53 protein-coding genes and 1 tRNA gene (2 of these 54 cut by a window edge) are annotated in these 57,522 nt (G+C 70.9%); 36 read left to right on the top strand and 18 right to left on the bottom strand.

All coding sequences use genetic code 11. The annotated features are described in order from the left end of the window. Positions 1-245, top strand: the 3' portion of a protein-coding gene (locus AB0C12_RS14645) for an aldo/keto reductase (protein ID WP_360547923.1). The gene continues 751 nt to the left of window position 1, outside the view; the window shows 245 of its 996 coding nt (coding positions 752-996); its start codon lies off the left edge, out of view; its stop codon occupies positions 243-245. A 4-nt stretch (positions 246-249) separates the two neighbouring features. On the opposite strand, the gene AB0C12_RS14640 is transcribed toward AB0C12_RS14645, so the two are convergent. Further along, complete coding sequence (locus tag AB0C12_RS14640) at positions 250-879, bottom strand: TIGR03085 family metal-binding protein (RefSeq protein ID WP_360547921.1); 630 nt, start codon at positions 877-879, stop codon at positions 250-252. Between the two features lie 193 nt (positions 880-1,072). Between AB0C12_RS14640 and AB0C12_RS14635 the strand changes: the two genes are divergently transcribed. Further along, a complete protein-coding gene (locus tag AB0C12_RS14635) occupies positions 1,073-2,848 on the top strand; it encodes an ABC transporter ATP-binding protein (protein ID WP_360549010.1) in 1,776 nt (591 codons plus the stop codon). After that, a complete protein-coding gene (locus AB0C12_RS14630) occupies positions 2,845-4,632 on the top strand; it encodes an ABC transporter ATP-binding protein (RefSeq protein WP_360547919.1) in 1,788 nt (595 codons plus the stop codon). Before AB0C12_RS14635 ends, AB0C12_RS14630 begins: the two co-directional genes overlap by 4 nt. A 1-nt stretch (position 4,633) precedes the next feature. Here AB0C12_RS14630 and rpsD read toward each other — a convergent pair whose 3' ends face one another. Then, positions 4,634-5,242, bottom strand: coding sequence for a 30S ribosomal protein S4 (gene rpsD, locus AB0C12_RS14625; protein WP_212993645.1), 609 nt, complete (start codon positions 5,240-5,242; stop codon positions 4,634-4,636). Positions 5,243-5,328: 86 nt separating this feature from the next. Here rpsD and AB0C12_RS14620 point away from each other — a divergent pair, with 86 nt between their 5' ends. Further along, on the top strand, positions 5,329-6,078 hold the full coding sequence (locus AB0C12_RS14620; RefSeq protein WP_360547917.1) for a DUF2470 domain-containing protein: 750 nt from the start codon (positions 5,329-5,331) through the stop codon (positions 6,076-6,078). Positions 6,079-6,166: 88 nt separating this feature from the next. Beyond that, on the top strand, positions 6,167-6,991 hold the full coding sequence (locus tag AB0C12_RS14615; protein WP_360547915.1) for an alpha/beta hydrolase: 825 nt from the start codon (positions 6,167-6,169) through the stop codon (positions 6,989-6,991). Between the two features lie 27 nt (positions 6,992-7,018). Here the strand turns inward: AB0C12_RS14615 and AB0C12_RS14610 are convergent, their stop codons facing one another. The 4 genes from AB0C12_RS14610 to AB0C12_RS14595 form a co-directional block, all read right to left on the bottom strand. Next, entirely contained in the window at positions 7,019-7,627 is a 609-nt protein-coding gene (locus tag AB0C12_RS14610) for a TetR family transcriptional regulator (RefSeq protein ID WP_360547913.1), read from the bottom strand. Positions 7,628-7,639: 12 nt separating this feature from the next. Then, positions 7,640-8,377, bottom strand: coding sequence for an ABC transporter permease (locus AB0C12_RS14605; RefSeq protein WP_360547911.1), 738 nt, complete (start codon positions 8,375-8,377; stop codon positions 7,640-7,642). Then, a complete protein-coding gene (locus tag AB0C12_RS14600; RefSeq protein WP_360547909.1) occupies positions 8,374-9,099 on the bottom strand; it encodes an ABC transporter ATP-binding protein in 726 nt (241 codons plus the stop codon). The genes AB0C12_RS14605 and AB0C12_RS14600 overlap by 4 nt, the downstream gene beginning before the upstream one ends. Positions 9,100-9,224: 125 nt before the next feature. Next, positions 9,225-11,036, bottom strand: coding sequence for a hypothetical protein (locus tag AB0C12_RS14595; RefSeq protein ID WP_360547907.1), 1,812 nt, complete (start codon positions 11,034-11,036; stop codon positions 9,225-9,227). A gap of 224 nt (positions 11,037-11,260) precedes the next feature. Here AB0C12_RS14595 and hisI point away from each other — a divergent pair, with 224 nt between their 5' ends. From hisI to AB0C12_RS14580, 3 genes are read left to right on the top strand one after another with little or no spacing between them, the layout of a single operon-like run. After that, positions 11,261-11,629: a phosphoribosyl-AMP cyclohydrolase gene (gene hisI / locus AB0C12_RS14590; RefSeq protein WP_360547905.1), complete on the top strand. Its 369-nt coding sequence runs from the start codon at positions 11,261-11,263 to the stop codon at positions 11,627-11,629. Beyond that, positions 11,626-13,167 (top strand): anthranilate synthase component I, encoded by a 1,542-nt coding sequence (locus AB0C12_RS14585; protein WP_360547903.1) that lies wholly within the window; start codon positions 11,626-11,628, stop codon positions 13,165-13,167. The genes hisI and AB0C12_RS14585 overlap by 4 nt, the downstream gene beginning before the upstream one ends. Further along, entirely contained in the window at positions 13,167-13,718 is a 552-nt protein-coding gene (locus AB0C12_RS14580) for a Trp biosynthesis-associated membrane protein (RefSeq protein ID WP_360547901.1), read from the top strand. The genes AB0C12_RS14585 and AB0C12_RS14580 overlap by 1 nt, the downstream gene beginning before the upstream one ends. Here AB0C12_RS14580 and AB0C12_RS14575 read toward each other — a convergent pair. After that, a complete protein-coding gene (locus AB0C12_RS14575) occupies positions 13,652-13,954 on the bottom strand; it encodes a hypothetical protein (RefSeq protein ID WP_360547899.1) in 303 nt (100 codons plus the stop codon). The genes AB0C12_RS14580 and AB0C12_RS14575 overlap by 67 nt on opposite strands. 381 nt (positions 13,955-14,335) lie before the next feature. Between AB0C12_RS14575 and trpC the strand changes: the two genes are divergently transcribed. The 5 genes from trpC to AB0C12_RS14550 all read left to right on the top strand — a co-directional run bounded on the left by trpC (position 14,336) and on the right by AB0C12_RS14550 (position 19,608). Continuing rightward, the gene (trpC, locus tag AB0C12_RS14570) at positions 14,336-15,139 is read left to right on the top strand and encodes an indole-3-glycerol phosphate synthase TrpC (RefSeq protein WP_360549008.1); all 804 of its coding nucleotides are present in this window, start codon (positions 14,336-14,338) and stop codon (positions 15,137-15,139) included. Between the two features lie 70 nt (positions 15,140-15,209). Next, a complete protein-coding gene (gene trpB / locus AB0C12_RS14565) occupies positions 15,210-16,451 on the top strand; it encodes a tryptophan synthase subunit beta (protein ID WP_360547897.1) in 1,242 nt (413 codons plus the stop codon). After that, positions 16,448-17,254: a tryptophan synthase subunit alpha gene (trpA, locus tag AB0C12_RS14560; RefSeq protein ID WP_360547895.1), complete on the top strand. Its 807-nt coding sequence runs from the start codon at positions 16,448-16,450 to the stop codon at positions 17,252-17,254. Before trpB ends, trpA begins: the two co-directional genes overlap by 4 nt. A 34-nt stretch (positions 17,255-17,288) precedes the next feature. Further along, a complete protein-coding gene (lgt, locus tag AB0C12_RS14555) occupies positions 17,289-18,389 on the top strand; it encodes a prolipoprotein diacylglyceryl transferase (RefSeq protein WP_360547893.1) in 1,101 nt (366 codons plus the stop codon). Positions 18,390-18,417: 28 nt separating this feature from the next. After that, positions 18,418-19,608, top strand: a complete 1,191-nt coding sequence (locus tag AB0C12_RS14550) for an NAD(P)/FAD-dependent oxidoreductase (RefSeq protein ID WP_360547891.1) — start codon at positions 18,418-18,420, stop codon at positions 19,606-19,608. A 43-nt stretch (positions 19,609-19,651) separates the two neighbouring features. On the opposite strand, the gene AB0C12_RS14545 is transcribed toward AB0C12_RS14550, so the two are convergent. Then, positions 19,652-20,524 (bottom strand): GNAT family N-acetyltransferase, encoded by an 873-nt coding sequence (locus AB0C12_RS14545; protein ID WP_360547889.1) that lies wholly within the window; start codon positions 20,522-20,524, stop codon positions 19,652-19,654. 276 nt (positions 20,525-20,800) lie between these two features. Between AB0C12_RS14545 and gltB the strand changes: the two genes are divergently transcribed. The 3 genes from gltB to AB0C12_RS14530 are packed head-to-tail and all read left to right on the top strand — an operon-like array spanning position 20,801 to position 27,476. Beyond that, positions 20,801-25,375 (top strand): glutamate synthase large subunit, encoded by a 4,575-nt coding sequence (gene gltB, locus AB0C12_RS14540; RefSeq protein ID WP_360547887.1) that lies wholly within the window; start codon positions 20,801-20,803, stop codon positions 25,373-25,375. After that, the gene (locus tag AB0C12_RS14535) at positions 25,368-26,843 is read left to right on the top strand and encodes a glutamate synthase subunit beta (protein ID WP_360547885.1); all 1,476 of its coding nucleotides are present in this window, start codon (positions 25,368-25,370) and stop codon (positions 26,841-26,843) included. Before gltB ends, AB0C12_RS14535 begins: the two co-directional genes overlap by 8 nt. A 57-nt stretch (positions 26,844-26,900) precedes the next feature. Continuing rightward, entirely contained in the window at positions 26,901-27,476 is a 576-nt protein-coding gene (locus AB0C12_RS14530; protein ID WP_360547883.1) for a hypothetical protein, read from the top strand. Positions 27,477-27,552: 76 nt separating this feature from the next. Here the strand turns inward: AB0C12_RS14530 and AB0C12_RS14525 are convergent, their stop codons facing one another. Next, complete coding sequence (locus tag AB0C12_RS14525) at positions 27,553-27,717, bottom strand: hypothetical protein (protein ID WP_360547881.1); 165 nt, start codon at positions 27,715-27,717, stop codon at positions 27,553-27,555. Between the two features lie 268 nt (positions 27,718-27,985). Here AB0C12_RS14525 and pyk point away from each other — a divergent pair, with 268 nt between their 5' ends. Next, the gene (gene pyk, locus AB0C12_RS14520; RefSeq protein WP_360547879.1) at positions 27,986-29,434 is read left to right on the top strand and encodes a pyruvate kinase; all 1,449 of its coding nucleotides are present in this window, start codon (positions 27,986-27,988) and stop codon (positions 29,432-29,434) included. After that, positions 29,431-30,309 carry an acyl-CoA thioesterase II gene (locus AB0C12_RS14515; RefSeq protein ID WP_360547877.1) on the top strand — a complete coding sequence of 293 codons (879 nt, stop codon included), beginning with the start codon at positions 29,431-29,433 and terminating at the stop codon, positions 30,307-30,309. Before pyk ends, AB0C12_RS14515 begins: the two co-directional genes overlap by 4 nt. Positions 30,310-30,722: 413 nt before the next feature. Here the strand turns inward: AB0C12_RS14515 and AB0C12_RS14510 are convergent, their stop codons facing one another. The 3 genes from AB0C12_RS14510 to AB0C12_RS14500 form a co-directional block, all read right to left on the bottom strand. Further along, on the bottom strand, positions 30,723-31,766 hold the full coding sequence (locus tag AB0C12_RS14510; RefSeq protein ID WP_360547875.1) for a hypothetical protein: 1,044 nt from the start codon (positions 31,764-31,766) through the stop codon (positions 30,723-30,725). A gap of 131 nt (positions 31,767-31,897) precedes the next feature. Then, entirely contained in the window at positions 31,898-32,656 is a 759-nt protein-coding gene (locus tag AB0C12_RS14505; protein WP_360547873.1) for a transcriptional regulator, read from the bottom strand. Between the two features lie 36 nt (positions 32,657-32,692). Beyond that, a tRNA-Leu gene (locus AB0C12_RS14500) sits at positions 32,693-32,779 on the bottom strand. A 126-nt stretch (positions 32,780-32,905) separates the two neighbouring features. Here AB0C12_RS14500 and AB0C12_RS14495 point away from each other — a divergent pair. From AB0C12_RS14495 to polA, 10 genes are all read left to right on the top strand, one after another. Beyond that, positions 32,906-33,523 carry a response regulator gene (locus AB0C12_RS14495; protein WP_360547871.1) on the top strand — a complete coding sequence of 206 codons (618 nt, stop codon included), beginning with the start codon at positions 32,906-32,908 and terminating at the stop codon, positions 33,521-33,523. A gap of 217 nt (positions 33,524-33,740) precedes the next feature. Then, positions 33,741-34,904 carry a branched-chain amino acid ABC transporter substrate-binding protein gene (locus tag AB0C12_RS14490; RefSeq protein ID WP_360547869.1) on the top strand — a complete coding sequence of 388 codons (1,164 nt, stop codon included), beginning with the start codon at positions 33,741-33,743 and terminating at the stop codon, positions 34,902-34,904. Positions 34,905-34,984: 80 nt separating this feature from the next. Further along, positions 34,985-35,935: a branched-chain amino acid ABC transporter permease gene (locus AB0C12_RS14485; protein ID WP_360547867.1), complete on the top strand. Its 951-nt coding sequence runs from the start codon at positions 34,985-34,987 to the stop codon at positions 35,933-35,935. Further along, positions 35,932-37,107, top strand: coding sequence for a branched-chain amino acid ABC transporter permease (locus AB0C12_RS14480; protein ID WP_360547865.1), 1,176 nt, complete (start codon positions 35,932-35,934; stop codon positions 37,105-37,107). The genes AB0C12_RS14485 and AB0C12_RS14480 overlap by 4 nt, the downstream gene beginning before the upstream one ends. 91 nt (positions 37,108-37,198) lie before the next feature. After that, entirely contained in the window at positions 37,199-37,975 is a 777-nt protein-coding gene (locus tag AB0C12_RS14475; RefSeq protein WP_360549006.1) for an ABC transporter ATP-binding protein, read from the top strand. After that, positions 37,965-38,675, top strand: coding sequence for an ABC transporter ATP-binding protein (locus AB0C12_RS14470; RefSeq protein WP_360547863.1), 711 nt, complete (start codon positions 37,965-37,967; stop codon positions 38,673-38,675). The genes AB0C12_RS14475 and AB0C12_RS14470 overlap by 11 nt, the downstream gene beginning before the upstream one ends. A gap of 33 nt (positions 38,676-38,708) precedes the next feature. Then, entirely contained in the window at positions 38,709-39,620 is a 912-nt protein-coding gene (locus tag AB0C12_RS14465; protein ID WP_360549004.1) for an ABC transporter substrate-binding protein, read from the top strand. A gap of 8 nt (positions 39,621-39,628) precedes the next feature. Then, a complete protein-coding gene (locus AB0C12_RS14460) occupies positions 39,629-40,624 on the top strand; it encodes an amino acid ABC transporter permease (protein ID WP_360547861.1) in 996 nt (331 codons plus the stop codon). Beyond that, on the top strand, positions 40,621-41,385 hold the full coding sequence (locus tag AB0C12_RS14455) for an amino acid ABC transporter ATP-binding protein (protein ID WP_360547859.1): 765 nt from the start codon (positions 40,621-40,623) through the stop codon (positions 41,383-41,385). The genes AB0C12_RS14460 and AB0C12_RS14455 overlap by 4 nt, the downstream gene beginning before the upstream one ends. A 54-nt stretch (positions 41,386-41,439) precedes the next feature. Then, positions 41,440-44,133, top strand: a complete 2,694-nt coding sequence (gene polA / locus AB0C12_RS14450) for a DNA polymerase I (protein ID WP_360547857.1) — start codon at positions 41,440-41,442, stop codon at positions 44,131-44,133. Positions 44,134-44,155: 22 nt separating this feature from the next. Here the strand turns inward: polA and AB0C12_RS14445 are convergent, their stop codons facing one another. Next, a complete protein-coding gene (locus AB0C12_RS14445; protein WP_360547855.1) occupies positions 44,156-44,431 on the bottom strand; it encodes a transcriptional regulator in 276 nt (91 codons plus the stop codon). Positions 44,432-44,756: 325 nt separating this feature from the next. Here AB0C12_RS14445 and AB0C12_RS14440 point away from each other — a divergent pair, with 325 nt between their 5' ends. Together AB0C12_RS14440 and AB0C12_RS14435 are read left to right on the top strand one after the other, a co-directional pair. Beyond that, positions 44,757-44,969, top strand: coding sequence for a hypothetical protein (locus AB0C12_RS14440; RefSeq protein WP_360547853.1), 213 nt, complete (start codon positions 44,757-44,759; stop codon positions 44,967-44,969). Positions 44,970-45,351: 382 nt separating this feature from the next. Then, entirely contained in the window at positions 45,352-45,696 is a 345-nt protein-coding gene (locus AB0C12_RS14435) for a metalloregulator ArsR/SmtB family transcription factor (protein WP_360549002.1), read from the top strand. A 454-nt stretch (positions 45,697-46,150) separates the two neighbouring features. Here AB0C12_RS14435 and AB0C12_RS14430 read toward each other — a convergent pair whose 3' ends face one another. Genes AB0C12_RS14430 through AB0C12_RS14420 form a run of 3 tightly spaced genes read right to left on the bottom strand, consistent with a single transcriptional unit; the run spans position 46,151 to position 47,518 of the window. Continuing rightward, positions 46,151-46,474, bottom strand: coding sequence for a DUF3140 domain-containing protein (locus AB0C12_RS14430; protein ID WP_360547851.1), 324 nt, complete (start codon positions 46,472-46,474; stop codon positions 46,151-46,153). Beyond that, positions 46,467-46,682 carry a DUF2945 domain-containing protein gene (locus tag AB0C12_RS14425; protein WP_360547849.1) on the bottom strand — a complete coding sequence of 72 codons (216 nt, stop codon included), beginning with the start codon at positions 46,680-46,682 and terminating at the stop codon, positions 46,467-46,469. Before AB0C12_RS14425 ends, AB0C12_RS14430 begins: the two co-directional genes overlap by 8 nt. Before the next feature lie 17 nt (positions 46,683-46,699). Beyond that, positions 46,700-47,518 (bottom strand): class I SAM-dependent methyltransferase, encoded by an 819-nt coding sequence (locus AB0C12_RS14420; protein WP_360547847.1) that lies wholly within the window; start codon positions 47,516-47,518, stop codon positions 46,700-46,702. Positions 47,519-47,873: 355 nt separating this feature from the next. On the opposite strand from AB0C12_RS14420, the gene rpsA reads away from it, so the two are divergent. The 5 genes from rpsA to AB0C12_RS14395 all read left to right on the top strand — a co-directional run bounded on the left by rpsA (position 47,874) and on the right by AB0C12_RS14395 (position 54,844). Beyond that, positions 47,874-49,394 carry a 30S ribosomal protein S1 gene (gene rpsA / locus AB0C12_RS14415; protein ID WP_360547845.1) on the top strand — a complete coding sequence of 507 codons (1,521 nt, stop codon included), beginning with the start codon at positions 47,874-47,876 and terminating at the stop codon, positions 49,392-49,394. Positions 49,395-49,483: 89 nt separating this feature from the next. Then, a complete protein-coding gene (coaE, locus tag AB0C12_RS14410) occupies positions 49,484-50,683 on the top strand; it encodes a dephospho-CoA kinase (protein WP_360547843.1) in 1,200 nt (399 codons plus the stop codon). A 322-nt stretch (positions 50,684-51,005) separates the two neighbouring features. After that, positions 51,006-53,123, top strand: coding sequence for an excinuclease ABC subunit UvrB (gene uvrB / locus AB0C12_RS14405; RefSeq protein WP_360547841.1), 2,118 nt, complete (start codon positions 51,006-51,008; stop codon positions 53,121-53,123). A 5-nt stretch (positions 53,124-53,128) separates the two neighbouring features. Next, entirely contained in the window at positions 53,129-53,518 is a 390-nt protein-coding gene (locus AB0C12_RS14400; protein WP_360547839.1) for an ester cyclase, read from the top strand. Between the two features lie 465 nt (positions 53,519-53,983). Continuing rightward, complete coding sequence (locus tag AB0C12_RS14395; RefSeq protein WP_360549000.1) at positions 53,984-54,844, top strand: GNAT family N-acetyltransferase; 861 nt, start codon at positions 53,984-53,986, stop codon at positions 54,842-54,844. On the opposite strand, the gene AB0C12_RS14390 is transcribed toward AB0C12_RS14395, so the two are convergent. Next, on the bottom strand, positions 54,841-55,134 hold the full coding sequence (locus tag AB0C12_RS14390) for an antibiotic biosynthesis monooxygenase (RefSeq protein ID WP_360547837.1): 294 nt from the start codon (positions 55,132-55,134) through the stop codon (positions 54,841-54,843). The two genes, AB0C12_RS14395 and AB0C12_RS14390, sit on opposite strands and share 4 nt — an antisense overlap. 345 nt (positions 55,135-55,479) lie before the next feature. Here AB0C12_RS14390 and AB0C12_RS14385 point away from each other — a divergent pair, with 345 nt between their 5' ends. After that, entirely contained in the window at positions 55,480-56,502 is a 1,023-nt protein-coding gene (locus AB0C12_RS14385) for a TerC family protein (protein ID WP_360547835.1), read from the top strand. 57 nt (positions 56,503-56,559) lie between these two features. Here the strand turns inward: AB0C12_RS14385 and typA are convergent, their stop codons facing one another. Beyond that, on the bottom strand, positions 56,560-57,522 hold the 3' portion of the coding sequence (gene typA, locus AB0C12_RS14380; protein ID WP_360547833.1) for a translational GTPase TypA. It continues 903 nt past the right edge of the window; the window shows 963 of its 1,866 coding nt (coding positions 904-1,866); the start codon falls outside the window, past its right edge; its stop codon occupies positions 56,560-56,562.

The following is a 57,522-nucleotide window of genomic DNA, read 5'->3' as shown; positions in this document are numbered from 1 at the left end:
AGGTGGGCGCGACTCCGGCCCAGGTCGCGCTGGCCTGGCTGCGCATCCGGGGTGAGCGGCTGGGCCTGCCGGTCGTGCCGATCCCGGGCACCCGGCGCGCCGCCCGGGTCGATGAGAATGTCGCGAGCCTCGAGGTGCGGTTGGATCCGGCGCAGGTCGCGCTGCTCGACGACCTGGCCGGTGCGGTGGTCGGCCCGCGGTCGGACCACAGCGACCCGAACTGGGTCTCCGCCACCCGGGAGTAGCCGGTCAGAGACCGATCGCGGCGGTCGTCAGCTTCGCGACTGCGTCGGACTCGCCGGTGACCTGCACCTCGGCCACCCGCTGCCGGCCGGAGACGAACAGGGCCAGCTCGCCCGGCTCGCCGGTGACGGTGGCCCGGGGCTCGCCGGCCCCGATCCGCAGGGATCCGAAGCCGGGCGCCTCGACCTGTACACCGAAGCCGACCTTGCGCAGGGCCAGCCGGGCGGTCAGCTTGGTGGCGTTCCAGATCGCCTGCTGCTCGCCGTGCTCCAGGCCGCGGCGGGTGAAGCCGGGCGTGGCCCGCCGGACGTCCTCGTGGTGGATGAAGAACTCGACGGTGTTGCTCAGCGAGTCGACCAGGGGATTGCTGACCGGGCTCCACCAGGGCGGGGTGCGCACCTCCTGGATGATCTCCGGGTACGGCTGGGCGGCCTTGGCCAGCCGCACGTGCTCTCCGTGCCCGGCCAGCGGCGGGATCAGCATGCCGATCATGGCGTCCGGCCGCCGTTCGCGGACCACCAGATGCGCGGCGAGGTCCCGGGTGGTCCAGCCCGCGCACACCGTGTCCAGGTCCGGGCCCACCTGGTGCAGCAGGTCGGCGAGCTGCCGGCGCTCCGCGCGCGCGTAGTCGGTCATACGCCGATGGTAGGCGTGATGCGGGTCTCCCGCCCGGCGGCTCGGTCCGGGCTGCACGTCAGTGTGCTTGTTGCCACAATATAAATCTGTGGCGTTTCGCGGTCGGTTCGGCAGGATGGACCGGTAAGGCAGGAACAGCCGGTCGGCACTTACCGCAGGGCGGGGGACTTTGACCACGAGGGCCAGTCGTGACGTGCTGGGCCGAGGCCTGCGCGTGCTCGGCCGGGCGATCCGGACCGAACCCCGGCTCTTCGTCATCGGCACCATCGGCAGCAGCCTGTTCGGCCTGCTGGTCATCGCGAACTCGTTCGTGGTGGGCGGGGTGATCGGCAACGTCGTCGTGCCCGCGTTCGCCGAGCACCGGGCCGGCGCCGGTGAGATGGCCCTGATCGCCGCCGCGTTCATCGGCATCGCGCTGCTGCGGGTGGCCAGCATCTTCGGCCGCCGGCTGGGCGCGGGCTACATGCAGTTCCGGTTGCAGGCCCGCTACCGCCGCGCGGTGACCCGGCGCTATCTGGCCCTGCCGCCCGCCTGGCACCAGCGGCACGCCACCGGCACCCTGCTGTCGAACGCCAACTCCGACGTCGAGGCCGCCTTCGTGCCGATCGCGCCGCTGCCGTTCGCGGTCGGCACGATTGTGATGATCGCCGCCGCGCTGGTCTCGCTGTTCCTCACCGACTGGGTCCTGGCCCTGGTCGGCGTCTGCCTCTTCCCGGCACTGTTCGGCCTCAACCTGGTCTACTCGCGCCGGATGTCACCCCGGCAGATCCGCGCCCAGCAGCTGCGCGGCAAGGTCAGCGCGGTCGCCCACGAGAGCTTCGACGGTGCGCTGGTGGTCAAGACCATGGGCCGCGAGGCCGACGAGTCCCGGCGTTTCGCCGTGCACGTGACCGAGCTGCGCGATGCCCTGATCTCGGTCGGCCGCTTGCGCGGCCTGTTCGACCCGGTGATGGACAGCCTGCCCAGCGTCGGCACGCTGGCCGTGCTGCTGCTCGGCGCGTGGCGGCTGCAGTCCGGCGCGATCAGCGTCGCCGAGCTGGTCAGCGTCTCGTTCCTGTTCACCGTGCTGGCCTTCCCGGTCCGGGCGATCGGCTGGGTGGTCGCCGAGCTGCCGCGCAGCGTGGCCGGCTGGGAGCGGGTCCAGGCGGTGCTCGGCGCCGACGGCGACCTGGCGTACGGCTCGGCCGCCCCGGCCCGCACCGGGCCGGCGGAGATCGCCTTCGATCACGTGCGCTTCTCGTACGGCGACGGCACCGAGGTGCTGCACGACGTCTCCTTCACCGTCCCGGCCGGCCGCACCGTGGCCCTGGTCGGCGCGACCGGTTCGGGCAAGTCGACCATCGCCTCGCTGGCCGTCCGGCTGGTCGACCCCGACAAGGGCACGGTGTGCATCGACGGCACCCCGCTGCCCGAGCTGAGCGTGCCCGCCCTGGCCTCGGCGGCGGCGCTGGTGCCGCAGGTGCCGTTCGTCTTCGACGACACCGTGCGGGGCAACGTGACGCTGGACCGCGAGGGGCTCGACGACGAGGTGGCCTGGTCGGCGCTGCGTCAGGCCCAGGCCGAGGGCTTCGTCGCCCACCTCCCGGAGGGCCTGGACACCGCGGTCGGCGAGCGCGGCACGTCGCTGTCGGGCGGCCAGCGCCAGCGGCTGACCCTGGCCCGCGCGCTGGCCGGGCGGCCGAGGCTGCTGGTGCTCGACGACGCCACCAGCGCGGTCGATCCGCGGGTCGAGGCGGCCATCCTGGCCTCGCTGCGCGGGGACGACTCCGGCGCCTCGATCCTGGTGGTGGCCTACCGGCGGGCCACGATCGCGCTCGCCGATCTGGTCGTCTACCTGGAGGACGGCCGGGTGGTCGCCACCGGCACGCACACCGAGCTGATGGCCACCGAGCCCGGCTATCTCAACCTGGTCACCGCGTACGAGCAGGCCGAGGCCGCTCGCGAAGAGGACAGCAAGGTCATCGCGTGAGCACCGCCGTACTGGAGAAGCCCGTTGCTGAAGAGGGCGCCCTGGCCACGTTCCGCCGCGGTGTCGCGCTCTCGCCCGAGCTGCGCCCCGGCCTGATCGGCACGCTCGCGCTCGCGCTGGTCTCGATGGCCGGCCGGGTCGCCGTGCCGATCGCCATCCAGCAGGGCATCGACCGCGGCATCCGCGCGCCCGGCGGGCCCGATCTGGGCATCGTCGCGGCGATCGTCGGCCTGACCCTCGCCGTCCTGGTCGTCTCCACGGCCTGCGGCTATGCGATGACCCGCCGGCTGTTCACGGTCAGCGAGACCGCGCTGGGTGCGCTGCGCTCGCGCACGTTCCGGCACATCCACGACCTGTCGATGCTGCACCAGCAGTCCGAGCGGCGGGGCTCGCTGGTCTCGCGGGTCACCGGCGACGTCGACCAGATCACCCAGTTCCTGCAGACCGGCGGCGTGATGCTGCTGCTCACCTCGGGGCAGCTGGTGGTCACCACCATCGTCATGTTCTTCTACTCGTGGCAGCTCACCCTGGTGGTGTTCGCCGCGTTCCTGCCGGCCGTGATCGTGATCCGGCTGTTCCAGAAGCGGCTCGCCGGCGTCTACCGGATCGTGCGCGAGCGCACCGGCGTCATGCTCGGCGCGGTCGCCGAGAGCGTGGTCGGCGCGACGGTCATCCGCGCGTACGGCGTGGCCGGGCGCACCGGCCGGCGGCTCGACACCTCGATCGACAACCTGCGGGTGGCGCAGCAGAAGGCGCTGCGGACCAGCGTGATCAGCTTCTCCACCGGGGAGCTGGCGGCCGGCGTGGCGCTGGCCGCCGTGGTGGTCGTGGGCCTGCTGCTCGGCGTCGACGGCGGCCTGAGCGTGGGCAAGCTGACCGCGTTCCTGTTCCTGGTCACCCTGTTCATCCAGCCGGTGCAGATCGCCACCGAGGTGCTCAACGAGGCGCAGAACGCGGTGGCCGGCTGGCGCCGGGTGCTCGACGTGCTCGACATCGAGCCGGACGTGGCCGACCCGGACGCCGAGGGGGTGGAGCTGCCGCCCGGCCCGCTGTCGGTGCGCTTCGCCGACGTGTCGTACCGCTATCCCGGCGGCCCGGTCGTGCTCGCGGATGTCGATCTCGAGATCGCGCCGAAGACCCGGGTCGCGGTGGTCGGCGAGACCGGCAGTGGCAAGACGACGTTCGCCAAGCTGCTCACCCGGTTGATGGACCCGGCCGGCGGTCAGGTGCTGCTGTCCGGCACGCCGCTGACCTCGGTGCGTTTCACGTCCCTGCGCAAGCGGGTGGTGATGGTGCCGCAGGACGGCTTCCTGTTCGACGCGACGGTGGCGGAGAACATCCGCTTCGCGGCGCCCGGGCTGACCGACGAGGATCTCGAACGGGCCTTCACCGAGCTGGGCCTGGCGGACTGGCTGGCCGGGCTGCCGCTCGGCCTGCTGACCCCGGTGGGCGAGCGCGGCGAGGCGCTCAGCGTGGGGGAGCGGCAGCTGGTGGCTCTGGTACGCGCCTACGTGGCCGACCCGGACCTGCTGGTGCTCGACGAGGCGACCAGCGCGGTCGACCCGGCCACCGAGGTGCGCCTGCAGCGGGCCCTCGACACCGTGACCCGCGGTCGCACCACCGTGGCGATCGCCCACCGGTTGTCCACCGCGCAGTCCGCCGACGAGGTGATCGTGGTGGACGCGGGCCGCGTCGTGCAACGCGGCCCGCACGCCACCCTGATCCAGGACGAGGACTCGATCTACGCCAAGCTCTTCGCCTCGTGGCTGGAGCAGACCCGCTGACTCAGCGCGCGTAGAACTCGACGACCAGCTGCTCGTCGCAGACCACCGGGACCTCGGCGCGCAGCGGCTTGCGGATCACCGTGGTGCGCAGTTCCTCGACCACCGTGGACAGATACGGCGCGGTCGGGCCGTCCAGGTGCGCGCCGGTGGCCGCGATCTGGAACGGCGGCTTCTGCCGGCTGGTCTCCCGGACCTCGACGACCTGTCCGGGCTTGAGCCGGTACGACGGGCGGTCGACCTTCTTGCCGTCGACCAGGAAGTGGCCGTGCGCGACCAGCTGGCGGGCCTGGTAGATGGTGCGGGCCAGGCCGGCGCGCTGCACGGTGGCGTCCAGGCGGCTCTCCAGCAGGGCGACCATGTTCTCGCCGGTCTTGCCTTCCTTGCGGTGCGCGTCCTCGTAGGCCCGGCGCATCTGCGCCTCGCTGATGTTGTACTGGTGCCGCAGGCGCTGCTTCTCGAGCAGCCGGACCTGGTAGTCCGACGCCTTGCGCCGCCCCCGGCCGTGCACGCCCGGCGGGAACGGCCGCTTCTCGAAGTACTTGACGCACTTGCGGGTCAGCGGAATGCCGAGGGCCCGCGAGAGCCGGGCCTTGGGACGGGAGTTGTTCACGGGCGATCTCACTTCGCATGAGGGGTGTTGTACGGTTAGGCTCACCTTACTAAGGCAATCCTAACCGGTGCTCGGAGGTACCTGACATGCAGCCCACGCCCGCCGAGGTCGCCCGTACCCTGGCCGCCGGTCACCTGCCCGCCGTCGCGCACATCGCCTGCCGGCAGGGCCCGTACCCGGTCCGGCACGTGACCGACAGCCAGGGCCGGGTGCTGCTGCTGGCCCCGCGCAACGGCGCGCTCACCACGGCGCTGCGCCCGAGCGAGGGCAACGACGACACCGCGCTCGTCCTCGACATCAGCGACGTGCCGCCGGTCGCCGGCGCCCCCTCGCTCGGCCGGGTCTGGGTGGCCGGCTGGGCCGTGGCGCTCACCGGCGAGCAGGCCCGCGAGGCCGCCCTGGACTACGCCGACTCCGACCCGGCCCCCGATCTGCTCGACGTGGGCGACTCCCAGGTCCTGCACCGGATGGAGGTCGCGGAGGTGCGCTACGAACGCAACGGCGTGCTGGTCGACGTCGACCCCGACGACTACGCCCTGGCCGGCCCCGACCCGCTGCACACCATCGAGTTCGACCTGATCGCCGACCTCGCCGACCACCATGTCGACGAGATGGCCGGCTACGTCCGCCGTCAACTCGGCCCGGCCGCCCGCCCCGGCGACGAGCCCGAGGTCGTGCGCCTGGACCGGTACGGCTTCGTGGTCCGCCTGGGCGACCGGTTCGCCCGGCTGGCCTTCCCGCGCCCGGTCACCGACCGCCACGACCTGGCCCACCTGCTGCACCCGGTGCTCTGCCACCGGTGCACCCGGGACAGTGCGGCCGAAACAATCCGCTGATCGGATGTTCACCTCGAAGTGGTCCCGGCGGTAGACCGGGACCAGGAGGATTGTCGGCGTAACCGCCGCCCGGACCGATGGAGGCATCATGGGCACGATCACCACACCCGACGGTACGGAGATCTTCTACAAGGACTGGGGCTCGGGCCAGCCGATCGTCTTCAGCCACGGCTGGCCGTTGTCGGCCGACGACTGGGACGCCCAGCTGCTGTTCTTCGTCCAGCACGGCTACCGGGTCATCGCCCACGACCGGCGCGGGCACGGGCGTTCCACCCAGACCAGCGACGGCCACGACATGGACCACTACGCCGACGACCTGGCTGCTCTGACCGCCCACCTCGACCTGCACGACGCCGTGCACGTCGGACACTCCACCGGCGGCGGCGAGGTCGTGCACTACATCGCCCGCCACGGCGAGTCCCGGGTGGCCAAGGCGGTGCTGATCAGCGCGGTACCGCCGCTGATGGTGCAGACCGAGGCCAACCCCGGCGGCCTGCCCAAGAGTGTCTTCGACGACCTCCAGGCGCAGCTGGCCGCCGGCCGGTCCGACTTCTACCGGGCCCTGCCGTCCGGCCCGTTCTACGGCTTCAACCGCCCCGGCGTGGAGCCCTCCGAGGCGATCATCCAGAACTGGTGGCGGCAGGGGATGATGGGCGGCGCCAAGGCGCACTACGACGGCATCGTCGCCTTCTCGCAGACCGACTTCACCGAGGACCTCAAGAAGATCACGGTGCCGGTCCTGGTCATGCACGGTGACGACGACCAGATCGTGCCGTACGCCGACTCCGCGCCGCTGTCGGCGAAGCTGGTGCAGAACGGGACGCTGAAGACCTATGCCGGTTTCCCGCACGGGATGCCGACCACGCAGGCCGAGACGATCAACGCCGACCTGCTGGCCTTCCTGCGGTCCTGACCCGGCCACCGCCCCGCCGGCGCGGGATCAGGCGTCGAAGACGCCCGGCAGGTCACCCGTCAGATAGCGCTGCACGGTCGGGCCGATCGCGGCCACCAGCCGTTCGGGCGGGGCGGAGGCCACCGGCTCGACCTTGAGCAGGTAGCGGATCATCGCGAGGCCGCCGATCTGGGTGGCGACCAGCGCCGCCCGGATCGGTGCCTCCTTCTCGTCGATGTCCAGCTCGGCGATCGCGCGGCGCAGCACCTGGGTGACCACGAACTCGCGCATCAGCCGGGCCGTCCACTCGTTGCTCATCGCCGAGCGCATCAGGGCCACCGCGGCCACGCCGGCGGGGGAGTCCCAGATCCGGAGCACCAGGGCGACGAGCCGCTCGCCCGCCTGCTCGCGGGGCCCGGCCATCGCCTCCGGGATCAGCTCGGCCGGGTTGATCGGTGAGTTCATCGACGCCAGGAAGAGCTTCTCCTTGGTGCCGAAATAGTGGTGGACCAGGGCCGGGTCGACCCCGGCGGCGGCGGCGATGGCCCGTACCGAGGCCTTGTCGAAGCCGGCCTCGGCGAACACGGTGCGGGCGGATTCCAGGATGGACTGCTTGGTGTCCTGGTTGCCCGGACGCCGCCCGCTACGCCGTACCAAAAGAGCTCCTTGTCAGGGGGTGCGGCGCCGCAGCGTCGCGGCGGCCAGGACCAGCGCGACGACCACCGCACCGATCACGACCGTCAGGTCGCGCCACATCGTCGTGGTGGCGTCGGGGTGCGCGCCGACCTGGGTCAGCGCCTCGATCGCGTACGACAGCGGCAGCACGTCCGAGGTCGCCTGCAGCCAGCCGGCCATCTGCCCGCGCGGCACGAACAGCCCGCACAGCAGGATCTGCGGCACGACCACCACCGGTAGGAACTGTACGGCCTGGAACTCGGTACGCGCGAAGGCGCTGCAGAACAGCCCCAGCGCCACCCCGAGCACCGCGTTGACCACGGCGATCAGCACGACCAGCCCGGCGGTGCCGACCGTGTCCAGCCCCAGCGCCCAGTACGCCACCGCCACCGCGACCCCGGCCTGCACCGCCGCGGCCAGCCCGAACGCGAGCCCGTAGCCGAAGAGCAGATCGAGCTTGCCCAGCGGGGTGGTGAGCAGCCGTTCCAGGGTGCCGGTGGTGCGTTCACGCAGCATCGCGATGCTGGTCACCAGGAACATGATCACGAACGGGAAGATCCCGAGCATGACCAGGGCGATGCGGTCGAAGGTGCCACCCGCGCCGTCGTACATGAAATAGAGCAGGACCAGCAGGACCGCCGGCACGACGACCAGCAGGGCCACCGTGCGCCGGTCGTGCCGCAGCTGCCGCAGGATGCGCGCGGCCGTGGAGAGAGTGATCCGCAAGCTCATGCCGCCGCCACCCGCTCGTTGTCGCGGATGAGGCGCAGGAAGGCCTCTTCCAGGTCGTCGGTGCCGGCCGCGGCGCGGATCGCGTCGGGGGAGTCGTCGCCGATCAGCCGGCCCTCGCGGATCAGCAGCAGCCGGTCGCAGCGCCCGGCCTCGTCCATCACGTGGCTCGAGACCAGCAGGGTCGTGCCCGCCGCGGCCAGCGCGTGGAACTTCGCCCACAGGTCGGCCCGCAGCACCGGGTCCTGCCCGACGGTGGGCTCGTCGAGCACCAGCAGCCGGGGCGCGCCGATCATCGCGCAGCCCAGCGAGGCCCGGCTGCGCTGGCCACCGGACAGGTTGCCGACCAGCTGACCGGCGGCGCCGGCCAGGCCGACGTCGGCGATCGCCCGGTCCGCGTCGGCCGCGGCGAGGCCGTACAGCGAGGCGAAGTAGCGGGCGTTCTCCCGGACCGACAGGTCGGCGTAGACGCTGGGGGCCTGGGTGACATAACCGACCGTACGCCGTAGAGCCGGCGCCCCGGCCGGCTCGCCGAGCACCGTGACCGTGCCCGACCTCACCACCTGGACACCGACGATCGCCCGGATGAGCGTCGTCTTGCCGCTGCCGCTGGGACCGAGCAGCCCCGTGACGCTGCCGGCCGCGACCGCGCAGCTGACCCCGTGCAACACGCGGCGCCGGCCGCGCTCGACCACGAGGTCCTGGACCTCGATGGCGCTGGTCATCATGCCTCCCCAAGTAATTCATCGCTCGATGAGTTCAACGCTAGATGAATTCCGCGGGCGGGGCAATGACAAAAGCCGCGACCCCCTCCTCGGGGATCGCGGCTCTCGGGTCGTGCGGTGCCGGCCTACAGGGCCAGGATGCGGTCCAGGAACTCGCGGTAACCGCGCATCGCCATCCGCATGCTCTCGGTGTCCGGCGTCGAACCGGCGCGCAGCGGGTCCAACTCGTCGCGTTCGGCCAGCATCGACTCGGTGAGCTCGTGCACGGCCTCGGTGAGCAGGTCGTGCGCCCGGGTCAGGGCGGCCACCGGGTCGTCGACGAACTGCGCCTTGACCTCGTGCCACTCGGCGCGGAACTGCTCGCTGGCCGACTCCTCCCAGAAGGTGATCGAGACGTCGTTGACGTCACCCGGGCGCAGCGGTGTCTCGCCGGCCGCCTTCGCGGCGCGCCGGCCGGCCGCGGCCTCCTGCACGTCGTCCAGGTTGGCCGAGCGCCGGGGAGCGGGCGCGACCTGCTCATCGGCGGCCTCGTCGTCGCGGCTGCGCCGGCCGCCGGATCCGCTGACCGGGACGCCGGCGCTGCCCGAGGCAGCCGCCCGTGGGCCGGCGGTGGCCCAGCCGGTGGGCTCGAGCCGGGTCGGCGCCGACGGGTCGACCGCCGGGGTGTGCGGCGCCGGAGCCTGTGCCGCTGGGACCTGCGAAGTTGGGGCCTGCGAAGTGGCGGTCTGTGCAGCTGCGGCCTGCGGAGTCGGGGCCTGCGAAGTCGGGGTGTGCGCCGCCGACGTGTGCGCCGCCGGGGCCGGCGCGGTGGCCGGTGGCGTGCTGACCGGCCGCCCGGGCATCGGCATCGGCACCTGGGCGGAGCCGGCCGCCGACGGCGTGGCGCCGGCCGGCCGGCCGGCGGACTGCTGCGAGCTTCCCTGCTGCGGGCCCGGCTGCTGCGGGGGGATGGGAGTGGACGGGGTCGCGCTCGGCGCGGTCTGCTGACCGGGGCCGGTCACGGAGGCCGAACCGGAGGCGTGCGGCGCGAACGGCGAGGGCGCGAACGGGGGCCCGGCCGGACCGGCGTCGTCGGCCGGCGCGAACGGCGACCGCGCACCGGGCCGGCTGTCACCGGCGGTGGGCGCGAACGGCGACCGTGGGCCGGGCGCGGCGTCGTCCCCGGTCCCGCCGAACACGGGCCGGTCGTCGCCGGAGCCGCCGAAGACCGAGCGGTCGTCGCCCGGGCTGCCGAAGACCGACCGGTCGTCGCCGGGGGTGCCGAAGACCGAGCGGTCGTCGCCCGGGCTGCCGGAGGTGGACCGCTCCTCGCCGGCATTGCCGAAGGCCGGCCGCTCCTCGGCGGGGCTGCCGAAGGTGGGCCGGTCGTCGGCGGGCATGAACGCGGACCGCATCGCCTCGTCACCGGGCGGTGCGAACGGGGACGGCTCGTCGCCGGTCGGGGCGAACGGCGAACGCGGGCCGCCGCTCACCGGGGCCTGGCCGTTGGCGATCGGGATGCCGCCGTGCCGGGGACCGGCGTCGCCGTTGCGGTGCCCGTTGGTCTCCACCGGCGGGAACCCGCCCTGGTTGGTCCACCGGGCGCCGTTCGTGCCGAGCAGCGCGTCCGCCGGGCGCCGCGAGCCGAGGGCCACCATCTGGGTGTCGCTGGTCAGCGCCGGGTGCGGCCGCGCGGCGAACGGGGCCGGCTGCTCGTCGGGCTCCGGCTGGTCATCGTGCGGCTGGGACTGCTGATCGCTCACCTGCGGGTGCTCCCCGTTCGGGCCGGCGGCGCCGGCTTGCTGGTCGGACGTGTGCGCCGCGGCGCCGGTGGCGTCCGGCCGGACGCCCGGGTCCTCTTCGGACTGGCGGGGCGCCGGCGTGGACATCCCGTGCCCCGGCCAGAAACGGGCCAGGCCGCGTGACTGCCGGTTCTCGGGCTCGGACGTCGGCTCCATCGGTCAAGACTCCCGTTCCAGTGGCGGCGCCATCCGCGGGGCGGGCCGGTCGGACGGCGGGCGCAGCACCTTCTCAGGTGCGGCGCACGACGACGGTACCGTCCCCGGCCTCCCGGTCACACCCCCAGTGCGGGTCCGTGACCGGATCGTGGGCTACCGGTACGGCCCCGTGGACGCTGGTACCCGATACGAGAGAATGTGACACTGTGCCCGCGACTGACCTTGTGAACGGACCTGTCTCCGCGCTGGACCCGGCGATCGCCGCCCGCCTGCGCCGCACCTCCGACGGCCTGGTGGCCGCGATCGTCCAGGAGGCCGGCACCGGCGACGTGCTGATGCTGGCCTGGATGGACGACGAGGCGCTGCACCGCACGCTGACCACCGGCCGGGCCACCTACTGGTCCCGCAGCCGGGGCGAGTACTGGGTCAAGGGAGCCACCTCGGGCCACCACCAGTATGTCCGTTCCGTGGCGCTGGACTGCGATGGTGACGCGCTGCTGGTCACGGTCGAGCAGGTCGGCGCGGCCTGTCACACCGGCACCCACACCTGTTTCTCCGACGACCTGCCCGCCGTGCCGGGGGAGAGCTCATGACCAGCGGCTCGGTCACCCCGGACGAGGACGCCTTCGTCGCGCAGGCGGCCCGGCGCCGGGTGGTGCCCGTCGTTCGGCGGCTGCTGGCCGACGGCGAGACCCCGATCGGCGTCTACCGCAAGCTGGCCGGCGGCCCCGGCACCTTCCTGCTGGAGTCGGCGGAGCAGGGCGCGGGCTCGGCCGCCTGGTCGCGCTACTCGTTCATCGGCGTGCGCAGTGCCGCCACTTTGGTGGAACGGGACGGTCAGGCCGCGTGGCTCGGTAACCCGCCGGCCGGCGTACCGGTGGACGGTGATCCGGTGGTCGCGCTGCGGGAGACCGTCGCGGCCCTGGCCGCTGCCGAGGAGCCCGGTACGGGCGACGACCTGCCCCCGCTGACCGGCGGCATGGTCGGTTACCTCAGCTACGACCTGGTCCGCCGGTTCGAGCGGCTGCCGTCCACCACCACCGACGACGTGCCCCTGCCCGAGCTGGGCATGATGCTCGCCACCGACCTGGTGGTGCTCGACCACTACGACGGCTCGGCCATCCTGGTCGCGAACGCGGTGCTCGACCCCGGCGCCGACGCGCGTGCCGCCCGGGCGGCGTACCACCAGGCGGTCGGCCGGCTCGACGCGATGACCACCGCGCTGTCCCGGCCCACCCCGCCGATGATCTCCACCGTCGAGCGGCGCCCGGCCGGTGACGTGGTCAGTCGCACCGCCCCGGGCGACTACCAGAAGGCGGTCGAGACGGCCAAGGAGGCCATCCGGGCCGGCGAGTGCTTCCAGATCGTCGTCGCGCAACGCTTCGAACGGGCCACCGACGCCGACCCGCTGGACGTCTACCGAGTGCTGCGCGCGACGAACCCGAGCCCGTACATGTACCTGCTGCGCTTCGACGACTTCGACATCGTCGGCTCGTCGCCGGAGGCGCACCTCAAGGTCAGCGCCGAGCAGGGCGGGGTGCGCCGGGCGCTGCTGCACCCGATCGCCGGCACCCGCTGGCGCGGCGGCACCCCCGAGCAGGACAACGCGCTCGCGGCGGAGCTGCTGGCCGACCCCAAGGAACGCGCCGAGCACGTCATGCTGGTCGACCTGGGCCGCAACGACCTGGGCCGGGTGTGCCGGGCGGGCACGGTCGAGGTGCCGGACTTCGCCCGCATCGAGCGCTACAGCCACGTCATGCACATCGTCTCGACCGTCGTCGGTGAGCTGCGCGCCGACCGGAGCGCCTTCGACGCCCTGGCCGCCACGTTCCCGGCGGGCACCCTGTCCGGCGCCCCCAAGGTCCGGGCCATGGAGATCATCGAGAGCCTCGAGCCGACCCGGCGCGGCCTGTACGGCGGCACGGTCGGCTACTTCGGCTTCGCCGGCGACATGGACATGGCGATCGCGATCCGTACGGCGCTGATGCACGGCGGGACGGCGTACGTGGGGGCCGGCGCCGGCATCGTGGCGGACTCCGATCCGGCGGCCGAGGAGCAGGAGACCCGTAACAAGGCCGCGGCCGTGCTGGCGGCGATCGCGGCCGCCGAGACACTGCGCGCGGCGCGCTGATGACACCCGGCCGCCGGCTGGCGTACGCGGTCCTGCTGTGCGCCGCGGGCGCCGGGCTGGCCGTCTACGGCGTGACCCGCACCTGGTCCGAGATCGTCACCGCGCGGCCGGGCCTGTCGTCGTTGCGCGCGGCCCGCACGGGCGCCGACCTGGAGCCCTGGGTGATCGGGCTGGCGCTGGTCGCCCTGGCCGGAGCGGGCGCGCTGCTCGCCACGCGCGGCCTGCTGCGCCGTTTCCTGGGCGGGCTGCTGGCGCTGGTCGGCGCGGGTGTCGCGGCCGGAGCCGTCGCCGGACGGGCCGGCCTGGACGTCGGCGCGGCCGGGACCGGCGCCACCCTGTGGCCGGTGGTCTGCGTGCTGGGTGGGTTGCTGATCGTGTCGGGTGGCCTCTGGGCGGCCCGTTCCGGTCACGAGTGGCCCGCGATGGGCGCCCGCTACGAACGCCGGGGCGCCGCGGACGCACCGGTCACCGACGCGGACGTGGATCAGCGGGTGGACACCAGGGCGGCCTGGGACGCGCTCGACCGCGGCGACGACCCGACGGCGCGCTGACCCTTGCGCCGCTGACCCTGGCTCGCGTTCGTGGCCAGGGCCGCCACCATCGCGTCCATGTCGGCGCGGGCCTGGGCCCGGGCGCGGTCGGCGCAGATCGCCGCCCACGCGTTGCCCTGGGCGGTCCGGACGTTCTCGTCGCCCACCACCCGGCGCTCGACCTCGGCCGCGAGCTCGGCGGCCGCCGCGACGACGGCCCGGGAGACGGCGACGAAACCAACCTCTGCAGTAGCCATGGTCAACCTCACGAGACTCGTGCCGGGGGCCGGCGTTGCTGACGCCGCCGACCAGTCTGCCGGAGTCCGATGATGCCGGAGTCGTATTTCCGATCGGTGACACCACCGTCACCGGCAGGGGGGATCAACCGATCATCCAGGGGGTCGCAGGTAGTCGCCTGATGCCGGCGAGGAGGATGTGACGGATGAAACAGCGCGCCACCCGGGTGCGCATTATGCCGCAGCCCATCTCGTGAGGCGCGCCATACCCCGGGGGGCTGGACATGTCGGCGGCCACCTAGCATCGGGCCGAGGACACCCGGAGAGGGGAGTCATTAGGTGACATCCGATCAGGCGGCGGGCAGTGGCGGACCCGCGGAGCGTGGTGCGGGACCGCAGAACGTGCTCGAGGAGATCCTGGCCGGGGTCCGCGAAGACGTCGCGGCCCGCCAGCAGCAGCTCTCGCTGGAGCAGGTGCGTGACCTCGCCGCGGCGGCACCGCCGGCGATCGACGCGTACGCGGCCCTGCGCAAGCCCGGCGTGGCGGTGATCGCGGAGGTCAAGCGGTCGTCGCCGTCCAAGGGCGCACTGGCCGACATCCCGGACCCGGCCGAGCTGGCCGGCGAGTACGCGGCCGGCGGCGCGCGCTGCATCAGCGTGCTCACCGAGGGCCGCTGGTTCGGCGGCTCGCTGGAGGACCTGGCCGCGGTGCGGGCCGCGGTCGGCGTGCCGGTGCTGCGCAAGGACTTCGTCGTGTCGAGCTACCAGGTGCACGAGGCCCGGGCCCACGGCGCCGACCTCGTCCTGCTCATCGTGGCCGCGCTGGAGCAGAACGTGCTCACCGGCCTGCTCGAGCGCATCGAGTCGCTGGGCATGACGGCCCTCGTCGAGGTGCACAACGAGGAGGAGGCCGACCGGGCCCTGGACGCCGGGGCCCAGGTCATCGGCGTCAACGCCCGCGACCTGCGCACCCTGGAGGTGGACCGGTCCGTCTTCGAGCGGATCGCGCCCGGCCTGCCCAACAACGTGGTCAAGATCGCCGAGTCCGGCGTGCGCGGCCCGCACGACCTGATCCGGTACGCGTCGGCCGGCGCGGACGCGGTGCTGGTCGGCGAGGGCCTGGTGACCAAGAAGAGCCCCCGCGACGCGGTCGCCGAGCTGGTCAACGCCGGCAATCACCCGGCGACGCCCCGGCCCGTGCGATGAGCGCAGCGGTGAGGCTACGACCAGGACCACGACGTCGGACGAGCGCCGATCCGCGGAGCGGAGGTCAGCAATGAGCGCCCCGGCCCTGCCGGACCTCGCCGGGCACTTCGGTCGCTACGGCGGCCGGTTCGTGCCCGAGGCGCTGGTCCGGGCGCTCGACGAGCTCGACGCGGCGTACCGGGCGGCCAAGGTCGACCCGGTCTTCCAGGAGCGGTTCACCGGCCTGCTGCGCGACTACGCGGGCACGCCCTCACTGCTCTACCGGGCCGAGCGGTTCTCCGCCGCGGTCGGCGCGGAGGTGCTGCTCAAGCGCGAGGACCTGAACCACACCGGCGCCCACAAGGTGCGCAACGTGCTGGGTCAGGCCCTGCTGGCCAAGCAGATGGGCAAGCCGCGGGTCATCGCCGAGACCGGGGCCGGCCAGCACGGCGTGGCCAGCGCCACGGCGGCCGCCCTGCTCGACCTCGAGTGCGTCGTCTACATGGGCGAGACCGACACCGAGCGCCAGGCCCTCAACGTGGCCCGGATGCGCATGCTCGGCGCCACCGTCGTGCCGGTGACCAACGGCTCCCGCACCCTCAAGGACGCGCTCAACGAGGCCCTGCGTGACTGGGTCTCCAGCGTCGACACGACGCACTACCTGCTGGGCACGGCGGCCGGTCCGCACCCGTTCCCGGAGATCGTGCGCGACTTCGTCGGCGGCATCGGCATCGAGGCCCGGGCCCAGTGCCTGGACAAGCTGGGCCGGCTGCCCGACGCGGTCGCGGCCTGCGTGGGCGGCGGCTCCAACGCGATCGGCATCTTCCACGCCTTCGTCCCCGACACCGACGTGCGCCTGTACGGCTTCGAGGCCGGCGGCGACGGGGTGCAGACCGGCCGGCACGCCGCGTCCATCACCGGCGGCTCGGCCGGGGTGCTGCACGGCGCCCGCACGTACGTGCTGCAGGACGAGGACGGCCAGACGGTCGAGTCGCACTCGATCTCGGCCGGCCTGGACTACCCGGGCGTCGGCCCGGAGCACGCCTGGCTGCACGACACCGGCCGCGCCCGCTACGAGCCGGTCACCGACGCCGAGGCGATGGCCGCGTTCCAGCTGCTCTGCCGCACCGAGGGCATCATCCCGGCCATCGAGAGCGCGCACGCGCTGGCCGGTGCGCAGCGGATCGTGCCGGCGCTGACCGCGGAGCTCGGCCGCACCCCGACGATCGTGATCAACCTGTCCGGGCGCGGGGACAAGGACGTGCACACCGCGGGCGCCTACTTCGGCATCCTCGACGAGGTCGAGACGATCGTCCCGGGGGAGAACTCGTGAGCATCGCCGACACCTTCGGCAAGGCGAAGGCCGAGGGGCGCGCGGTGCTCGTCGGCTGCATGCCGGCCGGCTTCCCGAGCGTCGACGAGAGCATCGCCTCGATGGTCGCCATGGCCGAGTCGGGCTGCGACGTCATCGAGGTCGAGCTGCCGTACAGCGACCCGGTGATGGACGGGCCGGTGATCCAGAAGGCCAGCGACATCGCGCTGGCCGGCGGCGTGCGCACCCGCGACACGCTGCGGATCATCGAGGCGGTCGCGAACGCCGGGGCCACCGTCGTGCTGATGACGTACTGGAACCCGGTCGAGCGCTACGGCGTGGACGCGTTCGCCCGCGACCTGGCCGCGGCCGGCGCCACCGGCATGATCACCCCGGACCTGATCCCGGACGAGGCCGGCGAGTGGATCGCCGCCGCCGACCGGTACGCGATCGACCGCACGTTCCTGGTCTCGCCCTCGTCGACCGACGAGCGCCTCGCCATGACCGTCGCCCAGTGCCGCGGCTTCGTCTACGCGACCGCGCTCATGGGTGTCACGGGCGCGCGCACCGCGGTCTCGTCGCAGGCCCCCGAGCTCGTCGCCCGGATCCGCGCGGCCGACCCGGAGATGCCCGTCGGCGTCGGCCTCGGCGTCGGCACGGGTGCGCAGGCGGCCGAGGTGGCCGCGTTCGCGGACGGCGTGATCGTGGGCAGCGCGCTGATCCGGTGCGTGCTCGACGCCCCCGACCGCGGCACCGGCCTGGACCGGCTGCGCGCACTCAGCGCGGAGCTGGCGGAAGGCGTACGGGTCAGCAAGGCCTCTTGATGATTCTGTCAGGGCCGGGCGGTAGGGTGCGCGCGTGAACCTCGCCGCTATCCCCAGCCCCACGACGTCGGTCTGGCACGTGCTCGGCCTGCCGATCCGGGCGTACGCACTCTGCATCGTCGCGGGCATCGTGGTCGCCGTCCTGGTCATGGAGTGGCGGCTGCGCCGTCGCGGCGTCGCGCCGTGGGCGTCGCTCGACATGGCCGTGTGGGCGGTGCCGTTCGGCATCATCGGCGCGCGGATCTACCACGTCATCACGTCGCCGGGCGACTACTTCGGCGCCGGCGGCGACCCGATCCGGGTCTTCCAGATCTGGGAGGGCGGCCTCGGCATCTGGGGCGCGGTCGCCGGTGGCGCGCTCGGCGCCTGGTTCGCCGCCCGCCAGCTCGGCCTGCCGCTGAGCGTCTTCGCCGACGCGCTGGCCCCGGCGCTGCCACTGGCCCAGGGCATCGGCCGCCTCGGCAACTGGTTCAACAACGAGCTGTACGGCAGCGTCACCACCCTGCCGTGGGGCCTGCGGGTGCACGACATGGACCGGGCCAACCCGGGTCACGCCACCGTCATCGACGGCAAGGCCGTGACCCTGCCCGACCTCTACCACCCCGCCTTCCTCTACGAGCTCGTCTGGGACTTCGGCGTGGCCGGCCTGGTCTTCTGGCTGGACCGCCGCTTCAAGTTCGGCCGCGGCCGGGCGTTCGCGCTCTACGTGATGGCGTACACGGCGGGCCGGTTCTGGATCGAGATGCTGCGCGTCGACGAGGCCAACCACATCCTCGGCCTCCGGCTCAACGTGTTCACGTCCGTCGTGGTGTTCCTCGGCGCACTGATCTACTTCCTGATGGTCAAGGGCCCCCGCGAGTACGTGGTGCCGATCGACGCCCCCGACTCGGCCCCGGAGCCCGGCGCCGAGAGCGACGTCTCCCAGGTCGACGTGGGCGGGGCGCCGGCCACGACCAAGCCGCCGTCGGCGTACCAGGTGGTCAGCGAGGAGCGGTTCCACGCGTACGAACGCACGGGTGTGCTGCCGCCCGCCGCCGACGCACCGACCGAGCCCGATCACACCGAGCCCAGCCCCACCGAGCCCGCGGAGCCCGACAGCAAGTCGTCGGCCTCCGCATCCGCCGACGAACACTGACGGCCAGGCCCCGGCGGAAGGCGGCGGCGTGCGCACGGCCGTGGTGGTGGGAGCGGGCATCGCCGGACTGGCCGCCGCCGGAGCGCTGGCCCGCGACGGCTGGCAGGTCACCCTGCTGGAGTCCGGCGAACGCATCGCGGCATCCCCGACAGCCCTGGTGCTGTGGCCCAACGGCCGGCGCGCCCTGCAAGCCCTCGACCCCGACGGCGGCTGGTCAGCGATCGCGTCCCCGCTGCCCGACGGAGGCGTCCGCCGCCCCGACGGTCAATGGCTGGCCGCGCCACGCGCCCGCCCCGGCGCCGGCCCGGCCCCGGCGGTCGTCCACCTCGAGGACCTTTACGACGCCCTGGTGGCGGGCCTCGGCGACCGGGTGGACATCCGCACCGGCATCGCCGTCACCGGCGTACGCACCGGCGGTGTCCAGCGCCCGTCGGTGACCGACGGCCGGAGCCGCTTCGAGGCGGACCTGCTGGTCGCCGCCGACGGCATCGACAGCCGGGTCCGCCGCGCCCTGGCCCCCGAGGCCGCTGCCGTGGGCTCCGGCTTCGCGGCGTGGCAGGCGGTCATCCCCGGCTACCGCGTGCCGGACCTGCCGGCCGACCAGGCCGCCGGCGGCGAGACCCTCGGCGCGGGCTACCGCTTCGTCTCGATGCCCCTGGGCGGCCGCGCAGCCGGCCGGGGCGGCGTCTACTGGGTGGCCACCGCGGCCGGGGCGCCGCGCCCGGAGTCACCCGCGACCCAGCTGGAGCTGCTGCGGCGCTGGTTCGCCAACTGGCATGCGCCGGTCGGAGCGCTGCTGGCGGCGACCCGTCCCGAAGACCTGGTGCCGCAGGAGGTCCGCGAGCTGCGGCCGCTGCCGCGGGCCTACGGCTTCCGGGCCGGACCGGGTGGCGTGGTGCTGCTGGGCGATGCCGCGCACGCCATGCCGCATCACTTGGGGCAGGGTGCTTGTCTGGCCTTCGAGGACGCGGCCACTCTGCGGGCCCTGGTCGCGGAAACGCAACCTGGTTCGGCTCTGTGCGCGGCGGTGGAGGAGTACGACCGGGCGCGACGGCCTCGCACGACCAGCGTGGTCCGCCAGAGCCGGCGGATGTCGGCGGTGGTGCAGGCCCGCGGGCGGCTGGCGTTGCGGGCGCGCAACGCGGCGCTCGGGTCGTTGCGGCCCCGGATCCTCGGCCATGCTCACGACCTCACGGCCGACTGGCAACCCCCGGAGTAACCGCGCACCGGCCCACCCTTCGGCGACCGCGTGCGTTTGGCCGCTACACCGCGGCAGTAGCGGCCGGCTCCGCGATACACGCCGTACCGATGCGCCGGAACCCGACCTTCGAATACAACCGCGCCACGTCATCGTCACCCGCGGACAGGAACACGAGCTCGCTGCCCTCCACCAAGGTGCGCCGGGCCAGGCTGGCCGTGAGTTGCGACGCGTACCCCCGGCGCCGGGCCGACGGCAGCGTCGCCACTCCGGCGACCTCGGCCACCACGCCCACCCGCTGAACCGACCCGCAGGCCAGGATTCCCTCGGTCGGGGACTCCACCACAGCGCTGAGGAAACGCCCGGACGAGTGCCGGCGGACCAGCTCCGCCACCGCCTCGTCGTTCAGCGGCGGCACCGCATCGCGTTGGGCCGGCCCGGCGACTTCCACCACCAGCGACCCCGTCTGCACGGTCGTCGCGTTGGCCGGCGCGCCGAAACCGAGCCGGCCCACCGCGCGGCTGGTGCTGATGTCCGCCGGGAAGGTCGGTGCCGCCGGGTCGAGGAAGCGGATGGTGGCGCCGGGCAGCGGGAGGTCCGGCACCAGCGCCGCGCTCTCCAGCACCATCAGGGGTGCGAGCAGCACGTCGAGGCCGGCTGAGCGGGCCACCGCCAGCAGGTCCGGGGTTGTCTCGTGCACCCATTCGAAAGCCTCCGGCACGCCGAGGTCGCGTTGCCGCTGCCGCACGGCGGTAACATCAGCGGCGGACGGCGTGCCGGCGCCGCCCAGGCGGGGACGGGCGTAGTAGGGCCAGCCCTTGCCGTTGTTGACGAAGAGCACGAAACCACCGATCTCCTCCGCGACGGCGGCGTCGCGGGGTACGGCATCGTAGAAGCGTTCCAGCCGGGTGAAGACGTCGGTATCCTCTAGCGCCACCGCGCGAGACTACCCGTTGAGCCGCCGGCGCCTCTCGCCCGGCAGTGACATACCGCCCTCCGGACCGTCACCGAGGACATTTCGGCGGGGCAAAAGTGTGATCCATCCGCACCTGGCGGAGATCGGTGGCGACTAACGTAGACTCTAGAGACTTTTGCAGGGCCGACGTCGTCCCGACCTTGAACGGAAACACCAGTGACGATCGGAGGCCCGGTGGCTCTTCCGCACCCCCAGGGGCTACATCTTCCCGCGGCGGAAAACCGAAGCGAAAACCACGTGGGCCAGACCACGGCGGAAGCCCGAAGCGACGCCCAGAGCCGCGGCTTGTACGACCCGGCTCAGGAGCATGACGCGTGCGGTGTGGCGTTCGTGGCCGACCTGTATGGCCGGCGCTCCCACGACGTGGTCGCCAAGGGCCTCTCGGCGCTGATCCGGCTCGATCACCGTGGTGCCCGCGGCGCCGAGTACAACACCGGCGACGGTGCCGGCATCATGATCCAGGTCCCGGACGCCTACCTGCGGTCCGTGGTGGATTTCGAGCTGCCGCCCGCCGGCTCGTACGCGACCGGTCTGGTCTTCCTGCCCAACGACCCCGACGAGGCCGCCCGATCGGTCGCCGTCTTCGAGAAGTACGCCCTCGTCGAGGGGGGCGACATCCTCGGCTGGCGGGACGTGCCCGTGGATCCGTCCGGGCTCGGTGAGACCGCCGAGGCCGCCCGCCCGCGGATCCGTCAGGTCTTCCTGGCCGCGCACCGGCTCACCGGCGGCAAGCCCGGCCCGGCCGGCGAGCCGCTGTCCGGGCTCGAGCTGGACCGGGTCGCGTTCTGCATCCGCAAGCAGGCCGAGCGGGAGAGTTCACAGCGCGGCGTCGCGGCGTACTTCCCGTCGCTGTCGGCCCGCACCATCACCTACAAGGGCATGCTGACGCCCGACCAGCTGCCCGCGTTCTTCCCCGATCTGACCGACGAGCGCGTGGACAGCGCCATCGCGCTGGTGCACTCGCGGTTCTCCACCAACACGTTCCCGTCGTGGCCGCTCGCCCACCCGTACAGGTTCATCGCGCACAACGGTGAGATCAACACCATCCGCGGCAACCGGAACTGGATGGCCGCCCGGGAGGCGCTGCTCGCCTCGCCGACCGTGCCCGGCAACATCAAGCGGCTGTTCCCGATCTGCACGCCCGAGGCGTCCGACTCGGCGAACTTCGACGCCGTGCTGGAGCTGCTGCACCTGTCCGGGCGCAGCCTGCCGCACGCCGTGCTGATGATGATCCCGGAAGCCTGGGAGAACGACCCGGCCATGGACCCGGCCCGGCGCGCCTTCTACCGCTTCCACGCCAGCCTGATGGAGCCGTGGGACGGCCCGGCCAGCGTGGCGTTCACCGACGGCAGCATCATCGGCGCGGTGCTCGACCGCAACGGCCTGCGGCCCGGCCGCTGGTGGCACACCAGCGACGGGCTGGTCGTGCTGGGCAGCGAGGCCGGCGTGCTCGACCTCGACCCGGCCACCGTGGTCGCCAAGGGCCGGCTCCAGCCGGGCCGGATGTTCCTGGTCGACACCGAGGCCGGCCGGATCGTGCACGACGACGAGATCAAGGCCGAGCTGGCCGCCGCCGAGCCCTACGACGAGTGGCTGCACGCCGGGCTGATCGACCTGCGTGACCTGCCCGCCCGCGAGCACGTCATCTACACCCACGACTCGGTCATGCGCCGCCAGCAGGTCTTCGGCTACTCCGAGGAGGAGCTGAAGATCCTGGTCGCGCCGATGGCCCGCAGCGGGGCCGAGCCGCTGGGTTCGATGGGCACCGACACGCCGATCTCGCCGCTGTCGACCCGCCCGCGGCTGCTGTTCGACTACTTCCATCAGCTGTTCGCCCAGGTCACCAACCCGCCGCTGGACGCCATCCGCGAGGAGCTGGTGACCAGCCTGGCCACGACCATCGGGCCGGAGGGCAACCTGCTCGACCCGGGCCCGGCCAGCTGCCGGCAGATCGTGCTGCCGTACCCGGTCATCGACAACGACGACCTGGCCAAGCTGCTGTCCATCGACGAGGACGGCGACCTGCCCGGTTTCAAGGCGGTCCGGGTCTCCGGGCTCTATCCGCTGCGGGACGGCGCGGCCGGCATCAAGGCGCGCCTGACCCAGATCTGCCGGCACGTGTCGGAGGCGATCGAGGACGGCGTGCGCATCCTGGTGCTGTCCGACCGCGACTCCAACGCCGACCTGGCACCGATCCCGTCGCTGCTGCTCACCGCCGCGGTGCACCAGCACCTGGTGCGGGAGCAGACCCGCACGCAGGTGGCGCTCGTCGTGGAGAGCGGCGACTGCCGGGAGGTGCACCACGCGGCCGTGCTGATCGGGTACGGCGCCGCGGCGGTCAACCCGTACCTGGCGTTCGAGAGCGTCGACGACCTCATCGCCACCGGCCCGCTCGCCGGGATGGACTCGAAGAAGGCGGTCGGCAACTACGTCAAGGCGCTCGGCAAGGGCGTCCTGAAGATCATGTCCAAGATGGGCATCTCCACTGTGTCCTCGTACTGCGGCGCGCAGGTGTTCGAGGCGGTCGGCCTGGACAACAAGCTGCTGCAGCGCTACTTCGCCGGCACGTCGGGGCGGATCGGCGGCTCCGGCCTGCCCGAGATCCACGCGGAGGTCGCGGCGCGGCACGCGAAGGCGTACCCGAAGAACCCGGCCGAGCGCAGCCACCGCCGCCTCGAGGTCGGCGGCGAGTACCAGTGGCGCCGCGAGGGCGAGATCCACCTGTTCAACCCGGAGACCGTCTTCCTGCTGCAGCACGCCACCCGCAGCAAGCAGTACGACGTCTTCAAGCAGTACACGGCCAAGGTCGACGGCCTGGCCGAGGCGGCCGGCTCGCTGCGCGGGCTGTTCCGCTTCAAGGACCGGGCGGCGATTCCGCTGGAGGAGGTCGAGCCGGCCAGCGAGATCGTCAAGCGGTTCGCCACCGGCGCGATGAGCTACGGCTCCATCTCGGCGGAGTCGCACGAGACCCTCGCGATCGCGATGAACCGCCTCGGCGGCAAGTCCAACACCGGTGAGGGCGGCGAGGACGTCGAGCGCCTGTACGACCCCGAGCGCCGCTCGTCGGTCAAGCAGATCGCCTCCGGCCGCTTCGGCGTGACCAGCGAATACCTGGTCAACGCCGACGACCTGCAGATCAAGATGGCGCAGGGCGCGAAGCCGGGCGAGGGTGGCCAGCTGCCCGGCAACAAGGTGTGGCCGTGGATCGCCAAGACCCGGCACGCCACCCCGGGCGTCGGGCTGATCTCGCCGCCGCCGCACCACGACATCTACTCCATCGAGGACCTGGCCCAGCTCGTCCACGACCTCAAGAACGTCAACCCGGCTTCCCGCGTACACGTGAAGCTGGTCTCCGAGATCGGGGTCGGCACCGTCGCCGCGGGCGTGGCCAAGCTCAAGGCCGACGTGATCCTGATCTCCGGCCACGACGGCGGCACCGGCGCGTCCCCGCTCAACTCGCTCAAGCACGCCGGCTCCCCGTGGGAGCTCGGCCTGGCCGAGGCCCAGCAGACGCTGCTGCTCAACAAGCTGCGCGACCGGGTCACCGTGCAGGTCGACGGTCAGCTCAAGACCGGCCGGGACGTTATCATCGCGGCGCTGCTCGGCGCCGAGGAGTTCGGTTTCGCGACCGCGCCGCTGATCGTCTCCGGCTGCATCATGATGCGGGTCTGCCACCTGGACACCTGCCCGGTCGGCATCGCCACGCAGAACCCGGTGCTGCGCGAGCGGTTCACCGGCAAGCCCGAGTTCGTGGAGAACTTCTTCCTGTTCCTGGCCGAGGAGGTCCGCGGCTACCTGGCCGAGCTGGGCTTCCGCAGCATCGACGAGGCCATCGGGCACGCCGAGATCCTCGACGTGGCCCCGGCCGTGTCGCACTGGAAGGCCAAGGGCCTGGACCTGGCCCCGGTGCTGTTCGTGCCGGAGCTGCCCGAGGGCGCCGCCCGCCGCGGCGTCGTCGCCCAGGACCACGGGCTGGAGAAGGCGCTCGACAACGAGCTCATCGCGCTGGCCGCACCGGCCCTGGCCGAGGGCACCGAGGTCCGCGCCGAGGTGGCCGTGCGCAACGACCACCGCAGCGTCGGCGCGATGCTCGGCGGTGAGGTCACCCGCCGCTACGGCGGCAACGGCCTGCCCGACGACACGATCCACTTCACCCTGCGCGGCACCGGTGGGCAGTCGTTCGGCGCCTTCCTGCCGCGCGGGGTCACCCTGCGGCTGATCGGCGACACCAACGACTACGTCGCGAAGGGCCTCTCCGGTGGCCGGGTGATCGTGCGCCCGGCCGAGACCGCGCCGTTCGTCGCGGAGGAGAACATCATTGCCGGCAACACCATCCTGTACGGCGCCACCGGCGGTGAGGTGTTCCTGCGGGGACGCGCGGGTGAGCGCTTCGCGGTCCGCAACTCCGGCGCCGCAGCGGTCGTCGAGGGCGTCGGAGACCACGGCTGTGAGTACATGACCGGCGGCACCGTGGTGGTGCTCGGCACGGTCGGGCGCAACTTCGCCGCGGGCATGAGCGGCGGCACCGCGTTCGTGCACCGCCTCGACCCGGGCCGGGTCAACCCGGAGCTGGTCGACCTGACCCCGCTCAACGCCGAGGAGCAGGAACAGCTGCACACCCTGGTGCGCAAGCACTTCGCCGAGACGGGCTCCGCCGTGGCGCAGCGCCTGCTCGCCGACTGGCCGGCCGCGGTGAGCGAGTTCACCGCGGTGGTGCCGCGCGACTACAAGCGCGTGATGGAACTGATCAAGACCGCCGAAGCCGCCGGTCGGAACATCGACGAGGCGGTTATGGGGGTTACCCGTGCCTGATCCCAACGGTTTCCTGCGCTACGAACGGCAGCTGCCCAAGCGCCGCCCGGTGCCGGTACGCATCCGCGACTGGCGTGAGGTGTACCCGCCCGCGGGCGAGGAGCTCATCCGCGACCAGGCCACCCGGTGCATGGACTGCGGTATCCCGTTCTGTCACGAGGGCTGCCCGCTGGGCAACCGCATCCCGGACTGGAACGACCTGGTCCGCACCAACGCCTGGGACGCGGCGGCGGAGAGCCTGCACGCGACGAACAACTTCCCGGAGTTCACCGGCCGGCTCTGCCCGGCGCCGTGCGAGGCCGCCTGCGTGCTGGGCATCGCCGACGACCCGGTGACGATCAAGCAGGTCGAGGTGGAGATCGCGAACCACGCGTTCGCGACCGGCCTGCGCCCGCAGCCGGCCGCCACCCAGTCCGGGCGCAGCGTGGCCGTCGTCGGTTCCGGCCCGGCCGGGCTCGCCGCCGCCCAGCAGCTGGCCCGAGCCGGTCACGCCGTCACGGTCTACGAGCGCGACGACAAGATCGGCGGGCTGCTGCGGTACGGCATCCCCGATTTCAAGCTGGAGAAGGAGCGCATCGACGAGCGGCTGGCGCAGATGGCCGCCGAGGGCGTGGTCTTCGAGACCGGCGTCGACGTGGGCGTCGACATCACCGCCGACGACCTGCGGGAACGCTTCGACGCGGTGCTGCTGACCTGCGGTGCCCTGGCCGGCCGGGACGCCACCGAAACCCCGGGACGCCACCTCGGCGGCGTCCACCTGGCCATGGAGCACCTCGTCCCGGCCAACCGGGTGGTGGCCGGCCAGCAGGAGAGCACGCCGATCGACGCCGCCGGCAAGCACGTGGTGATCATCGGTGGCGGTGACACCGGCGCCGACTGCCTCGGCGTCGCCCACCGGCAGGGCGCGGCGGGCGTGATCCAGCTCGACCAGTACCCGCTGCCGCCGGAGACCCGGCTCGGCGAACTGCACCCGTGGCCGACCTGGCCGGTCATCCTGCGCAACTACCCGGCCCACGAGGAGGGCGGCGAACGCATCTTCGGCGTCGCGGTCCAGGAGTTCGTCGACGACGGTACGGGCAACGTGACGTCGGTACGGGTCGCGGATGTGATCGTGGAACGGGTGGACGGGCGCCGTACCGTCACGGTCCAGGAGGGCTCCCAGCGTGACCTGCCCGCCCAGCTGGTGCTGCTCGCGATCGGCTTCGAGGGCACCGAGCAGCAGCCGCTGCTGGAGCAGTTCGGGGTGATCCGCAACGGCCGCGGCGCGGTCGACGCCGGCGACGACTGGCAGACCGGCGTGCCGGGCGTCTTCGTCGCGGGCGACATGCACCGCGGCGCCTCGCTGATCGTCTGGGCCATCGCCGAGGGCCGGGCGGCCGCCGCGGCGATCCACACCTACCTGGGCGGCTTCGGCGAACTGCCGGCGCCGGTACGCCCGTCGTCGCAGCCGCTGGCCACGGTGCGCTGATCCACGAGTCGGTCACGGGGCGGTGGGCCCGCCCCGTGATCCACTACGCTCCCCGCCGTGGGACACGTCTTCACCCGGCTCGCCGGGCACGGCATGGTGCTGATGCCGCACTGGCCGTACCGCTTCGAACGACTTCCGGACGAGCCGCACACGGTCCGGGTGGTCCGGGGCCTGCCGGACGGACCGGTCTGGACGGTGGTGCGGCCCGGCGAGCCGGTCGAGCCGCACGAGGCGGTCGACGTCGCCGACGGGCCCGCGTACGACCATTGGGAGATCCAGACCTCGGTCGTCAACCTGCGCTGGCCGGCCGGTTTCCGCGTCGACTCACCGCTCGACGAGGGCGACCGGACCCCGTTCTACCTGCACGGGCCCGGCGAGGCGGCGATTTTTCCGCAGGGCCCGGTGCCCCGGGAGCGCTGCGCCGACCCGGAGTCGCTGGTCGCCCCGGGACAGACCCTGCTGCGCCAGGACGGGCAGAGCGTCGAGCTGGCCTACGAGCACGACGGTGAGCCGTGGTGGCAGGCGCACCGGCTGGTCCCGTACGGGCCGGACCGGACCTTGATCCTCACCGCCCAGTGCCTGCGCACCCACGCCGACCGGACCCGCGAGGCGGTCGACGCCGCACTGTCCTGAATTCTTCGTATCACTCACCCGATCCCGCTCCGCGCTGCCGGGCACCCCCGCGGTGTCGGTCGCGCGGATGCGGTATCTAGGCGGCCGGCCGGTGTTCCGCTCCGGCAGCGGCGGCGTGCCGCAACAACCTCTCGCGGGCTGCCTCGGACTCCCGGGCCTGCTCACGTTCTGCCTGCTCCAGCACCCGGCGGCGGCTCGCCGCCGCCCATCCGAACCTGTCCGCGTGCTCCCCGAACGCCATCGTCACACCTCCAGGACAACCGCCGCTGAACAACCGGCTGCTGCCAACACGTGACGATGCGTAAAACGGTTCAGGGTCATCTGCGCGGGCCGGGCGGCGCCGTACCCCGTCTGCCCGCGACCGCACCGGGACGACCGATAAGCTGAGGCCGATCGCGGTCGCTGAAGCCCGCCGACGCCGGCCGGAAACTCACGGCGCGTCGCTACTTGCAGTTCATCCCCATGACGGGGGTCGGCCAGCGGGCCGATCCGAAAGAGAGACTAGCCTGATGGCTGTGACACGCCGCGCAAAGATCGTCTGCACCATGGGTCCGGCCACCGCCTCCCCCGAGCGCATGCTCGGTCTGGTCGAGGCCGGCATGGACGTGGCCCGGCTGAATTTCAGCCACGGCAGCCACGAGGACCACCGCCAGATCTACGACATGGTCCGCAACGCCGCCCGGGAGACCGGCCGCGCCGTCGCCGTCCTGGCCGACCTCCAGGGCCCCAAGATCCGGCTGGGCAAGTTCGCCAACGGGCCGCACATCTGGGCCAACGGTGACACCGTCACCATCACCAGCGACGACATCCTCGGCACCCCCGACCGGGTCAGCTGCACCTACTCGAAGCTGCCGCAGGAGGTCAAGGTCGGCGACCGCCTGCTGATCGACGACGGCAAGGTCGCCGTCGAGGTCTCCGCGGTCGAGGGCAACGACATCCGCTGCCTGGTCACCGAGGGCGGCCCGGTCAGCAACAACAAGGGCGTCTCGCTGCCCAACGTCGCCGTCAGCGTCCCCGCGATGAGCGACAAGGACGAGGAGGACCTGCGCTTCGCGCTCAGCCTCGGCGTCGACCTGGTCGCGCTGTCGTTCGTGCGTTCGCCCGACGACATCAAGCTGGTGCACCAGATCATGGCCGAGGAGGGCACCACCCTGCCGGTCATCGCCAAGGTCGAGAAGCCCGAGGCGGTCACCCACCTCGAGGCCATCGTGCTGGCCTTCGACGGCGTCATGGTCGCCCGCGGTGACCTCGGCGTCGAGCTGCCCCTGGACCAGGTGCCCCTGGTGCAGAAGCGGGCCGTGCAGCTCTGCCGGGAGAACGCCAAGCCGGTCATCGTGGCCACCCAGATGCTCGACTCGATGATCGAGAATTCCCGCCCGACCCGCGCCGAGGCCTCCGACGTCGCCAACGCGGTCCTCGACGGCGCCGACGCGGTGATGCTCTCCGGCGAGACCTCGGTCGGCAAGTACCCGGTCCTCACCGTCAGCACCATGGCCAAGATCGTCACGACCACGGAGAGCGGCGACTTCGGCGTCCCGGTCCTGCAGCACGACCCGCGCACCCACAGCGGCGCGCTGACCGTGGCCGCCAGCCGGATCGCCCGCAACATCGGCGCCAAGGCCCTGGTCGCGTTCTCCCAGACCGGCGACACCGTCCGCCGCCTCTCCCGGCTGCACTGCGAGCTGCCGCTGCTGGCCTTCACCCCGGTCGCCGAGGTCCGCGACCAGCTGGCCCTGTCCTGGGGCGTCGAGACGTTCCTGACCGACTTCGTCGAGCACACCGACGACATGTTCCGGCAGGTCGACCACGCCATGCTCGGCCTCGGCCTGGCCAAGCCCGGCGAGTACGTCGTCGTCGTGGCCGGCAGCCCGCCGAACGCGCCCGGCTCCACCAACACCCTGCGCGTGCACCAGCTCGGCTCGCTCGTCGACCCGGCCACGGTGACCGAGCAGAAGTGAGCACCCCGCTGACGGGACAGGCCGCCGTCGATCAGCTCCTCGAGGTCCTCGACCTCAAGCAGATCGACGCGGCCACGTTCCAGGGCGAGAGCCCCCAGGTCGGCGCCCAGCGGGTCTTCGGCGGCCAGGTCGCGGGCCAGGCTCTGGTCGCGGCGGGCCGCACGGTCGACCCGGAACGCCGCGTGCACTCCCTGCACGGCTACTTCGTACGCCCGGGCGACCCGACGGTCCCGATCGACTTCGCGGTCGAGAAGATCCGCGACGGCCGGTCCTTCTCGGTCCGCCGCTCCACGGCCCAGCAGCACGGCCGCACGATCTTCTTCATGTCGGCCTCGTTCCAGGTCACCGAGCAGGGCCTCGACCACCACACGCCCCCGCCGCAGGGCGTACCGGGCCCGGACGAGACCCGCACGATGCTCGACTGGCTGGCCCGCTACCCGGACCGCGCGGCCGCGTTCAAGGCGGCCCCGCAGGCGATCGACGTCCGTTACGTGGGCACCCCCGGCTGGGTCCCGCCGGGCGACCGCGACGCCGCCGACGAGCAACGCGTCTGGATGCGCATCAACGGCAAGCTGCCGGACGACCCGCTGATCCACGCCTGCGCCCTGACGTACGCATCGGACCTGTCCCTGCTCGACTCGGTCCTGTCGATGCACGGCGAGGTGTGGGGCCCGGGCGGCGTGATCGGCGCCAGCCTGGACCACGCGCTGTGGCTGCACCGGCCGTTCCGAGCAGACGAATGGTTCCTGTACGACTGCACCAGCCCGTCGGCGAGCGGCAGCCGGGGACTGGCCAGCGGCCGGATGTTCACCGAGGACGGCCGGCACATCGCCAGCGCGGTCCAGGAGGGCCTGCTCCGCCGCGTCGGAGCTTGAGCCGGCCGCCGGCTGCGCGAGGCGCAGGGCTGGGGCGTGGGCGCTTTCATCGGCGCGACCGCGGCTGTAGTCGCGCGTATTCGGTATGGGGTGGCGCGGTTGGACCGCGCGTATTCGGTGTGGCGTGGCGCGGCCGGACCGCGCGTATTCGCTGTGGCGTGGCGCGGTCGGACCGCGCGTATTCGCTGTGGCGTGGCGCGGTCGGACCGTGTGCGTTCGGCGTGGCGTGGCGCGGTCTGACCGTGCGCATCTGGCGTGGCGTGGCGTGGCCGGCCGGACTCGGCGCGTTCTGACCGCGTGGCCGGCCGCACATCGGCCCGGCCCCGAACCGAAAAGGGCCCCGCCGGGGCGGGACCCCGGCCCGGCGACTGGCCGTTCAGCGGGTCCCGCCACCAGCGGGGCAGGGGAAACTTTCAGTCCACCAGCCGGCCGCGGCCAACGCTCGACGAGTCGTCCATCCCCGCCTCGCCCGCCACCGGCGATGCCTCATCCGACCCGGGCGCCACCCGTTGCCCCGCCGGCGCCTCGGGCGGCAACTCCGCACCCTCGGCCGTGTCGGGCACCTCGACGTGCTGGTCGGCCGCCGCCTGAGCCGCCGCACCCGGCACCGCCGCGCCGGTCACCCCGGCCAGCGCCAGCATCGCGTCGAGGTCGGCGGTCGTCCGCAACACCTCTTCATGGAAGCTGCCGGTCGGCCCGTCCTGCGGTAGCTGCGCCTGCACCCGTACCGGTGGGGCAGCCGACGCGGAAAGGTCCGACAGCGCCGAAGCCGAGGCCGAAGGCCTGGTCGCGGCCCGGTGCCGCGGTCCCGAGGCCCGTGGCGACCCGGACTCGAAATCGGTCAGGCCCGCCGAATACCCGGCAACTCCGACAGCCCGCTGCGGCGTCAGCTCCAGCAGCCGCCCGGCCCGCGCGGCGACCGAGGCCTCCCGCAGCCGCAACGAGGCGACCAGGTCGGCGATCCCACGGCTCAGCGCGGCCCCGCCGAGCACCAGCACGACCAGCTCCGGCGTCCGCACGTAGGAACTCGCCGAGAAGAACCCCAGCCCGGCCTCGACCACGCCGACCACCATGAGCAGGCCCCAGATCCGGTCGCTCTCGCGGGTCAGCATCGAGATCGCGATGTCGACCGCCCCCCGGACCATGAGATACCAGCCGATCAACGCGGCCGGCGTGGTCCACGTCGTGTCCCCGTCCCGCAGCATGATCACGCCGGTGGCGGCGAACAGCACGGCCAGGCCGGCGTTCAGCCACCAGGTCCGCGTCCCGGCCAGCGCGCGCACCGCCTCGGTCACCGCCGCGAACAGGATGACCGGCCCGGCCACGTGCACCAGGTCGGCGGGCTCCAGCCGCAGCACACTCCAGGCGATCGCCAGCCACGCCACACCCGCGAACAGAAGGAACCCCCACATCCCGTCGCGGACGACGGTCAGGGGCGACGAGCCGGACCACAACATGGAGCCTCCTGGCAGTGCTGGTACTGCCATGACAACACCAGCGAGACCGGCAAACCGGTCTTTCCCGGAATTCCCCCGCAGTGGTTCGCTGCCTGGTCCGGTCGTCACCCTGAGGGTTACCGGGCACCGCGTCAGTGCTTGGGTCCCACGTATTGGTCCAGCTCCCGGACGTCGTCGCGGCGCGCGACCGACAGGAGGTTGCGCCGGCACATCCGCCATCGGAGGCCGAGCTGATCGAGCGATTCCTGGCAGAGCGCCATGATGTCGGCGGATTCGTTGGAGAACATGTACCTCGGATAGAGATACGTTTTCCCTGATCGCACCACCTTGTTGGTAACCCGGCAGCCATCGGAGTGAAATAGTCCGCGCAGGAAACTTCCCGGATTCTCGTCGATTATCGGCTGCTGCCAGTCCGTCAGTTGAATGGGTCGTTCATGCTTTCGCCCCGGCCCGTGCTGAGGCAGCAGGCAGGGCCAATGTACGGAGTAACTCTGCACATTGATGCTGCCGGTCTGCCGCACCCGCTGCACGCTCCTCGCCAGGACCGCCAGCATCGCCGTTTCGCACTGGGCGATCAGCCCCGGCCACGTCGCGGTGCAGGAGACACGTAACACCGGCACCTTGGCGCTGGTGACCAGGTGACCGTCGCCGAGGTAGAGGCCGAGAAGATACGAATAGCTTTTCTGATCTTGCGGCGGGCCGGGAATCGGCCGGCAGCGCGGGCATCTTGACGGCTCGGGAGGATGCATCTGTCGCCGTCTGGCCCGCTCGCCGTAGAACCAATGCGCGACCGTGCCGCGGGGCAGCCCGACGGTCTTGCAGACCTCGCCGAAAGGGATGCCAGCCGCCATCATTGCTGTCGCGCGTTCGCGCAGATGAGGTGAATGCACCCCGGCATTGTCGAACAGGGGTACGACAGTTTTTCGTGGTGCCGGGGACGGGATTCGAACCCGCATGTCCTTTCAGACAGATGATTTTGAGTCATCCGCGTCAGCCGATTGCGCCACCCCGGCATGCCTGGTCCGATCATGACAAGGTCACGCTGACCAGAGCACGTCGAAGCTTACCCACTACGCTGAGGGCGGTGGCACCCAGATACCCGGGTGTCGCGACTTCACCAGCGTTGGGGGTAAGGGTTCGTGGCCGACACGCAGGCGGGTGCCGAGCGCAGGCGGGTTCTGATCGCCGAGGACGAGGCGCTCATCCGGCTGGACCTGGCCGAGATGCTCGTGGAGGAGGGCTACGACGTCGTCGGTGAGGCCGGTGACGGCGAGACCGCCGTACGGCTGGCCGAGGATCTGACGCCGGACCTCGTCATCCTGGACATCAAGATGCCGATCATGGATGGCCTGGCGGCCGCGGAGCGGATCGCCGGCGGGCGCATCGCGCCGGTCGTCATCCTGACCGCTTTCAGTCAGCGGGACCTGGTCGAGCGGGCCCGGGCCGCCGGCGCGATGGCGTACCTGGTGAAGCCGTTCCAGAAGTCCGACCTGGTGCCGGCGATCGAGATCGCCCTCTCCCGGTATTCGGAGATCTCCGCGCTGGAGTCGGAGGTCGCGGGGCTGACCGACCGGCTGGAGACCCGCAAGTCGGTCGAGCGGGCCAAGGGCGAGCTCATGACGAAGTACTCGATGACCGAGCCGCAGGCGTTCAAGTGGATCCAGCGCACCGCGATGGATCACCGGATGACGATGCGTGAGGTCGCCGACCGGATTCTTGCCGAGGGTGAGGAGTCCACCGGTACGCCCGCCCCATGACCGGTGACCTCTGAGAACTGCCTGTTTGTTACACCTTCTCCGGCGGGGGATCACCGGACGTAACGGTTCGGTGAATGCCCGTGCGAACACTTACTACGGTGCCGGATCGTGGGATAGCGTCCCGCCCCATGACGGGCGCAGTTGTGTCGTGCCGGTGCGCAAGTGCCAATCGACCGGCGGTGGCTCGGTGGGTTCGGTATGGAGGAGGGTTCCAACCTTGAGGCAGGTTCTCGTACGTGCCATCGGCGGGTTGGCCGTTATCGGCCTCATCGCCGGTGCTGCTGCTTGCAACAGCGACAGCGGCAGTGATGACACGGCCAGCGGCAACTGCGGCTACAAGCTCGCTTACTTTGGCGCCCTGACGGGGTCTTCGGCGAACCTCGGTGTGAACATCGAGCAGGGCTTCGAGCTCGCGATCAACCAGTACAACACGAAGAAGGGCTCCGACTGCATCACGGTCGCGAAGTTCGACTCTCAGGGCGAGCCGGGCGTGGCGCCCGGTGTGGCCCGTAACCTGGTCGCGGACAAGAAGATCCTGGCCGTTGTCGGCCCGCCGTTCTCGGGCGAGTCCGAGGCCGCTGTCCCGATCTTCGAGGCCGCCGGCATCCCGTCGGTCTCCCCGTCCGCGACGCGCGTCTCGCTGACGGCGAACGGCTGGAAGACGTTCCACCGCGCGGTCGCCAACGACGACGCGCAGGGCCCCGCCGCGGGCAACTACATCAAGAACGTGATGAAGGCCCAGAAGGTCTTCGTGGCCAACGACCAGTCCGCGTACGGTGCGGGCCTGTCCGAGGTCGTGGAGAAGACCCTCGGCTCCGCGGTGATCGGCAAGGACAAGACCGAGGCCGACGGCAAGCAGACCGACTTCTCGGCGCTGGTGCAGAAGGTCGTCTCCTCGCAGGCGACCGTCCTGTTCTACGGCGGCTACTACCAGAACGCCGGCCTGATCCGTAAGGCGCTCACCTCGGCGGGCTGGAAGGGCACGATGGTCGGCGGCGACGGCATGAAGGACGTCGGCCTGGCCAAGGCCGCGGGTAACGGCCCGGCCACCGGCACCATCGTGACCTGCCCGTGTTCCCCGCCGGAGAAGGCGGGCGGCACGTTCGTCGCGGACTACAAGGCCAAGTGGAACGTCGACGCCGGTACCTACAGCGACGTGGCGTTCGACGCCGCCAACATGCTGCTGCAGGGCATTGACGCGGGCAACACCACGACGGAGAAGCTCAACACCTACCTGTCGACGGCCGAGTACAAGGGCATCGCCAACACCTACAAGTTCACCGACAAGGGCGAGCTCGACCCGAACTACATCAAGGTGTGGACGTTCAAGTTCGACCCGACGGGCAACCAGATCGCGGACCAAGAGGTTCCTACCGCCTGATCGACTGAGTACCTTTTCGTAGGGCCGGTGCGGCCGGATGATCTCCGGCCGCACCGACCTTCTCGTTTCAGGAGCCCCTTGTGAACTTCTCCGGTCTGATTCAGGACTTCGGGCCGCTCACGATCACGGGCCTGGCCCAGGGTGCGATCATCGCTCTCTTCGCCCTGGGCTACACCCTGGTCTACGGCGTTCTCCGCCTGATCAACTTCGCGCACTCCGAGGTCTTCCTGATCGGTTCGTACGCCTGCCTCGTCGTGTGGGGCTTCTTCGGACTCGACCAGAACTCGGCTACCCCCAACGTCATGAGCGTCATCGGCCTGTTGTTGCTGGGCCTGGTGGTGGCGATCGTTTTCTCCGGCCTCACCGCACTCGGTGTGGAGCTGGTGGCCTACCGGCCGCTGCGTAAGCGCAACGCGCCGCCGCTCGCGTTCCTCATCACCGCGATCGGCGCGTCCCTGTTCATCTCCGAGACCGTCGGCGTCATGACCCAGCGCAACATCAAGGGTGTGCCGCCGCTGATCCAACCGCGGGACGTCTTCGTCATCGGCAACATGCATGTCACGAATCTCCAGATTCTGATCATCGTGCTGGCGCTCGTGTCGATGTTCCTGCTGGACCGCTTCATCAACCGTTCGCGGCTGGGCCGGGGTATCCGCGCGGTGGCGCAGAACCCGGACAGTGCGGCGCTGATGGGCGTGAACAAGAGCCGCGTGATCTCCCTGGTCTTCCTGCTGGGTGGCCTGATGGCGGGTATCGCGGCGGTGATGTACGACCTGAAGATCGGTGTCACGCGGTTCGACGCCGGCTTCCTGCTGGGCATCGAGGCGTTCACCGCGGCGGTGCTCGGTGGTATCGGCAACCTGCGTGGCGCGCTGCTCGGCGGCCTGCTGCTGGGTCTGCTGCAGAACTACGCGGCCTCGCTGTTCGGCACCGAGTGGCTGCACGCCGCGTCGTTCGTGCTGCTGGTGTTGATCCTGCTGGTCCGTCCCACGGGCCTGCTGGGCGAGTCTCTCGGGAGGGCACGGGCATGACAACCGAGGCGACGAGTTCCCCCGCGCCGAAGACACCGGCCCCCGGGTCGATGTCCGCGCAGGAGAAGAAGAACGCCCGCGAGGATCGCGGCGGCGTACGCGGCTGGTACGGCCGGCAGCCCAAGATCGTGCGCATCGTGCTGGGTGTGGTCTTCGCCGCACTGGCGTTCCTGCTGCCGTACGTGGGCGAGATCCCGCTGCTCGGCCCGCAGATCGTCACGCAGGGCATCGACTGGCCGAGTGCGCTGTTCAACATGTCCTACTACGTGCTGCTGGCCCTGGGCCTGAACGTGGTGGTCGGTTTCGCCGGCCTGCTCGACCTGGGTTACGTCGGCTTCTTCGCCGTCGGCGCCTACACGGTCGCACTGCTCTCCTCGCCGGACAGCGTGCTGCGGACCGAGTGGGGCTGGCTGGCCGCGGTGCCGATCGGTCTCGCGGTGGCGATGCTCTCCGGCCTGGTCCTGGGTTATCCGACCCTGCGGCTGCGCGGCGACTATCTGGCCATCGTGACGCTGGGCTTCGCGGAGATCATCCGGATCGTGGCCACGAGCACCGAGACGCTGCGTGGTGACCGGGGTTTCTCGGACATCCCGCACCCGCCGGGTGAGTTCTCCGACGGCAAGCCGATCTTCGGCGTGGCCGACGCGATCCCGTACTACTGGCTGGGCCTCGCGGTGATCATTCTGGTCATCTTCGCGGTCCGAAACCTGGACAACAGCCGGGTCGGCCGTTCGTGGCTGGCGATCCGGGAGGATCAGGAAGCCGCCGAGATCATGGGCGTGCGAACGATCAAGTACAAGCTGTGGGCGTTCGCGATCGGCGCCTTCATCGGCGGCCTGGGCGGCGTGATGTTCGCCGGTCAGCAGGGCTTCATGAACTCGCAGACGTTCATCCTGCAGTTCTCGATCCTGGTGCTCGCCGGTGTGGTCATGGGTGGTTCCGGCAACATCGCCGGGGCGATCCTGGGTGGCGCGCTGATCTCGTACATCCCGGACCGGCTGCGGGGCATCGAGGACCCGATCTGGCACACCGACCTGTTCGGTTTCCGGTTCGCCATCTTCGGCGCGGTGATCATCGCGATCATGATCTTCCGCCCGCAGGGCCTGATCCCGAGCCGGCGCCGCGCGATGGAGCTCAAGGACCGCGAGAAGGAGGTGGCTCCCATTGAGTGAGCCGCATATCGAGACGCCGCAGGAGGCCGACGCGGCCAATGCGGGTCCCGTCGACAGGGCCGGGCCCAAGGACAACGCCACGGCGAAGCCGATCGGTGACGTCCTGCTCGAGGTGGACAACGTGACGTTGCGCTTCGGTGGTGTCGTCGCGCTCAACGAGGTCAGCTTCAGCCTGCGCAAGGGTGAGATCTTCGGTCTGATCGGCCCGAACGGGGCCGGCAAGACCACCTGCTTCAACGCCATGACCGGCGTGTACCGCCCGACCAGCGGCGGGATCCGGTTCCAGGGCCAGTCGATCGTCGGCAAGAAGAAGCACGAGATCACCCGCGGCGGGATCGCCCGCACGTTCCAGAACGTGCGGCTGTTCCCGGAGATGACCGCGCTGGAGAACGTGATGGTGGGCGCGGACGCCCACCACAAGACCAGCGTGATCGCCGCGTTGTTCCGGCTGCCCCGGCACCACCGCGAGGAGCGTACGGGCCGGGACCGGTCGTACCAGCTGCTCCGGTTCGTCGGCATCGAGCACCGCGCCGGCGACGTCGCGCGCAACCTGTCGTACGGCGAGCAGCGGCGCCTGGAGATCGCCCGGGCCCTGGCCACGAACCCGACGCTGCTGTGCCTGGACGAGCCGGCCGCCGGCTTCAACCCGGCGGAGAAGAAGGAGTTGCTCGCGCTGATCCGCAAGATCCGCGACAGCGGGGTGACCGTGCTGCTCATCGAGCACGACATGCGCCTGGTCATGGGCGTGACCGACCGGATCGTGGTGCTGGAGTTCGGCAAGAAGATCGCCGAGGGCACGCCCGCCGAGGTGCGGGACAACCCGGCTGTGATCGCGGCGTACCTGGGAGTGCCGACCGATGCTGCTTGAGCTGAAAGACGTCACGTTGATGTACGGGCGCATCCAGGCCCTGCACGGCATCAGCCTGAGCGTCGGCGAGGGCGAGATCGTCGCCCTGATCGGCGCGAACGGCGCCGGGAAGTCGACCACCATGCGGGCGATCTCCGGGCTGCGCCCGGTCGCCCAGGGGACGATCACCTTCAACGGCGAGGACATCACCAAGCTCCGCGCGGACCTGCGGGTCGTGCGGGGTGTCTCGCAGTCGCCGGAGGGCCGGGGCATCTTCCCCGGCATGTCGGTGCGCGAGAATCTGGAGATGGGCGCCTACACGCGCCGCAACCGGGCCGAGATCGACGAGGATCTGGACCGGGTGTTCACCCTTTTCCCGCGACTCCGGGAGCGCGAGAAGCAGGTCGGTGGCACCATGTCCGGCGGTGAGCAGCAGATGCTGGCGGTCGGCCGGGCGCTGATGAGCCGGCCCAAGCTGCTGCTGCTCGACGAGCCGTCGATGGGCCTGGCGCCCATGCTGATCCAGCAGATCTTCGACATCGTTGTGGAGATCAACCAGCAGGGCACGACCGTGCTCCTGGTTGAGCAGAACGCCCAGCAGGCGCTGTCCCGGGCACACCGGGCGTACGTGCTGGAGACCGGCGAGATCGTCAAGTCCGGTACCGGCGCCGAGCTGCTGACCGACCCCTCGGTCAAGGACGCCTACCTCGGCGTCGCTTGAGCCCACCCGAACACCATTGAGGAGTTGACGACGATGTTCCGCACCACCCCCATGCGGCGCGCGTTCGTGGGCCTGACCGCCGCGTTCGCGATGACCCTTTCTCTGACCGCCTGCGGCGAGGAGTCGGACGACCCGGGCACCGGCTCGGGCGCTCCGGTGCCGTCGGCTTCCGCCGACACCTCGCTGGCCGACAAGGTGCCGGCCGACATCAAGGCGGCCGGCAAGCTCATCATCGGTACGGACTCCACGTACGCGCCGAACGAGTACCTGGACGCCGACGGCAAGACGGTCATCGGCTTCGACGTGGACCTGTTCAACGCGGTGGCGCAGAAGCTGGGCCTGACCACCGAGTGGCAGTCGTCCAAGTTCGACGCGATCATCCCGGGCGTGACCTCCGGCAAGTACACCGTCGGGGTGTCCTCGTTCACCGTCAACGCCGAGCGGATGAAGGAGGCCACCATGGTGTCCTACTTCAACGCCGGCACGCAGTGGGCGGCCAAGACCGGGGCGACGATCAACCCGGACGACGCGTGCGGCAAGAAGGTCGCCGTGCAGGTCGGCACCGTGCAGCTCGACGACGTCACCGCGCGGTCGAAGAAGTGCACCGACGGCGGCAAGGCGAAGATCACGATCGACCAGTACCAGTCCCAGGCCGACGCGACCAACGCGGTCGTCTCGGGCAAGGACGAGGCCATGCTGGCGGACTCGCCGATCGGCGCGTACGCGGTGAAGCAGACCAACGGCCAGCTGGCCCTGGTCGGCGACATCTACGACTCGGCGCCGTACGGCTACGTCCTGCCGAAGGCGCAGGCGGAGTTCGGCGCCGCGATCGAGGCCGCGCTGGAGGCGTTGATCGCCGACGGCACGTACAAGACGATCCTCACCAAGTGGGGCGTCGAGGCCGGCGGCATCACCGACCCGGCCGTCAACCCGCAGGTCTCCTGACCCGCGCAATGACGACGGAGACACAGTCCGGACGGGCACGACCCGAGGCCATCAAGGCCGTGCCCGTCCGGCACCCCGGGCGCTGGGTGGCGATCGCGGTCCTGGCCGTGCTCGCCGCCATGTTCCTCCACCTGATCTTCACCAATGACCGGTTCAACTGGCACTTCATCTTCGTCAGCATGGGCGAGGGCAAGCGCGGGGCCATGTTCACCGGTCCGGTGCTGGAGGGTCTGCGCGGCACGCTGCTGCTGACCGTGCTGGCGATGGTGATCGGTGTCGGGCTGGGCATCGTGGTGGCGATCATGCGGTTGTCGACCAACCCGATCCTGTCCAGCGTCGCCTTCGTCTACACCTGGGTGTTCCGGGCGCTGCCCCGGCTGGTGCTGGCGATCCTCTTCGGCAACCTGGGCATCCTGTGGGAGCGGATCGGCTTCGGCCTGCCGTTCGACGCGCAGCTCGGCAACCTGTTCGGCATCCACGACCTGAACGCGCAGTTCTACAGCATCAAGGCCACCGACCTGCTCTCCGGCTTCCTGGCCGGTGTGCTGGCGCTGGGGCTGTCCGAGGCCGCGTACATGGCCGAGATCGTCCGGGCCGGCATCCAGTCCGTGGACGAGGGCCAGTCCGAGGCGGCGTCCGCGCTGGGTCTGTCCCGCGGTCAGGTGCTGCGCCGCATCGTGCTGCCCCAGGCGATGCGGGTGATCGTCCCGCCGACCGGCAACGAGACGATCGCGATGGTCAAGGACACGTCGCTGGTGGCTTTCGTACCGGTGTCGTTCGAGCTGTTCTTCCAGTTGCAGGCGATCAGCTCGCGCACGTTCATCGTGCTGCCCGTCCTGATCGCGGCCTGTCTCTGGTATCTGATCATCTGCAGTGTGCTGATGGTCGTGCAGTTCTTCGTGGAGCGGCACTTCAGCCGCGGTTACGGCACCGCCGGCAAGGCCCGGATGCGGCTCAGCGGCCTGTCGGCCGAGCAGGGCGGCGTGGGAGGGGCGGGAGCATGACCGACGAGATGGTGCGCGCCGAGAACGTGCACAAGTCCTTCGGCTCCCTGGAGGTGCTCAAGGGCATCGACCTCGTGGTGAGGCCGGGGGAGGTGAGCTGCGTGCTGGGTCCCTCGGGTTCGGGCAAGTCGACGTTCCTGCGGTGCATCAACCACCTGGAGAAGATCAACGCCGGCCGGATCTTCGTCGACGGCGACCTGATCGGCTATCGGGAGCGCGGCGGCAAGCTGCACGAGCTCCGGGAGAAGGAGGTCGCCGCGCAGCGCCGGGCCATCGGCATGGTGTTCCAGCGGTTCAACCTCTTCCCGCACATGACGGTGCTGCAGAACGTCATGGAGGCGCCCTGCCGGGTCAAGCGGGAGAACAAGGGCGAGGTCCGTGACCGCGCGGCGGCGCTGCTCGACCGGGTCGGCCTGGGCGAGAAGAAGGACAGCTACCCGAGTCAGCTCTCCGGCGGCCAGCAGCAGCGGGTGGCGATCGCCCGGGCGCTGGCCATGCGACCCAAGCTGATGCTCTTCGACGAGCCCACCAGCGCACTGGACCCCGAGCTGGTCGGCGAGGTCCTGGACGTGATGAAGGACCTGGCCCGGGACGGCATGACCATGATCGTGGTGACCCACGAGATCGGTTTCGCCCGCGAGGTCGGCGACTCGCTGATCTTCATGGACGGCGGCGTCGTGGTCGAGCAGGGACCTCCGCGCGAGGTCATCGGCAATCCGCAGCAGGAACGAACCAAGGCATTCCTGAGCAAGGTGCTGTGAAGCAGGCGGGGCGGTCCCGGTTCTTGTCGTACGGCGAGACTAGAGTTCTGCGACGTGAGTAACGACGCCCAGACCCCCCGCTTGCTGCTGCTCGATGGGCATTCGCTGGCCTATCGCGCCTTCTTCGCGCTGCCGGTGGAGAATTTCTCGACGCAGACGGGCCAGCCGACCAACGCCGTGTTCGGCTTCACGTCGATGCTGATCAACATGCTGCGGGACGAGAAGCCCACGCACATCGTGGTCGCCTTCGACGTCTCCCGGGTGTCGTTCCGCACCGAGAAGTACGCCGACTACAAGGCCGGCCGCGCCGAGACCCCGCAGCCGTTCCAGGGCCAGGTCAGCCTGGTCAAGGAGATCCTCGAGGCGCTGCGCATCCCGGTCGTGGAGAAACCCGGTTACGAGGCCGACGACGTCATCGGCACGCTGGCCTGCCAGGCCCGCGACGCCGGCATGGAGGTCGTCATCTCCACCGGCGACCGCGACGCGTTCCAGCTGGCCGGCGAGCACGTCACGATCCTCTACCCGGTCCGCGGCGTGTCCGAGGTCTGGCGGATGACCCCCGAGGCCATCGAGACGAAATACGGCGTCCCCCCGGGCCGCTACCGTGACAAGGCCGCCCTGGTCGGCGAGGCCAGCGACAACCTGCCCGGCGTGCCCGGCGTCGGCGACAAGACCGCGGCCAAGTGGATCAACCAGTACGGCGGGCTGGACGGCATCATCGCGCACGTCGACGAGATCAAGGGCAAGGCGGGGGAGAACCTGCGCGCCCACCTGGCCGACGTCATGCGCAACTACGAGCTCAACGGCCTGGTCTGCGACCTGGAGCTGCCGCTGCGTCCCGAGGACGTCAAGTGGCAGGGCTGGGACCGCGAGGCCGTGCACCAGGTCTTCGACGCGCTGGAGTTCCGGGTGCTGCGCGAGCGGCTCTACTCGTATCTCGACGCCGTCGAGCCCGAGGCGGAGTCCGGCTTCGACCTCTCCGGCACGGTCCTGGCCGCCGGTCAGGTCGAGGGCTGGCTGAGCGAGCACGCCCGCGAGGCGCCCGTCGGCGTCGCGGTCACCGGCCGCTTCGGCCGCGGCACCGGCGAGCTGACCGGCGTCGCGATCGCCACCGGTGACGGCCCGGCCGCCTGGTTCGACCCCACGACCCTCGACCAGAGCGACGAGCAGGCGGTCGCCGCCTGGCTGGCCGACCCCGACCGCCCCAAGGTCATCCACGAGGCCAAGCCGGCCATGCTGGCCTTCCGCGCGCACGGCTGGGCCCTGGCCGGCGTCCGCGTCGACACCGCGCTGGCGGCCTATCTGGCCAAGCCCGACCAGCGCGCCTACGACCTGACCGACCTGGCGCTGCGCTACCTCAAGCGCGAGCTGCGCGTCGACGCCCCGGAGACCGGCCAGCTGACCCTGGACGGCCTGGGCGACGACGAGGGCACCGCCGAGCAGAACGTCATGCTCCGCGCCCGCGCCACCCTCGACCTGGCCGACACGATCACCGAGGAGCTGTCCCGCGACGACGGCGCCTCCCAGCGCCTGCTGGCCGAGGTGGAGCAGCCGCTGGCGATCGTGCTGGGCGAGATGGAGCACGTCGGCATCGCCGCCGACACGGAATACCTCTCCGAGCTGGAGGCCCACTTCGCCGCGGAGGTGAAGGCGGCCCAGCAGGCGGCGCACGAGGTGGTCGGCCGCGAGTTCAACCTGGGCTCACCCAAGCAGCTGCAGGAGATCCTGTTCACCGAGCGCGGCCTGCCCAAGACCAAGAAGATCAAGTCCGGCTACACCACGGACGCGGACGCCCTGCAGAGCCTGTTCGCCCAGACCGGCGACCCCGTCCTGGAGCACCTGCTGCGCCACCGCGACGTGGCCAAGCTGAAGTCGACAGTGGACGGCCTGCTCAAGTCGGTCTCCGAGGACGGCCGCATCCACACGACGTTCAACCAGACGGTGGCGGCGACCGGCCGGCTGTCCTCGACCGACCCCAACCTGCAGAACATCCCGATCCGCACGCAGGAAGGCCGCCGCATCCGCCGCGCGTTCGTGGTCGGCGAGGGCTTCGAGTCGCTGATGACCGCCGACTACAGCCAGATCGAGATGCGCATCATGGCGCACCTGTCCAAGGACGAGGCCCTGATCGCGGCCTTCAACTCGGGCGCCGACTTCCACGCGGCCACGGCCTCGTCGGTCTTCCACGTCCCGGTCGAGGAGGTCGTCCCCGACCAGCGCCGCAAGATCAAGGCGATGAACTACGGCCTCGCGTACGGCCTGAGCGCCTTCGGCCTGTCCAACCAGCTCACCATCTCGACCGACGAAGCCCGCACCCTGATGGAGGAATACTTCCAGCGCTTCGGCGGCGTCCGCGACTACCTCCAGACGGTGGTCCGCCGCGCGGTCCAGGACGGCTACACGGCCACCATCCTCGGCCGCCGCCGCTACCTGCCCGACCTGAGCAGCGACAACCGCCAGCGCCGCGACATGGCCGAACGCATGGCCCTGAACGCCCCGATCCAGGGCTCGGCGGCCGACATCATCAAGATCGCCATGCTCCGCGTCGACGGCGCCCTGCGCACCGCCGGCCTGCGGTCCCGCATGCTCCTGCAGGTCCACGACGAGCTGGTCTTCGACGTGGCGCCGGGGGAGCGCGAGACGCTGGAGGCTCTGGTGCGGCAGGAGATGGGCGGGGCCTATCCGCTGTCCGTGCCGCTGGAGGTCTCGGTCGGAGTAGGCCAGGACTGGAACGGCGCCGACCACTAGAGGTCCGCACCGGGCGAATGCATCACCGATGCGAGTCGTCGCCGGCACCATGGTCCCGGTACGCCCTGGTGCCCTGACGGGTCAGCGACAACCACACCCGGCGCGAGTCGGTGCCGAGACGTTCCTGCCTGACGCACCCGGCATCGACGAGCGCCGCGACCTGCTTGCTCAAGGCTGACGGGCTCAGGTCAAGGTGGTCCTTGATCACCGACAGCTCCAGCGTGGTGCCCGCGGCGAGCATCGCGTAGATACGCAGCCGATGCGCCGGATGGATGACCGGGTCGAGCTCGTCGGTCACCGTGGTCGTCCCGTCGACGCCCGGTGAGCCACGCCGCCGGCGAGGAAGACGACGCCAGCGAGGGGGCGAGGCCAACAACCGGCCAAGCCCCCTCCACGACCTCGGCGATGGCCACCGCGACAACTACGCAGAGGGTCGAGGCGGCCACCGCGGCGAGAAAGGCCCGCCGGGCGGGCAGGGCCCACGGCGTCCGTATCCGGCACCCAGCCGTGACGTCGACACCGACAATGACCAAGGCAACGACGAGCAAGGCGGCGCTGCGAAGCTGGGGGAGCAGGGCCGTCAAGCCAAGACGGCCCCGGTCGGCGCGATCGCCTTGGCCGCCGTGATCGCCTTGGCCTGCGTGATCGCCGCCTTGGCCGCCGTGATCGCCTTGGCTGGTGTAATTGCCGCCGTGCCCGCCGTGCCCGCCGTGCCCGCCTTGCCCGCCTTGGCTGGCGTGATTGCCTTGGCTGATCGACGACGAACCCGGCGCCGCGGCTATCTGGCACGCGCCCGGCTGTCGTCGGTTGCGCCGTGCGTCTCGGGTCTTGGCTGACGAATCCGGGACGTCTCAGTCGGCGCAGTCCGCCCGGGCCTTCCGCCCCGCCGACATCGACGTCCGGTTGCGGTTAGTGACTTAGGCCACGCCTTTCAAGCGGGGAGTTGAAGGGGTCCGGTTGCCCCTTCGGGCGGTTTCTTCGGAGCGAGAGGTCAGCTTCGATACCTTCGACGGTGCCAGCTGCACCGTCCACCTCGGATTCCGTAGCTGGCCGAAGCGCACGCCCCCAGCCTCGACGACCCGGCCGAACCGTTGCTGTGTAATGCATTCTGGCTTTGCGCTACGGCTCCCTGGCGGTGTGGAGTCGTAGGGTGGATCTTCTAATCCGAGACTTGCTTCGGTTTGCAAGGGTGAGCCCATGCCGAGTTCTTCGACCGAGATGACTTCGTCGTCCAGTGCTTGGGCGCCCGTGGTCCGGCGGCCGCTCGATGCCGATCAGGCCCACGCCTTCGCGCCGATGTTCAAGGCGCTCGGCGACCCGGTGCGGCTGCGGCTGCTGTCGATGATCGCGTCCGCCGGCGGCGGCGAGGTGTGCGTCTGCGACCTCACCGGCTCGTTCCAGCTGACCGGCCCCACCATCTCCCACCACCTCAAGGTCCTGCGCGAAGCCGGCCTGGTCGACAGCGACCGCCGCGGCACGTGGGTCTACTACCGCCTCGTGCCGGCGGCGCTCGCCCTGCTGGCCGGCCTGCTGGACGTCAGCTCCGTCACCGCCGGAATCTGACCACCGGCCGGCGCCCGGCCGGAGGCGGCTCCGGCTGCATGCATTGGCTCGGCAAGCGTGCGGGTGGCTCGGCAACCGTGCGGGTGGCTCCACAAACGCGCGGTGGCTCGGCAAGCGTGCGTCGGCTCGGTAAGCGTGCGTCGGCTCGGTAAGCGTGCGTCGGCTCGGTAAGCGTGCGTCGGCTCGGTAAGCGTGCGTCGGCTCGGCAAGCATGCATCGGCTCGGCAAGCATGCATCGGCTCGGTAAGCGCGCGATGGCCCGGCAAGCATGCGTCGGCTCCGCAAACGTGCGGTGGCTCGGCAAGCATGCGGTGACCCGGCAATCGCACGATGGCTTCGCAAGCATGCGGTGGCTTCACAAACGTGCGATGGCTTCGCAATCCTGCAATCCGCCGACCGGCACCCGCGACGAGGCCGTGCAGCAGCGCTCAATCGTGGCCCCGAACCCCAGGGTCTACTTCTTCAACGGGTCGTGACCCCAGTTCATCAGCGAGTACCGCCACTTCGTTTCCTTGAGGTCGCCGTTCGGGCGCTGGGCCAGGTGCCGGTGGACGTACCCGGTCACCTTGCGCATGTGGGCCTCGTCCTCGTCCGTCAGGTCGCCCTTGCGGGTGTGCAGCAGCTTGATGATCTTCCGGCCCGAGTCGTGGCCCACCGATTCCGCCTTCTCCGACTTCTTCTGGCCGACCTCGCGGGATTCTTCCGTCTTCAGCCACTTCTCCAGCTCGCCGGCCGTCATGTTCACCGCCGCGCGGAAGTCCTCGTACACGTCAGTCACGGTGCAGCGCCCCCGGCTTGTGCACCGCTTCGCGGCCGGTCTTGTCGCTCTTGACCTTGTACTGCGGGTCGTCCTTCGACGCGTCGACCGTGCGGCCCGCCGCTTCGGTGCGCTTGGTGATCTTCTGCTCGACCTCGCCCTCGACCTTCTGGCCGTGGCTGCTCCACGACACGTGGTCGCCCTTGCTCAGGTTCTCGTCATGTGCCATGAGCTGCAGATACCCGGCTACGACGGCAAGTAACTCACGAAGATCGCGGTGCCCGGGAACAGCCGGCCGCGCAGCGGGCTCCACTGGCCCCAGATCTGCTCGTGGCCCTCCGGCCATTCCGGCTCGACCAGGTCCGTCAGCACGAAGCCCGCCGCGACCAGCTCACGGATCCGGTCGCCCAGAGTGCGGTGCTGCTCAACATAGGTCGGCACGCCGTCGGCGTCCTGTTCCACGTACGGCCAGCGGTCGAAATACGGGTGCACGGCCAGCAGGCCGTCCTCGCCCGGTTCGTCGAGGAAGATCCATCGCATCGGGTGGGTGAGCGAGAACACCCATTTCCCGCCCGGTTTCAGCACCCGGGCCACCTCGCGCATCACCGCGCCCGAGTCGGCCACGAACGGGATCGCACCGAACGCCGTGCAGACCACGTCGAACGAGGACGTGGCGAACGGCAGGGCCAGCGCGTCGGCCTGGACCAGCGGCACCCGTACCCCTGAGCGCTCGGCCGCCTCGCGGGCGTGCCGCAGCATGCCCGCCGACAGGTCCAACGCGACCGGGTCGGCACCTTGTCCGTCCAGCCAGCGGGCGCCGGCCGCCGCTCCCGCGCCCAGCTCCAGGATCCGTTTCCCGCGCACCTCGCCGAGCAGGCGCGCGTCGGCCTCCCGCAGCCCCTCCGGGCACCAGACGAAATCCACGTCGCCCAGGAACCTGCCGTGCTCGTCCTGGTAGTCGTCCGCGTCCAGGTCCCACCAGTGCCGGCTGGCGACCCGGCTCTCCGCATCGGTCACCGCCCGGCGCAGGGTGCCGGCCACGGTGGTTGGTTGCGCTTCGATCACGCTCAAACGGTACGGGGACCGTACGACACTTCCCGTCCGAGGCTCCCGGACCCCGCACCGGGCGCTCAAAACGCCACAAAACGGCCGCTCAGAGCGGTTCCGCGGGAACAATGTGCCTCGGTCATCAGGAGGCCTTGCAACCTGTGGTAATGCGCACGGTAAGCTAGTCGATGCACTCGCGGATCGTGTGCCTCGGCAGGGAGCAGGTTCCGCAAGTCGTCGGTCCCAGCATGATCCTGCTCGCTTGATCTGACTCCAGTTGTCGTGATCACCGGATGTTCGTGCTGTGTCCGCCGTCAGTTCCGTGAGGGCGAGAGAGACACCACGACACCATCCGTTCGGAGCAACAGTCCACATGACGAGCAGCATCGAGGCCACCTCGAGCGCCAACAAGGTCACCGTCGACGATCTCGGCTCGGAGGAAGCATTCCTCGCAGCCATCGACGAGACCATCAAGTACTTCAACGACGGCGACATTGTCGAAGGCACCGTCGTCAAGGTCGATCGGGACGAGGTCCTGCTCGACATCGGCTACAAGACCGAGGGCGTCATCCCCTCGCGCGAGTTGTCGATCAAGCATGACGTGGACCCCGCGGAAGTGGTGTCGGTCGGTGACCACATCGAAGCCCTCGTCCTCACCAAGGAGGACAAGGAAGGTCGCCTGATCCTCTCGAAGAAGCGTGCGCAGTACGAGCGCGCGTGGGGCACGATCGAGAAGATCAAGGAGGACGACGGCGTCGTGCGCGGCTCCGTCATCGAGGTCGTCAAGGGCGGCCTCATCCTCGACATCGGTCTCCGTGGCTTCCTCCCGGCCTCGCTGGTCGAGATGCGCCGCGTGCGCGACCTGCAGCCGTACGTGGGCCGCGAGCTCGAAGCCAAGATCATCGAGCTGGACAAGAACCGCAACAACGTGGTCCTGTCCCGCCGGGCCTGGCTGGAGCAGACGCAGTCCGAGGTCCGCACCGAGTTCCTCAACAAGCTGCAGAAGGGCCAGGTCCGCAAGGGCGTCGTGTCCTCCATCGTCAACTTCGGTGCCTTCGTGGACCTGGGTGGCGTGGACGGCCTCGTGCACGTCTCCGAGCTCTCCTGGAAGCACATCGACCACCCGTCCGAGGTCGTCGAGGTCGGCCAGGAGGTCGAGGTCGAGGTGCTCGACGTCGACCTGGACCGCGAGCGCGTCTCGCTGTCGCTGAAGGCGACCCAGGAAGACCCGTGGCGCCAGTTCGCCCGCACCCACGCGATCAACCAGATCGTGCCGGGCAAGGTCACCAAGCTGGTTCCGTTCGGTGCGTTCGTCCGCGTGGACGACGGCATCGAGGGCCTGGTGCACATCTCCGAGCTGGCCGAGCGGCACGTCGAGCTGCCCGAGCAGGTCGTCCAGGTGGGCTCCGACGTCATGGTCAAGGTCATCGACATCGACCTCGAGCGTCGCCGGATCTCGCTGTCGCTCAAGCAGGCCAACGAGAACTTCGTCGAGGGCGAGGAGCACTTCGACCCGACCCTCTACGGCATGGCGGCGACGTACGACAACGAGGGCAACTACATCTACCCGGAGGGCTTCGACCCCGAGACGGGTGAGTGGCTCGAGGGCTTCGACAAGCAGCGCGAGGCGTGGGAGAAGCAGTACGCCGACGCTCGCGAGCGCTGGGAGGCCCACACCAAGCAGGTGCAGGCGTCCCGCGAGGCCGACGCCGAGGCCGCGCTCAACCCGGCTCCGGCCGGTGGCGTGACCACCTCGTCGTCCACCTCCACCTCCTCCACGTCGACGAGCTCCTCCGCGGGCCCGGCGCGTGCGGCGGAGGAGCCGGCCGGCACGCTGGCCACCGACGAGGCGCTCGCCGCTCTGCGCGAGAAGCTCGCCGGCGGCAAGGCCTGAGGCTCAGCGCCCGGCTCGCCAGCTAGTTGATCGGTCCGAAGGGCCGTCCGCGATTTCGGTCGCGGGCGGCCCTTCGGCATACTTGCCCGGTGTTGAAGGTCGGTCTCACCGGAGGAATCGGCGCGGGCAAGAGCGCCGTCGCCCAGCGCCTGGTCGCCCGCGGCGCGGTGCTCATCGACGCCGACCGGCTGGCTCGCGAGGTGGTCGCGGCCGGCACGGACGGCCAGGCCGCGGTCGTCGAAGCCTTCGGCCCGGCGGTGCTCGGCCCGGACGGCGAGCTCGACCGACCCGCGCTGGGCGCGCGGGTCTTCGGAGACGAAGCGGCCCGGCGCCGGCTCGAGAGCATCATTCACCCCCGCGTACGCGCCCGTACGGCGGAACTGACCGCGGCTGCCGCTCGGGACGCGATCGTCGTCAACGATGTCCCGCTGCTGGTCGAAACAGGGCTGGCGGCGTCGTACCACCTGGTCGTCGTGGTCGACGCGGACCGGGAGACCCGGGTCCGGCGGCTGGTGGAGACCCGTGGGATGAGTGCTGAGCAGGCCGCCTCCCGAATCGCCGCGCAAGCCGACGACGCCGTCCGGCGCGACGCTGCTGACGTGGTGCTCACCAACGACGGTGGTCTCGACGAGCTGGACGCGCGGGTCGAGCGCCTGTGGCAGGACCGGCTGCGCCCGTACGAGAAGAACCTGCGACTCGGCCGCCATGCCCCGGCCGATGGAGTGCTCCGCGTCGTACCCCCGGATCCGACCTGGCCCCGGCAGGCGCAGCGGGTGATCGACCGGATCCGGCACGCCCTGGCGCCGCAGCTCGGCGGCGACGCCGACGTGGCGCACATCGGGTCCACGGCCGTGCCCGGCCTGCCCGCGAAGGACCTGCTGGATCTCATGCTGGCCGTGCCGACCCTGGCCGAGGCCGACCGGCTGGCCGCGGCGCTCGGGGCCGCGGGACTGCCGCGGCGGGCCGGCGACTGGTACGACAACGCCCGCGGCCTGCCCGGCCGGACCTGGCCGAAGCGGTTGCACGGCAGCGCGGACCCGGGACGGCCGGTCAATCTGCACCTACGGGTGACGGGCTCGCCGGGCTGGCGTTTCGCGCTGCTGATGCGCGACCACCTGCGCGCGGTGCCGGCGGCTCGGGACGCCTACGCGGCAGCCAAGCAGCAGTGGGCGGCGCAGCACCGGGACGTGGAGGGCTACGCGGAGGCAAAGGAGCCCTGGTTCGACGCTGAGGCGGAGGCGGCCGACGCCTGGGCGCAGGCCAGCGGCTGGCAGCCGCCGAGGCCGTAGCGCAGGCCCAACGGCCCGGGCCGGGAGACCGGCCCCTGGACAGTAAGGGGCGCTCGCGGCGGCCGGTTCGCGCGGGTGCGCGACCATCGCGGATGCGCGCGCCGGACGGAGCCGGGGCAGCTATCCGCGGGCCTGCCCGGGCGCACCGTGTGATGGTGCCGGACCGGGCCGGACGGCCGCCGCGAGCGGCCTACCCGATCACCGTATAGCCGCAGGTGAACGCCGGACAATGCCGTTCCCCGGGGCCGAATGTGCACTCTGCGAACAGGGGTCACCCGGCGCCCGCGGAAACTTGTCACACCCGCGACGTACGGTGGTCTGCATGGCGCTCGACATCCCACGACTCGACGGCCGCTTCGAGGTCGTCAGCGACTACAAACCCGCCGGTGACCAGCCCACGGCCATCGCCGAGCTGGAGCGCCGGGTGCGCCGCGGCGACCGCAACACGGTGCTGCTCGGCGCCACCGGCACCGGCAAGAGCGCCACCACCGCCTGGCTCATCGAGAAGCTGCAGCGGCCGGCGCTGGTGATGGCCCCCAACAAGACCCTGTGCGCCCAGCTCGCCAAGGAGTTCCGCGAGCTGATGCCCCACAACGCGGTTGAATACTTCGTCAGTTACTACGACTACTACCAACCCGAGGCGTACATCGCCCAGTCCGACACGTACATCGAGAAGGACTCGTCGGTCAACGAGGAGGTCGAGCGGCTGCGGCACTCGGCCACCATGTCGCTGCTCACCCGGCGCGACGTGATCGTGGTGGCGACCGTGAGCGCGATCTACGGCCTCGGCACCCCGCAGGAGTACGTCGAGCAGGCGGTCAAGATCAAGGTCGGCCAGGAGTGGGACCGCGACAAGCTGCTGCGCCGCCTGGTCGACATCCGGTACGCCCGCAACGACATGGCATTCCAGCGGGGCACCTTCCGGGTCCGCGGGGACACCCTGGAGATCATCCCGGCCTACGAGGAGCTGGCGGTCCGCGTCGAGCTGTTCGGCGACGAGATCGAGAAGCTCTACTATCTGCACCCGCTCACCGGCGACATCGTCCGCGAGGTCGACGAGCTGATCATCTTCCCGGCGACGCACTACGCGGCCGGCCCGGAGCGGATGGAGCGGGCGATCCGCGACATCGAGGCCGAGCTGGCCGAGCGGCTCGCCGAGCTGGAGCGCCAGGGCAAGCTCCTGGAGTCGCAGCGGCTGCGGATGCGCACGACCTACGACATCGAGATGATGCGCCAGGTCGGTTTCTGCAACGGCATCGAGAACTATTCCATGCACATGGACGGCCGGTCGCCCGGCGAGCCGTCGCACACCTTGCTGGACTACTTCCCGGACGACTACATCACCGTCATCGACGAGTCGCACGTGACGATCCCGCAGATCGGCGGCATGTACGAGGGCGACGCCTCCCGCAAGCGCATCCTGATCGAGCACGGCTTCCGGCTGCCCAGCGCCGCCGACAACCGCCCGCTGCGCTTCGACGAGTTCCTCGAGCGGGTCGGGCAGATGGTGTTCCTGTCCGCGACGCCCGGCCCGTGGGAGATGGGTCAGGCCCAGGGCGAGTTCGTCGAGCAGATCATCCGCCCGACCGGCCTGGTCGACCCGCAGGTGGTGGTCAAGCCGACCAAGGGCCAGATCGACGACCTGATGCACGAGATCAAGCTGCGCACCGAGAAGGACGAGCGGGTCCTGGTCACCACCCTGACCAAGAAGATGGCCGAGGACCTCACCGACTACCTGCTGGAGAACGGCATCCGGGTCCGTTACCTGCACTCCGAGGTCGACACCCTGCGCCGCGTCGAGCTGCTCAAGGAGCTGCGCAAGGGCGACTACGACGTCCTGGTCGGCATCAACCTGCTCCGCGAGGGCCTCGACCTGCCCGAGGTGTCGCTGGTGGCGATCCTCGACGCGGACAAGGAGGGCTTCCTGCGCAGCGGCCGCTCCCTGATCCAGACGATCGGCCGCGCGGCCCGCAACGTCTCCGGCGAAGTCCACATGTACGCCGACAAGATGACCCCGTCCATGCGCGACGCGATCGAGGAGACCGACCGCCGCCGCGAGAAGCAGGTCGCCCACAACAAGGCGAACGGCATCAGCCCCGAGCCGCTGCGCAAGAAGATCCACGACATCCTGGACGACATCTACCGCGAGGCCGAGGACACCGACGCGGCGGTCGGCGGTCAGCTGGTGGGCGGCGGCGGCCGGCAGATGTCGCGGGGCAAGGGTCCGGTGCCGGAGACCCGCTCGAAGGCCCGCGCGAGCTCCGTGCCGGCCCGCGAGGGCATGGCCCGGGCTGAGCTGGCCCAGCTGATCCAGGATCTCAACGATCAGATGCTGGCCGCGGCCCGCGAGCTGCAGTTCGAGCTGGCGGCCCGGATCCGCGACGAGGTCCAGGAGCTGAAGAAGGAGCTCCGCGGCATGGACATGACCGGAGTGCGCTGACGACGATGCGGCGATCGGAGGCGGAGGCGTTCTACCGCGAGTACAACGCCGTGTGCAACGCCCACGCCTTCGATCGCCTGTCCGGGTTCGTGGCCGAGGACGTCCAGGTCAACGATGGGCCGCAGGGCCTGACGGCGTACGTGGCGGGTCTGCGTGAGGTGGTCCGCGCTTTTCCGGACTACCGCTGGGAGATCCGCGGTCTGCTGATCGACGGGGACAGGATCGCGGCGCACTTCACCGACACCGGGACGCACCGCGGTGAGTTCCTCGGGGTGGCGCCGACGGGACGCAGGATCTCGACGCGGGAGTTCGCGGTGTACGAGCTGGAGGCGGGGCGGATCGCCCGGGTGTGGGTGGCGGCCGACAACCTGGCGGTGCTCGACCAGCTCCGCTGACCAGCCGCATCGCCGGCCATGCCGCCCGCCGGATCCAGCACCGGCCTCCACGGGGACACTGCTGGTGGCCGGCTGGGGCGCCGATCTTCGCCGGTTTCGTCCCCGATCTTCGCCGGTGGCGTCGAACCGTCGCAAGCTCCGCAGCGGAATTGCTCGCGGTCTCCGGTGTGGTCGCCGCCGCTGGCCGCGGATGGCTGCCGCTGGCCGCGGGTTCGGGGTGGGGCCTGGCCACCACGGCGATCACCACCCGGCAGACCCAAGGCGGTGCGTGCAGCCGCAGCGCTCGGCGCGGCCGGTGTCGCGGCGATCGCCTGGAGAAAATGCCTGCGCCGCCGTTGGCGGCGCAGGCCTGGGCCGACCCGTGAGAGCTTCCAGCACGGGAACGGTTCTGGCCGGCTTCGGCTCCGCGCCGGAATTCGGTGGGGCCCGAGCCCGGCGTTCCCTAGGCTGGCGCCCGTGTCGACGATGGTCACCTGGACGCCCCTGCCGTTCGACGACGAGGATGCACTCGTCTCCCTGGCCGCGCGCTGTCTAGCCGCCGACGGCGGACTTCCGCTCGCCGCCGACCCGGCTTTCCTGCGCCGACGGTGGGGGGCTCCCGGCACCAGCACCATCCAGGGCCGGGACCACGACGGCCGACTCCTGGCTGCCGGCGCCGTACGTCCCACGCCCGCAACCGGTGGCGTCACCTTCTGCGGCCTGGTCGACCCCGACGTCCGGGGCCGGGGGATCGGCTCCCACCTGCTCACCTGGGGCCTCGCCCAGGACCAGCCCGTCACGGTCGAGACCGAGTCGTTGACCGGCCCGGCCGAGGAGCTCTTCGCCGCCCGTGGACTCCGGCAGGTCTTCGCCGAGGACGTCATGCGCATCGACCTCGCTGACGGCGTACCGGATGCGTCCTGGCCGGCCGGCGCCCAGCTGGCCGCTTGGTCCGAAACGCATGCGCCGCGCTTTCACGATGTTTATACGGCCGCTTTCCGGGACCGGCCCGGCTTCCCCGGGTGGACCGCCGACGAATGGACCGCCGACCTCACCGAGGACGATGACTTCCGGCCGCAGTGGTCCGTGCTGGCGACCCTGCCCGACCTGGGCGACGCCGGGTTCGTCACCGCCGCGGTCGACTGGATCGTGCAGGTCGGGGTCGCGCCCGCCGCCCGCGGCCGCGGGCTCGGCGGAGCACTCGTCGCGGAGGCCCTGCGGCGGATGCGCGCGGACGGCGCGACTCATGCCTGGCTGGACGTCAACGTCGACAATCCGGCGGTACGGCTCTACCGCAAGCTCGGCTTCGAGCACCGGGGACGGCGGGCGCGCTACCGGCTCAGTTAGGCCGGCACGTCGTTGAAGTGTTCGACCAGCGGCGGCTGGGCGAAGTACGGGCCGATCAGCGCCCGCCACTGGGCGAAGCGGTCCGAGTTGCGGAAGTTCTCCTCGTGGGCCTCGATCGACTCCCACTCCACCAGCAGGACGAAGCGGGACGGTGATTCCACGCCGTGGGTCATCCGGACCGAGTGGCAGCCTTCCGTGCCCGCCAGGATCGGGTGGGCTTTGCGGTACGCCGCGGCGAACTGTTCTTCCTGACCGGGGGAGACGTCGATCAAGGCGACTTCGAGAATCATGCTCCGAAGCATGCCACAGCAGGAGAACTAGCCTCCTAGGATGCGATAAAGGGTGTGCGGTGAGTGTCGGAAACGTCGGCAGGTGCAGGGGTGTGTCCGGATTGCGGGGAAAAGATGGCGAGAGCCTCGACACGGATAGCCGGGGTGATGTGCGAACCGGGCCGCCGATGCGACACAATGGCGGCGTAGGAGGGGAGTATTCCTCTGCGCCGGTCTCGTCAACACGGTTTTCACCCTCCGGGGTGAGCCCGGGGCCGGGGGTCGTCGCCCAGCCGGGCGCCGGCGGAAGAGACCTCCGACAGTCGCACGTCGCTGTCACCGCTTCATTCCGGGGCGGGAGCAGCGATGAACCGTGTCTGCCGGAGGTTCCCGTTGAATGTTTCCGCCTGGGTCTGGGTCATCACCCTCGTTGCCCTGGTCGTTGTCCTTGCCGTTGATCTGCTGATCGTCGGCCGGCGACCGCACGAGCCCAGCATGCGCGAGGCAAGCGGCTGGGTCGCCTTCTACGTCACGCTGGCCCTCGCCTTCGGGGTGGGCGTGTGGGTCGCCTGGGGTGGTCAGGCCGCCGGCGAGTTCTACACGGGCTGGCTGACCGAATACAGCCTCTCGGTCGACAACCTCTTCGTCTTCGTGATCATCATGGCGCGCTTCGCGGTGCCCCGGCAGTTCCAGCAGAAGGTGCTGCTCATCGGAATCGTGCTGGCGCTGGTCATGCGCGGTGCGTTCATCGCCGCCGGCGCCGCCCTGATCGCGCAGTTCTCCTGGGTCTTCTACATCTTCGGCGCGTTCCTGGTCTACACCGCCGTCACGCTGCTCAAGCAGGGCGAGAACGACGAGGACGACTTCAAGGAGAACATCCTCATCCGCTGGAGCAAGCGGGCGCTGCCGATCTCCTCCTCGTTCGACAGCGGCAAGATGACGGTGGTGACCGAGGCCGGCAAGCGGCTGTTCACGCCGATGCTCATCGTCATGATCGCGATCGGCACCACCGACCTGATCTTCGCGCTCGACTCGATCCCGGCGATCTTCGGCATCACCAAGGAGCCGTACCTCGTCTTCACCGCGAACGTCTTCGCGCTGATGGGCCTGCGCCAGCTGTACTTCCTGCTCGGCGGCCTGCTGGAGCGGCTGGTCTACCTCAACATCGGGCTGGCGTTCGTGCTCGCCTTCATCGGCGTCAAGCTGTTCCTCGAGGCGCTGCACACCAACGCGCTGGGCTTCATCAACGGCGGCGAGGGCGTGCACTGGGCCCCGGAGATCCCGATCTGGCTGTCGCTGCTGGTCATCCTCGGCACGCTGGGCATCGCCACGGTCGCGAGCCTGGTCAAGTCGTCGCGTGACAAAAGGAAAGAACTGATCAAGGCCTGAGCAAGGCAAAAGCCGGGGGTACGCGCATCGCGTACCCCCGGCTTTTTTGTCTGTTCGTCAGCCCTGGTGCTTGCGGCGGGCCGCCGCCCGGCCGCGGACCTGCTGGTCGAGCACGACCTTGCGGATCCGTACGGCCGCCGGGGTCACCTCGACGCACTCGTCCTCGCGGCAGAACTCCAGCGCCTGCTCCAGCGACAGCTTGCGCGGCGGGATCAGCTTCTCGGTCTCGTCGGAGGTCGACTGACGCATGTTCGTCAGCTTCTTCTCCTTGGTGATGTTGACGTCCATGTCGTCCTGGCGGGAGTTCTCGCCGACGATCATGCCTTCGTAGACCTCGGTGGTCGGCTCGACGAAGAGCTGGCCCCGCTCCTGCAGGTTGGTCATCGCGAACGCGGTCACCACACCCGCCCGGTCGGCCACCAGCGAACCGTTCTGCCGGGTGCGCAGCTCGCCGAACCACGGCTCGTAGTCCTCGAAGATGTGGTGCATGATGCCGGTGCCGCGGGTCTCGGTGAGGAACTCGGTCCGGAAGCCGATCAGGCCGCGGGCCGGGACCAGCCACTCCATCCGCAGCCAGCCGGTGCCGTGGTTGATCAGCTCTTCCATCCGGCCCTTGCGGGTGGACAGCAGCGTCGTGATGGCGCCCATGTACTCGTCCGGGGCGTCGATGGTCAGGCGCTCGACCGGCTCGTGGACCTTGCCGTCGATCGTCTTGGTGACCACCTGGGGCTTGCCGACGGTCAGCTCGTACGACTCGCGGCGCATCTGCTCGACCAGGATCGCCAGGGCCAGCTCGCCGCGGCCCTGCACCTCCCAGGCGTCCGGGCGCTCGGTCGGCAGCACCCGCAGCGAGACGTTACCGATCATCTCGCGGTCGAGGCGGTCCTTGACCATGCGGGCGGTCACCTTGCCGCCCTTGACCTTGCCGACCAGCGGCGAGGTGTTGGTGCCCAGGACCATGGAGATGGCCGGCTCGTCGACGCTGATCAGCGGCAGCGGGATCGGGTTCTCCGCGTCGGC

It is taken from the genome of Actinoplanes sp. NPDC048967 (assembly GCF_040649415.1).
Taxonomy (GTDB): domain Bacteria; phylum Actinomycetota; class Actinomycetes; order Mycobacteriales; family Micromonosporaceae; genus Actinoplanes.
This window is presented reverse-complemented; position numbering and strand designations above follow the sequence as displayed.

Bases quoted from the DNA above. Each gene is read 5' to 3' on its own strand.
- AB0C12_RS14640 (WP_360547921.1), bottom strand. From the start codon at position 879: ATGACCGACTACGCGCGCGCGGAGCGCCGGCAGCTCGCCGACCTGCTG.
- AB0C12_RS14620 (WP_360547917.1), top strand. From the start codon at position 5,329: ATGCAGCCCACGCCCGCCGAGGTCGCCCGTACCCTGGCCGCCGGTCAC.
- AB0C12_RS14615 (WP_360547915.1), top strand. From the start codon at position 6,167: ATGGGCACGATCACCACACCCGACGGTACGGAGATCTTCTACAAGGAC.
- AB0C12_RS14605 (WP_360547911.1), bottom strand. From the start codon at position 8,377: ATGAGCTTGCGGATCACTCTCTCCACGGCCGCGCGCATCCTGCGGCAG.
- AB0C12_RS14600 (WP_360547909.1), bottom strand. From the start codon at position 9,099: ATGACCAGCGCCATCGAGGTCCAGGACCTCGTGGTCGAGCGCGGCCGG.
- AB0C12_RS14595 (WP_360547907.1), bottom strand. From the start codon at position 11,036: ATGGAGCCGACGTCCGAGCCCGAGAACCGGCAGTCACGCGGCCTGGCC.
- AB0C12_RS14585 (WP_360547903.1), top strand. From the start codon at position 11,626: ATGACCAGCGGCTCGGTCACCCCGGACGAGGACGCCTTCGTCGCGCAG.
- AB0C12_RS14580 (WP_360547901.1), top strand. From the start codon at position 13,167: ATGACACCCGGCCGCCGGCTGGCGTACGCGGTCCTGCTGTGCGCCGCG.
- AB0C12_RS14575 (WP_360547899.1), bottom strand. From the start codon at position 13,954: ATGGCTACTGCAGAGGTTGGTTTCGTCGCCGTCTCCCGGGCCGTCGTC.
- trpB (WP_360547897.1), top strand. From the start codon at position 15,210: ATGAGCGCCCCGGCCCTGCCGGACCTCGCCGGGCACTTCGGTCGCTAC.
- AB0C12_RS14525 (WP_360547881.1), bottom strand. From the start codon at position 27,717: ATGGCGTTCGGGGAGCACGCGGACAGGTTCGGATGGGCGGCGGCGAGC.
- pyk (WP_360547879.1), top strand. From the start codon at position 27,986: ATGGCTGTGACACGCCGCGCAAAGATCGTCTGCACCATGGGTCCGGCC.
- AB0C12_RS14510 (WP_360547875.1), bottom strand. From the start codon at position 31,766: ATGTTGTGGTCCGGCTCGTCGCCCCTGACCGTCGTCCGCGACGGGATG.
- AB0C12_RS14480 (WP_360547865.1), top strand. From the start codon at position 35,932: ATGACAACCGAGGCGACGAGTTCCCCCGCGCCGAAGACACCGGCCCCC.
- AB0C12_RS14470 (WP_360547863.1), top strand. From the start codon at position 37,965: ATGCTGCTTGAGCTGAAAGACGTCACGTTGATGTACGGGCGCATCCAG.
- AB0C12_RS14465 (WP_360549004.1), top strand. From the start codon at position 38,709: ATGTTCCGCACCACCCCCATGCGGCGCGCGTTCGTGGGCCTGACCGCC.
- AB0C12_RS14460 (WP_360547861.1), top strand. From the start codon at position 39,629: ATGACGACGGAGACACAGTCCGGACGGGCACGACCCGAGGCCATCAAG.
- AB0C12_RS14455 (WP_360547859.1), top strand. From the start codon at position 40,621: ATGACCGACGAGATGGTGCGCGCCGAGAACGTGCACAAGTCCTTCGGC.
- AB0C12_RS14435 (WP_360549002.1), top strand. From the start codon at position 45,352: ATGACTTCGTCGTCCAGTGCTTGGGCGCCCGTGGTCCGGCGGCCGCTC.
- AB0C12_RS14425 (WP_360547849.1), bottom strand. From the start codon at position 46,682: ATGGCACATGACGAGAACCTGAGCAAGGGCGACCACGTGTCGTGGAGC.
- rpsA (WP_360547845.1), top strand. From the start codon at position 47,874: ATGACGAGCAGCATCGAGGCCACCTCGAGCGCCAACAAGGTCACCGTC.
- uvrB (WP_360547841.1), top strand. From the start codon at position 51,006: ATGGCGCTCGACATCCCACGACTCGACGGCCGCTTCGAGGTCGTCAGC.
- AB0C12_RS14400 (WP_360547839.1), top strand. From the start codon at position 53,129: ATGCGGCGATCGGAGGCGGAGGCGTTCTACCGCGAGTACAACGCCGTG.
- AB0C12_RS14395 (WP_360549000.1), top strand. From the start codon at position 53,984: ATGGTCACCTGGACGCCCCTGCCGTTCGACGACGAGGATGCACTCGTC.
- AB0C12_RS14390 (WP_360547837.1), bottom strand. From the start codon at position 55,134: ATGATTCTCGAAGTCGCCTTGATCGACGTCTCCCCCGGTCAGGAAGAA.
- AB0C12_RS14385 (WP_360547835.1), top strand. From the start codon at position 55,480: ATGAACCGTGTCTGCCGGAGGTTCCCGTTGAATGTTTCCGCCTGGGTC.